48 protein-coding genes, 1 tRNA gene and 1 pseudogene (2 of these 50 running past the window's edge) are annotated in these 56,846 nt (G+C 59.8%); 28 read left to right on the top strand and 22 right to left on the bottom strand.

Annotated elements, in window-relative coordinates:
• On the top strand, window positions 1–2,852 hold the 3' portion of the coding sequence (gene gcvP, locus BMX80_RS03840) for an aminomethyl-transferring glycine dehydrogenase (protein WP_074865304.1). The gene continues 16 nt to the left of window position 1, outside the view; 2,852 of the gene's 2,868 nt are visible here — the last part of the coding sequence; its start codon lies off the left edge, out of view; its stop codon occupies window positions 2,850–2,852.
• Window positions 2,853–3,022: 170 nt separating this feature from the next.
• On the opposite strand, the gene BMX80_RS03835 is transcribed toward gcvP, so the two are convergent.
• The 6 genes from BMX80_RS03835 to BMX80_RS03810 all read right to left on the bottom strand — a co-directional run bounded on the left by BMX80_RS03835 (window position 3,023) and on the right by BMX80_RS03810 (window position 9,711).
• Window positions 3,023–3,098, bottom strand: a tRNA-Thr gene (locus tag BMX80_RS03835).
• A 159-nt stretch (window positions 3,099–3,257) separates the two neighbouring features.
• Window positions 3,258–5,057 (bottom strand): biofilm-associated metzincin protease Mep72, encoded by a 1,800-nt coding sequence (gene mep72, locus BMX80_RS03830; RefSeq protein ID WP_074865301.1) that lies wholly within the window; start codon window positions 5,055–5,057, stop codon window positions 3,258–3,260.
• A gap of 35 nt (window positions 5,058–5,092) precedes the next feature.
• A complete protein-coding gene (bamI, locus tag BMX80_RS03825) occupies window positions 5,093–5,767 on the bottom strand; it encodes a biofilm-associated metzincin protease inhibitor BamI (protein WP_074865298.1) in 675 nt (224 codons plus the stop codon).
• Window positions 5,768–5,909: 142 nt separating this feature from the next.
• Complete coding sequence (locus BMX80_RS03820) at window positions 5,910–6,812, bottom strand: LysR family transcriptional regulator (protein ID WP_074865295.1); 903 nt, start codon at window positions 6,810–6,812, stop codon at window positions 5,910–5,912.
• A gap of 122 nt (window positions 6,813–6,934) precedes the next feature.
• Entirely contained in the window at window positions 6,935–9,214 is a 2,280-nt protein-coding gene (gene ptsP, locus BMX80_RS03815; RefSeq protein WP_071871102.1) for a phosphoenolpyruvate--protein phosphotransferase, read from the bottom strand.
• A gap of 17 nt (window positions 9,215–9,231) precedes the next feature.
• Window positions 9,232–9,711 carry an RNA pyrophosphohydrolase gene (locus BMX80_RS03810; RefSeq protein ID WP_071870929.1) on the bottom strand — a complete coding sequence of 160 codons (480 nt, stop codon included), beginning with the start codon at window positions 9,709–9,711 and terminating at the stop codon, window positions 9,232–9,234.
• Between the two features lie 142 nt (window positions 9,712–9,853).
• Here BMX80_RS03810 and BMX80_RS03805 point away from each other — a divergent pair, with 142 nt between their 5' ends.
• Together BMX80_RS03805 and BMX80_RS03800 are read left to right on the top strand one after the other, a co-directional pair.
• Window positions 9,854–10,507, top strand: coding sequence for a histidinol-phosphatase (locus tag BMX80_RS03805; RefSeq protein ID WP_074865293.1), 654 nt, complete (start codon window positions 9,854–9,856; stop codon window positions 10,505–10,507).
• 82 nt (window positions 10,508–10,589) lie between these two features.
• Window positions 10,590–11,504: an ion transporter gene (locus BMX80_RS03800; RefSeq protein ID WP_074865290.1), complete on the top strand. Its 915-nt coding sequence runs from the start codon at window positions 10,590–10,592 to the stop codon at window positions 11,502–11,504.
• A gap of 11 nt (window positions 11,505–11,515) precedes the next feature.
• Here BMX80_RS03800 and argA read toward each other — a convergent pair whose 3' ends face one another.
• From argA to BMX80_RS03780, 4 genes are all read right to left on the bottom strand, one after another.
• The gene (gene argA, locus BMX80_RS03795; RefSeq protein WP_074865287.1) at window positions 11,516–12,814 is read right to left on the bottom strand and encodes an amino-acid N-acetyltransferase; all 1,299 of its coding nucleotides are present in this window, start codon (window positions 12,812–12,814) and stop codon (window positions 11,516–11,518) included.
• Window positions 12,807–13,985, bottom strand: coding sequence for an acetylornithine deacetylase (gene argE, locus BMX80_RS03790; RefSeq protein ID WP_074865284.1), 1,179 nt, complete (start codon window positions 13,983–13,985; stop codon window positions 12,807–12,809). The genes argA and argE overlap by 8 nt, the downstream gene beginning before the upstream one ends.
• Window positions 13,986–14,108: 123 nt before the next feature.
• Complete coding sequence (locus tag BMX80_RS03785; protein WP_071870934.1) at window positions 14,109–15,368, bottom strand: inorganic phosphate transporter; 1,260 nt, start codon at window positions 15,366–15,368, stop codon at window positions 14,109–14,111.
• A 36-nt stretch (window positions 15,369–15,404) separates the two neighbouring features.
• Window positions 15,405–16,082, bottom strand: a complete 678-nt coding sequence (locus BMX80_RS03780; RefSeq protein WP_071870935.1) for a TIGR00153 family protein — start codon at window positions 16,080–16,082, stop codon at window positions 15,405–15,407.
• A gap of 102 nt (window positions 16,083–16,184) precedes the next feature.
• On the opposite strand from BMX80_RS03780, the gene BMX80_RS03775 reads away from it, so the two are divergent.
• The 4 genes from BMX80_RS03775 (at window position 16,185) to BMX80_RS03760 (ending at window position 22,911) form a co-directional block, all read left to right on the top strand.
• Window positions 16,185–17,552, top strand: coding sequence for a CYTH domain-containing protein (locus BMX80_RS03775; protein ID WP_074865281.1), 1,368 nt, complete (start codon window positions 16,185–16,187; stop codon window positions 17,550–17,552).
• Window positions 17,553–17,588: 36 nt separating this feature from the next.
• Window positions 17,589–19,361, top strand: a complete 1,773-nt coding sequence (locus BMX80_RS03770) for a type IV pilus assembly ATPase TfpB (RefSeq protein ID WP_074865278.1) — start codon at window positions 17,589–17,591, stop codon at window positions 19,359–19,361.
• Window positions 19,362–19,437: 76 nt separating this feature from the next.
• Window positions 19,438–21,138, top strand: a complete 1,701-nt coding sequence (locus BMX80_RS03765; protein ID WP_074865275.1) for a diguanylate cyclase — start codon at window positions 19,438–19,440, stop codon at window positions 21,136–21,138.
• Window positions 21,139–21,195: 57 nt separating this feature from the next.
• Entirely contained in the window at window positions 21,196–22,911 is a 1,716-nt protein-coding gene (locus BMX80_RS03760; RefSeq protein ID WP_083394232.1) for a diguanylate cyclase, read from the top strand.
• On the opposite strand, the gene BMX80_RS03755 is transcribed toward BMX80_RS03760, so the two are convergent.
• On the bottom strand, window positions 22,912–23,577 hold the full coding sequence (locus BMX80_RS03755) for a murein L,D-transpeptidase catalytic domain family protein (RefSeq protein WP_235821599.1): 666 nt from the start codon (window positions 23,575–23,577) through the stop codon (window positions 22,912–22,914).
• A 190-nt stretch (window positions 23,578–23,767) separates the two neighbouring features.
• On the opposite strand from BMX80_RS03755, the gene BMX80_RS03750 reads away from it, so the two are divergent.
• From BMX80_RS03750 to BMX80_RS03740, 3 genes are read left to right on the top strand one after another with little or no spacing between them, the layout of a single operon-like run.
• Window positions 23,768–25,261 carry a L,D-transpeptidase family protein gene (locus tag BMX80_RS03750; RefSeq protein WP_235821598.1) on the top strand — a complete coding sequence of 498 codons (1,494 nt, stop codon included), beginning with the start codon at window positions 23,768–23,770 and terminating at the stop codon, window positions 25,259–25,261.
• Window positions 25,262–25,281: 20 nt separating this feature from the next.
• A complete protein-coding gene (locus tag BMX80_RS03745; protein WP_071870942.1) occupies window positions 25,282–26,199 on the top strand; it encodes an SPFH domain-containing protein in 918 nt (305 codons plus the stop codon).
• A gap of 3 nt (window positions 26,200–26,202) precedes the next feature.
• On the top strand, window positions 26,203–26,652 hold the full coding sequence (locus BMX80_RS03740) for an NfeD family protein (protein ID WP_071870943.1): 450 nt from the start codon (window positions 26,203–26,205) through the stop codon (window positions 26,650–26,652).
• Window positions 26,653–26,657: 5 nt separating this feature from the next.
• On the opposite strand, the gene BMX80_RS03735 is transcribed toward BMX80_RS03740, so the two are convergent.
• Window positions 26,658–27,626, bottom strand: coding sequence for an AraC family transcriptional regulator (locus BMX80_RS03735; protein WP_074865266.1), 969 nt, complete (start codon window positions 27,624–27,626; stop codon window positions 26,658–26,660).
• Window positions 27,627–27,765: 139 nt separating this feature from the next.
• Here BMX80_RS03735 and BMX80_RS03730 point away from each other — a divergent pair, with 139 nt between their 5' ends.
• Genes BMX80_RS03730 through BMX80_RS03715 form a run of 4 tightly spaced genes read left to right on the top strand, consistent with a single transcriptional unit; the run spans window position 27,766 to window position 31,973 of the window.
• Entirely contained in the window at window positions 27,766–28,683 is a 918-nt protein-coding gene (locus tag BMX80_RS03730) for a bile acid:sodium symporter family protein (RefSeq protein WP_074865264.1), read from the top strand.
• Window positions 28,674–29,456: an SDR family NAD(P)-dependent oxidoreductase gene (locus BMX80_RS03725; protein WP_074865262.1), complete on the top strand. Its 783-nt coding sequence runs from the start codon at window positions 28,674–28,676 to the stop codon at window positions 29,454–29,456. Before BMX80_RS03730 ends, BMX80_RS03725 begins: the two co-directional genes overlap by 10 nt.
• Complete coding sequence (locus tag BMX80_RS03720; RefSeq protein ID WP_074865260.1) at window positions 29,456–30,196, top strand: sulfite exporter TauE/SafE family protein; 741 nt, start codon at window positions 29,456–29,458, stop codon at window positions 30,194–30,196. Before BMX80_RS03725 ends, BMX80_RS03720 begins: the two co-directional genes overlap by 1 nt.
• A gap of 10 nt (window positions 30,197–30,206) precedes the next feature.
• On the top strand, window positions 30,207–31,973 hold the full coding sequence (locus BMX80_RS03715) for an N-acyl-D-amino-acid deacylase family protein (protein ID WP_074865256.1): 1,767 nt from the start codon (window positions 30,207–30,209) through the stop codon (window positions 31,971–31,973).
• Window positions 31,974–32,053: 80 nt separating this feature from the next.
• Here the strand turns inward: BMX80_RS03715 and typA are convergent, their stop codons facing one another.
• Both typA and thiI read right to left on the bottom strand, forming a co-directional pair.
• Window positions 32,054–33,874 carry a translational GTPase TypA gene (gene typA, locus BMX80_RS03710; protein WP_074865253.1) on the bottom strand — a complete coding sequence of 607 codons (1,821 nt, stop codon included), beginning with the start codon at window positions 33,872–33,874 and terminating at the stop codon, window positions 32,054–32,056.
• A gap of 129 nt (window positions 33,875–34,003) precedes the next feature.
• Window positions 34,004–35,479, bottom strand: a complete 1,476-nt coding sequence (gene thiI / locus BMX80_RS03705) for a tRNA uracil 4-sulfurtransferase ThiI (RefSeq protein WP_074865251.1) — start codon at window positions 35,477–35,479, stop codon at window positions 34,004–34,006.
• 315 nt (window positions 35,480–35,794) lie between these two features.
• On the opposite strand from thiI, the gene glnA reads away from it, so the two are divergent.
• The 5 genes from glnA (at window position 35,795) to ntrC (ending at window position 41,345) form a co-directional block, all read left to right on the top strand.
• A complete protein-coding gene (gene glnA, locus BMX80_RS03700; protein ID WP_071870927.1) occupies window positions 35,795–37,201 on the top strand; it encodes a glutamate--ammonia ligase in 1,407 nt (468 codons plus the stop codon).
• Between the two features lie 141 nt (window positions 37,202–37,342).
• Window positions 37,343–37,885: a DUF4124 domain-containing protein gene (locus tag BMX80_RS03695; RefSeq protein WP_074865248.1), complete on the top strand. Its 543-nt coding sequence runs from the start codon at window positions 37,343–37,345 to the stop codon at window positions 37,883–37,885.
• Window positions 37,885–38,583 (top strand): DUF4124 domain-containing protein, encoded by a 699-nt coding sequence (locus tag BMX80_RS03690; RefSeq protein WP_074865246.1) that lies wholly within the window; start codon window positions 37,885–37,887, stop codon window positions 38,581–38,583. The genes BMX80_RS03695 and BMX80_RS03690 overlap by 1 nt, the downstream gene beginning before the upstream one ends.
• A gap of 255 nt (window positions 38,584–38,838) precedes the next feature.
• Window positions 38,839–39,921, top strand: a complete 1,083-nt coding sequence (gene glnL / locus BMX80_RS03685; RefSeq protein WP_175474872.1) for a nitrogen regulation protein NR(II) — start codon at window positions 38,839–38,841, stop codon at window positions 39,919–39,921.
• Window positions 39,921–41,345 carry a nitrogen regulation protein NR(I) gene (gene ntrC, locus BMX80_RS03680; RefSeq protein WP_071870923.1) on the top strand — a complete coding sequence of 475 codons (1,425 nt, stop codon included), beginning with the start codon at window positions 39,921–39,923 and terminating at the stop codon, window positions 41,343–41,345. Before glnL ends, ntrC begins: the two co-directional genes overlap by 1 nt.
• A gap of 200 nt (window positions 41,346–41,545) precedes the next feature.
• Here the strand turns inward: ntrC and BMX80_RS03675 are convergent, their stop codons facing one another.
• Window positions 41,546–43,918, bottom strand: coding sequence for a penicillin acylase family protein (locus BMX80_RS03675; protein WP_074865243.1), 2,373 nt, complete (start codon window positions 43,916–43,918; stop codon window positions 41,546–41,548).
• A gap of 116 nt (window positions 43,919–44,034) precedes the next feature.
• On the opposite strand from BMX80_RS03675, the gene BMX80_RS03670 reads away from it, so the two are divergent.
• Window positions 44,035–45,078: an AraC family transcriptional regulator gene (locus tag BMX80_RS03670; protein WP_074865242.1), complete on the top strand. Its 1,044-nt coding sequence runs from the start codon at window positions 44,035–44,037 to the stop codon at window positions 45,076–45,078.
• Here the strand turns inward: BMX80_RS03670 and BMX80_RS03665 are convergent.
• On the bottom strand, window positions 45,075–45,548 hold the full coding sequence (locus BMX80_RS03665; RefSeq protein ID WP_074865239.1) for a hypothetical protein: 474 nt from the start codon (window positions 45,546–45,548) through the stop codon (window positions 45,075–45,077). The two genes, BMX80_RS03670 and BMX80_RS03665, sit on opposite strands and share 4 nt — an antisense overlap.
• Window positions 45,549–45,576: 28 nt before the next feature.
• Window positions 45,577–46,146, bottom strand: coding sequence for a DUF6436 domain-containing protein (locus tag BMX80_RS03660; protein WP_074865237.1), 570 nt, complete (start codon window positions 46,144–46,146; stop codon window positions 45,577–45,579).
• A gap of 80 nt (window positions 46,147–46,226) precedes the next feature.
• Between BMX80_RS03660 and BMX80_RS03655 the strand changes: the two genes are divergently transcribed.
• The gene (locus BMX80_RS03655; protein WP_083394230.1) at window positions 46,227–47,165 is read left to right on the top strand and encodes an alpha/beta hydrolase; all 939 of its coding nucleotides are present in this window, start codon (window positions 46,227–46,229) and stop codon (window positions 47,163–47,165) included.
• Between the two features lie 8 nt (window positions 47,166–47,173).
• On the opposite strand, the gene BMX80_RS03650 is transcribed toward BMX80_RS03655, so the two are convergent.
• Window positions 47,174–47,914, bottom strand: coding sequence for a hypothetical protein (locus BMX80_RS03650; RefSeq protein ID WP_074865235.1), 741 nt, complete (start codon window positions 47,912–47,914; stop codon window positions 47,174–47,176).
• 114 nt (window positions 47,915–48,028) lie between these two features.
• Between BMX80_RS03650 and BMX80_RS03645 the strand changes: the two genes are divergently transcribed.
• Genes BMX80_RS03645 through BMX80_RS03635 form a run of 3 tightly spaced genes read left to right on the top strand, consistent with a single transcriptional unit; the run spans window position 48,029 to window position 49,642 of the window.
• The gene (locus BMX80_RS03645; RefSeq protein ID WP_071870917.1) at window positions 48,029–48,658 is read left to right on the top strand and encodes a 2OG-Fe(II) oxygenase; all 630 of its coding nucleotides are present in this window, start codon (window positions 48,029–48,031) and stop codon (window positions 48,656–48,658) included.
• Entirely contained in the window at window positions 48,652–49,149 is a 498-nt protein-coding gene (locus tag BMX80_RS03640; protein WP_074865233.1) for a 2-thiouracil desulfurase family protein, read from the top strand. Before BMX80_RS03645 ends, BMX80_RS03640 begins: the two co-directional genes overlap by 7 nt.
• A gap of 13 nt (window positions 49,150–49,162) precedes the next feature.
• Window positions 49,163–49,642, top strand: coding sequence for an RDD family protein (locus BMX80_RS03635; RefSeq protein WP_074865230.1), 480 nt, complete (start codon window positions 49,163–49,165; stop codon window positions 49,640–49,642).
• A gap of 83 nt (window positions 49,643–49,725) precedes the next feature.
• Here BMX80_RS03635 and BMX80_RS03630 read toward each other — a convergent pair whose 3' ends face one another.
• Window positions 49,726–50,274, bottom strand: a complete 549-nt coding sequence (locus BMX80_RS03630) for a DUF6160 family protein (protein WP_071870914.1) — start codon at window positions 50,272–50,274, stop codon at window positions 49,726–49,728.
• A 237-nt stretch (window positions 50,275–50,511) separates the two neighbouring features.
• Entirely contained in the window at window positions 50,512–51,741 is a 1,230-nt protein-coding gene (serA, locus tag BMX80_RS03625) for a phosphoglycerate dehydrogenase (protein WP_071870913.1), read from the bottom strand.
• A 178-nt stretch (window positions 51,742–51,919) separates the two neighbouring features.
• Between serA and BMX80_RS03620 the strand changes: the two genes are divergently transcribed.
• From BMX80_RS03620 to BMX80_RS03605, 4 genes and pseudogenes are all read left to right on the top strand, one after another.
• Window positions 51,920–53,317 carry an FAD-binding oxidoreductase gene (locus tag BMX80_RS03620; protein ID WP_074865228.1) on the top strand — a complete coding sequence of 466 codons (1,398 nt, stop codon included), beginning with the start codon at window positions 51,920–51,922 and terminating at the stop codon, window positions 53,315–53,317.
• Between the two features lie 10 nt (window positions 53,318–53,327).
• Window positions 53,328–53,993 (top strand): fumarylacetoacetate hydrolase family protein, encoded by a 666-nt coding sequence (locus BMX80_RS03615; protein ID WP_074865226.1) that lies wholly within the window; start codon window positions 53,328–53,330, stop codon window positions 53,991–53,993.
• A gap of 156 nt (window positions 53,994–54,149) precedes the next feature.
• Complete coding sequence (locus BMX80_RS03610) at window positions 54,150–54,563, top strand: phasin family protein (protein ID WP_071870910.1); 414 nt, start codon at window positions 54,150–54,152, stop codon at window positions 54,561–54,563.
• A gap of 16 nt (window positions 54,564–54,579) precedes the next feature.
• Window positions 54,580–55,206, top strand: a pseudogene (locus tag BMX80_RS03605) (phasin family protein); the annotation flags it as partial.
• A 101-nt stretch (window positions 55,207–55,307) separates the two neighbouring features.
• Here BMX80_RS03605 and BMX80_RS03600 read toward each other — a convergent pair.
• Both BMX80_RS03600 and phaC read right to left on the bottom strand, forming a co-directional pair.
• On the bottom strand, window positions 55,308–55,946 hold the full coding sequence (locus BMX80_RS03600) for a TetR/AcrR family transcriptional regulator (RefSeq protein ID WP_071870908.1): 639 nt from the start codon (window positions 55,944–55,946) through the stop codon (window positions 55,308–55,310).
• On the bottom strand, window positions 55,936–56,846 hold the 3' portion of the coding sequence (phaC, locus tag BMX80_RS03595; RefSeq protein ID WP_074865220.1) for a class II poly(R)-hydroxyalkanoic acid synthase. It continues 775 nt past the right edge of the window; only the last 911 of its 1,686 coding nucleotides appear in the window; its start codon lies off the right edge, out of view — the gene reads right to left on this strand; the stop codon is at window positions 55,936–55,938. The genes BMX80_RS03600 and phaC overlap by 11 nt, the downstream gene beginning before the upstream one ends.

Genomic DNA, 56,846 nt, shown 5'->3' with positions numbered 1-56,846 from the left:
TGAATCAGCTGATCGATCACGAAGCCTTTTTGCGCCGCCACAACGGCCCCGATGCTGCCGAGCAGCAAAGCATGCTGGAAAGCCTTGGGCTGGCCAGCCGCGAAGCGCTGATCGATGAAACCGTCCCCGCCGCCATTCGTTTCAACCGTGCGCTGGAGCTGCCCGCCGCGCTGAACGAAGAAGAAGCGCTGGCGCGTTTGGCCGGTATCGCCAAGCAAAACCAGCTGTTCACTAGCCTGATCGGCATGGGCTACTACGGCACGCACACCCCTAAGGTGATCCTGCGTAACGTGATGGAAAACCCGGGCTGGTACACCGCCTACACGCCCTATCAGCCAGAAATCGCCCAAGGCCGTTTAGAAGCGCTGCTGAACTTCCAGCAAGCGGTGATCGACCTGACCGGGCTGGACTTGGCCAGCGCCTCGCTGCTCGATGAGGGCACCGCCGCTGCCGAAGCCATGGCCTTGGCCAAGCGCGTGGCGAAGAGCAAATCCAACCTGTTCTTTATCGCCGACCATTGCCACCCGCAGACCATTTCGGTGGTGCAAACCCGTGCCGAAGCCTTTGGCTTTGAGGTGCGCGTGGCGCCCTTGGCCGAGCTGGGCAACGAGCCGGTATTCGGCGCGCTGATTCAGTACACCGACACTTGGGGCGAAGTGCACAGCCTGAAGAGCCAGATCGAAGCCCTGCACGCACAAGGCGCGATTGCCTGTGTGGCCGCCGACATGCTCAGCCTGATGCTGCTCGAAGCACCGGGCAAGTTAGGTGCCGACGTAGTGTTCGGCTGCGCGCAGCGCTTTGGCGTGCCGATGGGCTACGGCGGCCCGCACGCGGCGTTCTTCGCCACCCGCGACGCCTTCAAGCGCGCCATGCCGGGGCGCATCATTGGCGTGTCGAAAGACGCCCGCGGCAACACCGCGCTGCGCATGGCGCTGCAAACCCGCGAGCAGCACATCCGCCGCGAGAAGGCCAACTCGAACATTTGTACCGCGCAGGTGCTGCTGGCCAACATGGCCGGCTTCTACGCCGTGTACCACGGCCCGCAAGGCTTAAAGCGCATCGCCCAGCGTGTGCATCGCTTAACCGCCGTGCTGGCTGCCGGTTTGGCCGCTAAAGGCCTGGAGCGGGTTAACAGCCACTTCTTCGACACCCTGACCTATCGCGTTAGCGCCGAGCAGCAACAAGCCATCGTGGCTCGCGCCGAAGCCGCGCGCATCAATCTGCGCATCGCTGACGGCCTGCTGGGCGTGAGCTTGGATGAAACCTGCTCCGAAGCCACCTTAGCCGCACTGTTCAGCGTCTTCGTGGGCGAAGGTCATGGCTTAGAAGTCAATGCGCTGGATGCCAGCGTCGCCCTCGGCCTGCCCGAGGCGCTGGAGCGCAGCGAACCCGTGCTGCAACACTCGGTGTTCAACAGCTACCACAGCGAAACCGAGATGCTGCGCTACCTGCGCACCCTCGAAGGCCGCGACTTGGCGCTCAACCACAGCATGATCCCGCTGGGCAGCTGCACCATGAAGCTCAACGCCACCGCCGAGATGATCCCGGTGACCTGGCCCGAGTTTGGCGCGCTGCACCCCTTCGTGCCTGCCGCGCAGGCGCAGGGTTACGCGCAGATGATCGGCGAGTTGGACAGCTGGCTGCGCGCCATCACCGGCTTCGACGCTATCTGCATGCAGCCTAACTCCGGCGCGCAGGGTGAATACGCCGGCCTGCTGGCGATCCGCAAATACCACGAAAGCCGTGGCGAAGGGCACCGCAACGTGTGCTTGATCCCGGCTTCTGCGCACGGCACTAACCCGGCCACCGCGCAAATGGCTTCCATGCGCGTACAAATCGTCGAGTGCGACAAGCAAGGCAACGTCGATATTGAAGACCTGCGCCGCAAGGCCGCCGAGTGCGCCGAGCAGCTGGCCTGCTTGATGATCACTTACCCCTCGACCCACGGCGTGTACGAGCAGGGCATTCGCGAAATCTGCGAAATCGTCCACCAGCACGGCGGTCAGGTGTACATGGACGGCGCCAACCTCAACGCCCAAGTTGGTCTGGCCCGCCCAGCCGACATCGGCGCCGATGTGTCGCACATGAACCTGCACAAAACCTTCTGCATTCCGCACGGCGGTGGCGGCCCGGGCATGGGCCCGATCGGCGTGAAAGCGCATTTGGCGCCGTTCGTGGCGAATCACCCGGTGGTGCCGATCAGCGGCCCGAACCCGGAAAACGGCGCCGTCAGCGCCGCGCCGTGGGGCAGTGCGAGCATTCTGGTGATCAGCTGGATGTACATCGCCATGATGGGCCCGCGTCTGAAAGACGCCACCGAAGTGGCCATGCTCAACGCCAACTACTTGGCCAAGCGCCTTTCGGCCGCCTTCCCGGTGCTGTACAGCGGCCAGAACGGCCGTGTCGCCCACGAGTGCATCATCGACCTGCGCCCGCTCAAAGCCGCCAGCGGCATCAGCGAAGAAGACGTCGCCAAGCGCCTGATGGACTACGGCTTCCACGCGCCGACCATGTCCTTCCCGGTGCCCGGCACCTTGATGATCGAGCCGACCGAGAGCGAGTCCAAGGCCGAGCTAGATCGCTTCGCCGACGCCATGCTGGCCATCCGCGAAGAAATCGCCAAGGTCGAACGTGGCGAGTGGCCGCTGGACAACAACCCGCTGATCCACGCGCCGCACACCCTGGCCGACATCACCGGCACCTGGGAGCGCCCCTACAGCGTGCAACAGGCCGTGACCCCGCTGCCGTTCGTCGCTGCCAGCAAGTTCTGGCCCAGCGTCAACCGCATCGACAACGTCTACGGCGACCGCAACCTGTTCTGCGCCTGCGTACCGATGGAAGACTACCGCTAAGGGTTAGCCCCCAGCGGTCAACAAAAAACCGGCAGCCTTGGCTGCCGGTTTTTTATTGCCTTGAGACATGCCTTAGCAGTGTTGGGCCGGAGCAGGGACCAAAACAGCAAAAAGGTAAAACGCTAGACAACAAAAAAGGGCTACGCTTTCGCGTAACCCTTTGATTTGTATGGTGCCGGCACCAGGAGTCGAACCCGGGACCTACTGATTACAAGTCAGTTGCTCTACCGACTGAGCTATACCGGCATAGGTCGCGCATTATACCTAGCGTTTTCTTCGTGTAAATGCCTGTTTTCCATCGAATTTAGGCAAAGGGCGAAAAGCGCGAACTGAACCTCTTAAGCGTGCAAAACGCCCGCGCTGCGTTACTTGGCAGTGCGGGCGTGTTGCGGCGCTGTTGCTGACTTACTGCTTGCGCAGTTCGAGGTTGTCGATCAGCAGGTTGTGTTGCTTCTGGGTGCCGACCAGCAGCAGGTCAGCGCGGGTCAGTTTGCCAGCGGGGACCTGTACGTTGCCTTGCAGCACAGCCCAGTTGTTGCCTTGGGTGGTAACGCTGGCGATGGGCAGGTACTGGCCTTGGCTGCCTTCTACTTCTACATACAGGTAGGCGCTGGCTTGGGCTTGCAGGCTCTTGTTGCTGCCGATGCGTACGTCGGCGCGCAGGCTGTATGCACTGCCGGCGTCGATGTTGCCCAGCAGGCTGTGGCTGGCGCCGCTGTTTTCGGCACTGCGGCGGTAGGCGACTAGGGCTTTGCTGCCGTTGTGTCCGTAGCGGCTGTTACCAGCGCGTGCGTGGAAGCCTGCAAAGCCGCCGATGCCGTTCTCGAAGTCGAAGCGGATCACGCTCGGTGCCGGCGGTACGCTCGGCGCGCTGGTGCTGCTTTCAACCAAGCTGATTTCATCGGCGAGCAGGCTAGCGCCGCTGGCTGTCCAGATCGCCACGTAGACGTTACGTAGGTTGCTGGCCGGCTGGTAGGTGAAGCTGCGTTCTAGCGGGGTGAACTCGTTGCCCGTCACGGAGGCTTGCACCAGCTGGCTGCTGCTGTAGGTCAGGCGGCCATCGGTGGTTTCGGACAAAATCGCTAAGTTGACGTTCTCGCGGCTGTTGGCGGCTTTGAGCATCACTTTGCCGCGCAGGGTGTAAGCGGTGCCGTTGCGCAGGCCGCTCACCGGGGTGGCGGCGAGGTCAAAGCTGTTGGTGTCGAGCAGCAGGGCGTTGTCGCGGCAGTCTTTGGCGATATTCACGGTGCTTAGCTGGCCGGCGCCAAACAGGGCTTGCCAGCCGTCGGTGTTGGCAAATTCGCCGTTGCTGACGAGGCCTTTCAGCGCTGGCTTGCTGCACCACGGCAGCGTCGGCGTTGGGGTGACGGGGTCGGTCGGGGTGGTGGGGTTGCCGGTGCTCGGTACTTTGCTGGGGCGGAAGCCGGCAATCTGGCTGGCCATGGTGTTCAGCGCGCGAGTCGCGTCGGCGCGGCCGTCCATGCCACAGGCTTGGCCAGAGCATTCGCTTTTCACCAGCAAGGGGTTAGAGAAGTACGGCGCTTGAGTACGGGCGTTGAACACGTGCGGATAGCCCATGATGGTGCTGAACTTGCCGTACACACCGTAGCCGCGGCTCCATTCGTGGGTGCCGCTATGGTTGCTGCTGGCGTAGTAGCCGTCTTGCTGGTCTTGCTCGTAGGAGTGGCGCAGGCCCATGTTGTGGCCGGCCTCGTGAGCGAAGGTGTTGAGGCCGCAATCCACGCCCACCAAGTTGTAGGCGATGTCTTTGGCCCAGCTGTAGAAGGCGTCGCTGTTCTTCGCGCCGGAGCCCATGTAGCCGATGCCGCACGTGATGTAACCATTGCCAGCGTTGGCGGCCAGGTTGATCAGGCTGACCACGTCGGCGCCGTACTGCTCGCGCAGACGTTGTACTTGGCTGTCTTTACGCAGGGCGTCGAGGTTGGCGCTGGTGACGTCGGCATAGTTGGCCCAGTCGAGCTTTTGTTTGTGCACTAAGCGCAGACGCAGGTCGATGTTGCTCTGCGCATAAGCGGTGTTGCTGTATTCGATATAGCTGGCGATACGCGCGTCGATATCGCGGCCATTGCTGGTTTTGGTCGCGGCATCGGTGTACAGCACCATGATGTCGACCGTTTGTGGCGCGGCGAACGCCAGTGGGGCCGCCAAACCAAGGGCGGCGCCAAGCCAATTGCGAGCGTGCATAGGAATATCCTTATTGTGTGGGTGAGGTGTTGTACTTAGCTGTTGGCCGGGATGGCCGGTGGTGGCAGCTCCCCAGCGGGCAGCTCGACCGTGTCGCCATGCGGATCAGCGCGGCGGGCGAGGTCGTTTTCGTTGGTGACCACAGTGCGGCCACTACGGTTGTCGATGATCACGCTGTAAGTGCCTTGCAGCGTGGTGACGCTGATGTGGGTTTCCAGCGCGCCGCGCACCAGCGTCATGCGCTCAATCTCGCTGCCTTCGGGCAGGGCGCCTTGCCACACCGGCACACCGGCATTGTTGTGGGTGCTGTCGAGCTGCACGCGCACCGGCTGTTCAACGCCGGGCAGGCCCATGACCAGCTCTTGGCCAACGCTTAACTCGCTGAGCCAAGCGGTGTCGATGTCGGTGTGGTATTGCGGTGTGCCGTCAGCCAGTGCGCTTTCGCGCAGCTGCTTGGCTTGCCACAGCTCGTGCCGCGCTTGGCCGGCTGCGGCCTTGGCGGCTGGCGCGCGCAGTTCGATAGTGTCGCTGCCTTCTGCGCTGCTGGGCGCGGTGGCGCTGATCTGCGGTTGCAGGCTGACGCTCACAGGTTGCGGTGTTGACGCGGCGAGGGGCGCCGGCGCGGTGTCTGTGGGTTGGCTTAGCCAGAGAGCGCCGGCAACGCCTGCCAGTACCGCCACGGGTACGCCGATCATCCATAAAGTGCGCATAACGAGAGTCCTAAACCAGTCAGTGATGCAGCAGTCTAGGACGGGGTTAGGCGCAACAACGGAGCTGGATCACACTCTGCTCGCAGCCAAACGGGCGATGTTGTGTTTTATTGCGTGCGTCGCACCGCAAGTGTTTAGGCGATCACGTTTTGTGCCGATCCCAATACGGCTCGGGGCCGAAGTGGTTGGCGAAGAAGTCGATAAAAGCGCGCACTTTAGGTGCCAGAAGACGCGCGCTGGGGTACACCGCCCACAACGCGGTGTCGCTGGCCAAGGGGTAATCGGCCAGCACTTGCACAAGCTCGCCGCGCGCCAGTTGTTGGTAGGCGCTCCAGGTCGAATTAATCGACAAACCTAAGCCTGCTACGCAGGCATCACGCATGGCCGTGCCGTCATCCACCCGCAGTCGGCCTTGAGTTTTTACGCTGATGACGCCACTTGGGCCGGTGAAGCTCCAATGGTCTAGGCCAAGCAGGTTAATACACTGATGGGCGCTGAGATCTGCCGGCGTTTGTGGTGTGCCGTGGGCGGCTAAATACGCCGGTGCGGCGCAGACGATGCGTCGATCCGCGGCTAGCTTGCGGGCGATTAAGCTGGAGTCTTTCAGCGCCGCATTGCGGATGGCGACGTCGAAACCGCCCTCGACCAAATCGACCATAGTGTCGCTGAGGCGCAGATCCAGCTGCAGGTGCGGAAAGGTAGCGAGAAAGCCGGCCAGCGCTGGCAACACATGCTGGCGGCCAAATGAGCCCGGCGCGGTGACACGCAAAACACCGCGCGGCGAGCTTTCCCCAGCACCCACCGCCGCGCGCGCTTGCTCGGCGCTGGCCAGTACATCCTCGGCATGCGGCAAAAAGGCTTGGCCTTCTTCGGTGAGCGACACCTTACGCGTGGTGCGGTGCAGCAAACGCACGCCGAGGCTGTCTTCCAGCTTGGCCAAATGCGCACTGGCCACCGCCGGCGACAAACCCAGCTCTTGCCCGGCTTGGCTGATGTTCTGCGTGACGGCAAGACGGACAAACAGTTTGAGGTGCTCTAGGTTCATAACTTTCAGCGCAATCTAAACGATGGGTACTTTAAAGGCTTAACTATCAATGAAAGTTTGTTTTTTGAGCGTTGTTTGCCCAGGCGAGCAGCAATAGCGACCAGTCAGGTGATGTCTTGCCCTTACGCCGTCACTTCCGACGCAGGGTTAATCACCCGGCCTAGGCCTAAGTTGCGCAGGTACAAGTCAACCACGCTGCGAATCACTTGCGGGTTGTCCATGCTCTGCACTTGGGTAAGCAACTCTTGCGCTTGCTGTTGACTGACTTGACGCAGTAGCCATTTCACCCGTGGCAGGTTGTTGGCGTTCATCGACAGGCTGTCGAAGCCCATGGCCATCAACAGCACGGCAGCGGCGGGGTCGCCGGCCATTTCGCCACAGATGCTCACCGGCTTGCCTTCGGCATGGGCGTCTTGCACCACTTTATGCAGCGCTTGCAGCAAGGCGGGGTGGTAGTAGTCGTACAGCTCGGCCACGCGCGGGTTGTTGCGATCAACGGCGAGCAAATACTGGGTCAGGTCGTTGGAGCCAATCGAAAGAAAATCGGCATGCCGGGCTAGTTCGCGCGCTTGGTAAACGGCGGCGGGCACTTCGACCATCACGCCAATCGGCGGCATAGCGACGTCTACGCCCTCATCGCGCACTTCGCCCCAGGCGCGGTGAATCAGGTGGCTGGCTTCTTCTAGCTCATGCAGGCCGCTGATCATCGGCAGCAGAATGCGCAGGTTGCCCAGCCCAGCACCGGCCTTGAGCATGGCGCGCACTTGCACGAGGAAGATGTCCGGGTGGTCGAGGGTCACGCGGATGCCGCGCCAACCCAAGAAGGGGTTTTCTTCTTTGATCGGGAAGTACGACAGCGGTTTATCGCCGCCGACATCCAGCGTACGCATGGTCACAGGCTGCGGGTGGAATGCCTGCAGCTGCTCGCGGTAAGTGGCTTGCTGTTCTTTCTCGCTGGGGAAGCGCTCCATCACCATAAACGGCACTTCCGAGCGATACAGGCCCACGCCTTCGGCACCATGATTGAGCGAGCGATGCACATCGGCGAGCAAACCGGTGTTCACCCACAGCGGCATGCGGCGGCCGTCGGTGGTTTCGCAGGGCTGATCGCGCAGCGCTTCTAAGCCTTTGACCAGTTCGCGCTCGTCTTCAATCACCGCGCGGTATTGGCGCTGCACTTCGTCAGACGGGTTGCTGAACACTTCGCCGTGGTAGCCGTCGACTACCAGCGTCAGGCCATCGAGGCGGCTGTAAGGCAGCTCAGTGGCGCCCATCACGGTGGGAATGCCCATGGCGCGGGCAAGAATGGCTACGTGCGAGTTACCCGAGCCTTTCACCGACACCAAGCCGACCAGTTTGTCGGGGGTGATTTCGCCGAGCATCGCGGGGGTGATTTCTTCGCTGACCAAAATGGCCTGCTCAGGGATTTCTACTTTGCTTTTGTGCGCTTGCTGCAGGTGCCCGAGCACACGTCGGCCTAGGTCGCGAATGTCGGTGGCGCGCTCGCGCAGGTAGGCGTCGTCCATAGCGTCGAAGCGCTTGATGTGCTGCTTGACCACTTGGCGCACGGCGCCTTGCGCCCATTGGCCGGTGCGGATGATGTCTTCGATTTCTCCGGAGATAGTCGGGTCGTCGAGAATCATCAGGTACACATCAAATAGTGCGCGCTCTTCGGGGCGCAGGGTGCGTTCTAGGCGCCCGGCGATTTTGCGCACTTCTTTGCGTGCGGCCTCAAGGGCTTCTTGGAAGGCAGCGAGTTCGCTGCCGACATCATCGGCCTCGCGGTCGGGCACGGCGTCTAAGTCGGCTGGTGGCAGCATCACCACCGCCGTACCGATCGCCACACCCGGGGCGCCGGGCACCCCCAAGAACTTGGCATCTTGCACGGGCTTGGCTTTGCGCCCGAGGCCACGAATTGAGCCCGTGGCTTCCGCGTGGGCAATCACGCCGGAGAGCTGCGCGCTCATGGTGACCAAGAAGGCCTCTTCGCCTTCATCGAACTGACGACGCTCGCGCTGCTGCACCACCAGCACGCCCATCACCCGACGGTGATGGATGATCGGCACACCGAGGAAGGAGTAATACTTTTCTTCGCCGGTTTCCGGGAAGTAACGAAAGTCTTTGTGCGCGGGGGCGTCTTCGAGGTTAAGCGGCTCTTCGCGGCGGCCGACTAAGCCCACCAAGCCTTCATTGCGCGCCAGCGATACCTTGCCCACCGCGCGCTTGTTGAGGCCTTCGGTGGCCATCAGCACGTAGCGCTGCTCGTCGGGGTCGAACAGGTAAACCGAGCACACTTGGGTGCCCATCACCTCGCGCACGCGCTGCACGATAACGCTCAATGCCGCTTTCAGATCTTTCGCGGTGCCGACTTCCTGGGCGATTTGCCGCAGGGTCTTGAGCATATCGATGGCCAAGCGCGCTACTCCCTAACTGTGAGCCTGGGGGCCAGTTCGCGCATGGCTTTGCGGTACACCTCGCGCTTAAACGACACCACCTGATTGAGTGGATACCAGTAGCTGACCCAACGCCAGCCATCAAATTCGGGTTTATGGTTTAAATCGACACGCACATTGCGCTCGTCACTGGTTAAGCGCAGTAAAAACCACTTTTGCTTTTGCCCAATGCACAACGGCTTACTGTGCGTACGCACCAAGCGTTGTGGCAGGCGATAACGCAGCCAGCCTTTGGTGCAGGCGAGGATTTTGACATCCGTCTCAGCCAGCCCTACCTCTTCTTGCAACTCGCGGTACAGCGCCTCTTCTGGCGACTCGCGCCCTTGAATGCCGCCTTGCGGAAACTGCCAAGCATCTTGATTGATGCGTTTGGCCCACAACACCTGACCGAGGTCGTTGGCCAGTATGATGCCGACATTGGGGCGAAAACCATCATTATCGATCACGGTACAACCCCTAATCTTTCAATGTCTTGCATTCTTCCACAAAGGCGCAAGTAGCGGCAACGCGCCAGCCTCGGCTGTCATAGGCAGGTCATGCTTAGGCAGGTATGCTGGTCGGCCTTTTTTTACCTTGATGGAGAGCGTCATGGCCTTGGCCCTGTTTGATCTGGATAACACCTTGCTGGCTGGTGACAGTGATCATGCTTGGGGCGATTTTCTGTGTCGGCACGGCATTGTCGATGGCGACGCTTACAAGGCGCGGAACGACGAGTTCTACCAAGACTATTTAAGCGGCAAGCTGGATATTCGTGAGTACCTGAATTTTTGCCTGGCCGTGCTGGGCGAGCACCCGCAAGAGCAGTTGGATGCCTGGCACGCGCAGTTTATGGCCGAGTGTATCGAGCCGATCATTCTGCCCGCCGGCGAGGCCTTACTGACCAAGCACCGCGCTGCCGGCGACACAGTGCTGATCATCACCGCCACCAACCGCTTTGTGACCGGCCCGATTGCGCGCCGCTTAGGCGTTGAACACCTGCTGGCCACCGAGTGCGAGCAAGCCGATGGCCGCTACACCGGCCGCACCACCGATGTGCCGTGCTTTCGTGAAGGCAAGGTCGAGCGTCTGGCGCGTTGGCTAAAAGACACCGGCCACAGCCTTGAGGGCAGCTATTTTTACAGCGACTCGCACAACGACTTGCCGCTGCTTCAGCAAGTGAGCACGCCGGTGGCGGTCGACCCGGATGACACCCTGCGTGCACAGGCCGAGCAGGCGGGCTGGCAGGTGATTAGCTTGCGTTAAACCGGATCAGCGCGGCGCAGCCGGTATACTGTGCCGCGCGATCGACGATCGCTCCCACCCATAATGACAACAGGGAGCCGCCATGACCCCGCTGCGACAGCAGGTCTACCTCTACTTAGAAGACAACCAGCGCTGGCTGCCGCGCCTGCTGCAGCTGGCGATTGCCTTGCTGATTTTGGCCAACGTGGCGGCGGTGATTTTAGAGTCCGTAGCGCGTATCGAGGCGCAATATGCCGAACAGTTTGTGCTGTTCGAGCGCATCTCGGTGGCGCTGTTCTCGCTGGAGTATTTACTGCGCTTGTACAGCGCGCCGGAGCACCCGGCCTTTGCTGAGGCCCGCTCGCCGCGTGTGGCGTACCTGTTAAGCCCGATGGCCTTGGTCGATTTGATCGCCATTGCGCCGTTCTATTTAGCCCTGTTTATCAACGTCGATACGCGCATCTTGCGCGTGCTGCGTTTGCTGCGCGTGTTTAAGCTGGCGCGCTATTCGGCATCGTTAGAGCTGCTGGGCACTGTGATGCGCAAAGAGGCGTCCAGCTTTGCCTCGGCGCTGTTTGTCATGCTGATCATCATTATCTTTGCCGCTAGCGGCATGTACGCGGTGGAGCGGCATATTCAACCGGAGCACTTCGGCTCGATTCCTGCGGCCATGTGGTGGGCTACGGTAACGCTCACCACCGTCGGTTATGGCGATGTGGTGCCGATGACCGCACTGGGCAAAGCCTTTGGCATGCTCATCACTCTGGCCGGCGTGGGCATGGCTGCTTTGCCGGCGGGCATTTTGGCCTCGGGTTTTTCCCGCGAGCTGGAGCTACGCCGCGAGCGTTTTAGCGAGCAAGTGCAGGTCGCGCTGGCCGACGGCCACTTGAGCGACGACGAACGCGATGCGCTGGATGACAGCGCCGAAGAACTGGGCATTCCCGATGAAGACGCCGCCGCATTGCTTGAGCGCGCCCAGCAGAATAAAAAATGCCCGCACTGCGGCGGGCACCTATAGCGCTGGGCGACTCAGAGGCTCTTCACGAAAACCTTGGAGTTGCGTTGAAAGTTATACAGCGAGGCGCGTGAGCTGGGCAGGCTTTCCACCCCGCAGGTGACAAAGCCGCGCTCTTGAAACCAGTGCGCGGTGCGCGTGGTGAGCACGAACAGCTGATTCAGACCAAGCGTCTTAGCGCGCTGTTCGATACGCGCCAGTAGCTCGTCACCGCGCCCGCCTTGGCGGTATTGCGGGTTGACCGCCAAGCAGGCCAGTTCACCAGCTTGCGAGTCCGGCAGCGGGTAGAGTGCCGCGCAGGCGATGATTAGCCCGTCGCGCTCGACAATGCTGAACTGCTCGATTTCGGTTTCCAGCACCTCGCGTGAGCGGCGCACCAGAATGCCTTGTTCTTCCAGCGGACGGATTAGCTCCAGCAAGCCGCCCACGTCGTCGATGGTGGCTTCGCGCAAGCGCTCGAATTGCTCTTGCGCCACCATAGTGCCGCCGCCGTCGCGGGTGAACAGCTCGGTGAGCAGCGCGCCGTTGTTTTGGAAGCTGACAATATGACTGCGCCGCACACCGCCCTCAGCCGCCTGCGCCGCCGCGTCGAGCAGCTCGGCCTGATAGCAGGCGCCTAAGCGCTGCAAATGCGCGCGGGCTTGGTAGGGGCGCAGTTCACGCACCAGTTGCTCGTTGTCATCCAGCAGACCGGCTTCTTCGCCGTAGAGCACCAGCTTGTCGGCTGCGAGGGCAATGGCGGCGCTCATGGCCACGTCTTCGCAGGCGAGGTTGAAGATCTCGCCGGTGGGCGAATAACCCAGCGGCGAGAGCAGCACAATGCTGCGCTCATCCAGCAGGCGTTGAATGCCTTTGCGGTCGATACGCCGCACTTCGCCGGTGTGGTGGTAGTCGATGCCATCGTGTACGCCCAGCGGCCGGGCGGTGACTAAGTTGCCGCCTGCCACGCGTAAGCGCGCGCCTTGCATCGGCGAGGCGGCCATATCCATCGATAAGCGTGCTTCGATTTCCACGCGCAGACGGCCCACGGCATCCATCACGCATTCCAGCGCCGCGCCGTCGGTGACCCGTAAGTTGTTGTGGTAACGCGGCGACAGGCCGCGCTCGGCCAAGCGCGCCTCAATTTGCGGCCGCGAGCCGTGCACCAGCACCAAGCGCACGCCAAGGCTGTGCAGCAGCACCAAGTCGTGAACGATATTGCCAAAGTTGGGGTGCGCCACGCCTTCGCCCGGCAGCATGACCACAAAGGTGCAGTCGCGGTGCTGGTTAATGTACGGCGAGGCATGCCGCAGCCAGTTTACGTAATCAAGCATCAGCGCTTCCTTGAGGCTGGGGTTCGGCTGGGCGCAGGCAGCACTCGTCGATTAAGCCGCGAAGCAGCTGGACGGTGGGCTCAATGCGCGCAAGGTCGAGATATTCGTCGGGTTGGTGCGCACAGGCAATATCCCCCGGACCTAAAACAATGGTTTGGCAGCCGAGGGCTTTTAAATACGGCGCTTCGGTGGCAAACGCGGCGGATTCTGCCGAATGCCCGGTGAGGCGTTCGGCCAGTTGCACCAGTGGGCTATCGGCCAGTTCTTCAAACGCCGGCACGCCGGGGAACAGCGGGCCGTAGTCGATCTGCACTTGGTGTTCGGCGGCAACGTCGGTGAGCTGCGCGCGGATTTGTGCGCGTAACTCGTCGCTGGCCATGCCCGGTAGTGGGCGCAGGTCAAATTCCAGCGCGCACTGGGCGCAGATACGGTTGGGGTTATCGCCACCGTGTATGCAGCCGAGGTTTAGCGTTGGCACCGGCACGCCAAACAGCGGGTTCTGCCAACGTTTTTGCCACTGGCCGCGCAAGTCGAGCAGGCGGCCAATCACCGCATGCATGGCCTCCATGGCGCTGTGGCCGAGGCTAGGGTCGGAGGAGTGCCCGCTCTGCCCGGTGATGTTGATCTGCTCCATCAAGATGCCTTTGTGCAAACGCACGGGGCGCAGGCCAGTGGGTTCGCCAATCACCGCCTTGCGCGGCAGCGGACGGCCCAGCTTGGCCAGCGCGCGGGCGCCAGACATGGAGCTTTCTTCGTCGCAGGTGGCGAGAATCATCAAGGGCTGTTGCAGCTTATCCAGCGGCAGCTCTTTGAGTGCTTCAATAATCAGCGGGAAAAAGCCCTTCATGTCGCACACGCCGAGGCCGTACCAGCGGTCGTCGCGCTCCAGCAGCTTGAGCGGGTCGAGGCTCCAGCGGCCGCTATCAAACGGTACGGTGTCGGTATGCCCGGCGAGAATCAGCCCGCCGGGGCCTTGGCCTAAGGTGGCGAGCAGGTTGAATTTGCCGGGCTCAATCTCTTGCAGTTCGCAAGCAAAGCCAAACTCGCCAAACCATTGCGCCAGCTGCTCGACGACGGGCAGGTTGCTTTGGTCCCACTCTGGCTGAGTGCAGCTCACCGAAGGTAAGGCAATCAGCTGACTAAATTGCTGTTTTAGGCTGGGCAAAGGCATCGCGGCTCTCCGTCGTTGAGCCTTCATCATAGGGCGCTTGTGCGCTTAGCCCAAATCGACAGGCAGAAAAAAGCCGCCGGGCAGAGCCTGCGCGGCGGCTTTTGGGAGAACTTGTCAGTGCGATTAAGCGAATAAAGTCCGCAGGATGGTAAAGAACACCACCGACAGCAAAGCGCCCACCGGCAGGGTGATCACCCAAGATAGGAAGATCTGCCCCACCACGCCCAAGTTCAGCGCCGCAATACCACGGGCCAAGCCGACGCCCAGCACCGCACCGACCAAGGTGTGGGTGGTAGAAACCGGCAAGCCTAACGCCGAAGCACCGACCACTGTGGTGGCGGTAGCCAGCTCAGCGGTGAAGCCACGACTGGGGGTCAGTTCGGTGATTTCTTTACCGATGGTGGCGATGACTTTGTAGCCATAAGTGGCCAAGCCAACCACGATGCCCACGGCACCCAGCAGCAGCACCCAGCCTGGTACGGCTGATTTAGAAGCGGCCTGCGCTCCGGTTTCCAGCGCGCTAACAATCGCAGCCAGCGGGCCAACGGCGTTCGCTACGTCGTTGGAGCCGTGGGCAAAGGCCATGGCGCAGGCGGTGAAGATCATCAGCACAGCGAAGATTTTCTCCACGCTGGCGAAGTGGAACTGCTTGTCCGCTTCCACATCGACTTTGATGCGGCTAATCAGCGCCATGCCGACAAACATCACGAATAGGCCGACGCAGATAGCAATCAACAGGCCTTCCACGGTGCTCAGGTGCAGGCCAATATGCTTCAGGCCTTTGGTCACGGTCAGGATGCTCACCACAAAACCGGTGAGGAACATGTAGAACGGCACGTAGCGCTTGGCGTTTTTAAACGGATCATCGCTGTTGATGATCAGCTTCTGCACGGTGAGAAACAGCACAAAAGCCACCGCACCCGACAGTACCGGCGACACCACCCAGCTGGCGGCGATCGGCGCTAAGCCTTCCCACTTCACCGAGTCCATCGATACGCCCACCGCAGCAAAGCCAATCACTGCGCCGATAATCGAATGCGTGGTAGATACCGGCCAGCCTTTCATCGAGGCCACCAGCAACCAAGTACCGGCCGCCAGCAGGGCCGACATCATGCCTAGCACCAGTAAGTCCGGCGGAATCACCGAGGCATCGACGATGCCGCTTTTAACCGTGTCGGTTACTTCGCCGCCGGCTAAATAAGCGCCGCAGAACTCGAACACCATGGCGATGATGATCGCTTGTTTGATGGTCAGTGCGCGCGAGCCGACGGAGGTACCCATGGCGTTGGCAACATCGTTAGCGCCCACACCCCAGGCCATGAAGAATCCAAACAGACAGGCCAGCAGCAACAACACTGTGCCGTATTCAGCAATCAGAGACATGTGAAATTTCTCGTTGGTTAAGACAATCCGCCGGCGTTAACGCGCCAGCAGTTGTTCCAGGCGGTTGCCCACGCGCTGGGCACGGTCGGCGACATCACCGATCCAATCGATCACCTGGTAGAGGAACATGACATCCACCGGCGGCAGCTGCTTTTCCAGTTGGAACAGCTGCTGACGCACTTCCACTTGCAACTTGTCCGTGTCGTTTTCAATTTGGCCGAGTTCTTCGATCAGGGTCTCGACCAGTTGCGCTTCGCGGCCGGCGAAACCGCTTTCCAGCAGTTCGTCCAGCTCTTGAACGGCTTTCTTGGCTTGCGCGCTGGCATCCACCGTGCGTTGCACGTAGTGGGTCATCAGCGGCTGCATCGGCTCGGGAATGGCCATCTGCCGGCCCAGCATCAGGCCAGAAATATCCTTGGCGCGGTTGGCGACCTTGTCCTGTACACTGAGCAGCTCTAGCAGGTCCGAACGCGGCACGGGCAGGAACAAGCTTTTCGGCAGGTGCAGACGCACATCTTTTTTCAGCTTGTCGGCTTCATGTTCCAATTGCGACATTTCTTTTTGAATGTGCGCAGCTTGCTCCCAATCACCCGCGCAGGCGGCCTCAAAGAACGGCAGCAAACGACTGGCGCACTCATGAGCCTTTACAATGTGATCCTGCATTGGGCCAATGGGCGAGCGGGCAAACAGCCCCATCAAGGATTTAGTCGGCATACGGCAATACCCCGTAAAAATTTCGCGGCAGTATAGGGATCACGCCCTCGATCTGCCACTTTCTGTCATTAAATGGTCATAAGCCTCTGGGCTCAGCACGTCATGTTCAACGAAATCGAAATCAAGCTACGCGCCACCCCCACCACGCTAGAGCGCCTAAAGCAGCATGCGCTGATTAAAAAGCGTAGCAAGGACGGCTGGCAGCGTGTGGCGCTGTTTAACCAGTACTTCGACACCCCCGAGCGCGCGCTGGCGCACAGCAAAGTGGCGCTGCGCCTACGTAAAGATGGCGAGCAATATATTCAAACCCTGAAAACCCGTGGCCAGAGCGTGGCGGGTTTGTCGGAACGTCATGAGTGGGATTGGTATCTCGACAGCGCCCAGCTGGATATCAGCAAGCTGGACGACAGCTGCTGGCCGGCGGAGTTGGCCGAGCTCAATAAAGCCACCTTGCAGCCGATTTTCTCCACCGATTTTGTGCGGGAAAAAACCGAGCTGGCCTGGGGCCGTGGCAAGCAAAAAGTCATCATCGAAGCGGCGCTGGACCAAGGCAGCGTGGTCGTCGGCGAGCACAGCGAACCGATCTGCGAAGTAGAGCTAGAACTGCGCCAAGGCGAGCCCGCCGCGCTGCTCGCCCTGGCCTGCGAATTGGCCGCAGACTTACCGCTGATGCCCTGCGATATCAGCAAGGCCGAGCGCGGTTATCGCCTGTTTGATAGCGCCAGCTACAGCTTGCGCTTGCCACAGGTGAGCTTAAGCGCCGAGCAAACGCTGGACGACAGCTTTGCCGCGCTGGGTTGGCAGTTACTCGGCGCCAGTCAGCGCTTAGCCGAGCAATACCGTTTTAACGGCCATTGGAAGCTGCTGGTTGAGTGGGTGGATTTGCTGCTTAGCCTGCGTGCGCTGTTGGCCAGCCCCGGCCAAGCCGTGCCGCGTAGCAGCACCAGCGCCTTGCGCCAGCATCTCGATGCATTGATCGCCACATGGCAGCCGCGCTCGGTAGAGGGCTATTACGAGCAAGCCACCCGCGAGGCCGCACCGGCACAGTTTGCCGAAGAGCTGGAAGGCACTCGCTGGGGCCAGTTGTCGCTGGGCTTAGCGCAGCTGCTGTTGACCCGCGCATGGCAAGCAGAACGCAACGCGAAAGGCACTAAAATCGGTGGCGTAGCGCTGGGCAACTGGCTGCTGCACCAATTAAAAGACGATGCCGAAGCGCTGAGCACACCGCTGGCGCTGGCTGAGCAAGATCCTGAACGTATCCGCGAGCAAACCCCGCGCCTGCAACGTGTGTGTCTCTGGTTAGAACATGCCCGTGGCTTGCTGGAGCTGCCCGAGGTTGACCGCTTCTACGGCGAGCTGAACAAGCTGCGTTACTTCGCCTATGTACCCGGCAGCGAGGGTTTGGAAGCCTGTCAGCATCAGGCGCATACTGTGCGTACCCTCAAGGCTTGGCGCGCGCTAAGTCGCTAAGCTAGACGCATTGAATCGAGTCAAGGAAGCATGAGCATGAACGCAGCAACACCCAGCCCCGACCGCGTTGTCGATTTGGCCGACGTGCTGCGTGATTTGGTGCGTGAAGAACGGGTCACCCAAGCGGCGGCTGAGCACTGCTTAGCCATCCGCCGCAGTGCGTTCACCAACAAGCAACACCCGCTCGACTTCCTCGCCTGCCAAGAGTTGCCCGATCCCAAACGGCCGGGCAAAAAACTCGATTTAGAAGTGCTCACCCAATGGCTGGCCGAGCGCAGCGGCCAGCCGTATTTGCGCATCGACCCGCTAAAAATCAACGTCGCGGCAGTGACCCCGCTGATGTCGTATGCCTTTGCTCAGCGGCATAAGATTCTTGCCGTGGCTACCGATAGCGACAGCGTCACCATCGCCAGTTGCGAGCCGTGGGTGCACAGCTGGGAAAGCAACCTGCGCCATGTGCTCAAGCGCGAAATCAAGCGTGTGGTGATCAACCCGCTGGATTTAGAGCGCTTCACCAACGAGTTTTACCGCGTGGCCAAATCGGTCAGCGGTGCCGGTGCGGTGGATCAGAAGATCAGCGGCGTGGGCAACTTTGAGCAGCTCTTGCAACTGGGTGCCGACCCCGATGCCAACGACGCGCACATCGTTACCATCGTCGACTGGTTGTTCCAGTTTGCCTTTCAGCAGCGCGCCAGTGACATCCACATCGAGCCACGCCGCGACATCGGTTTAGTGCGTTTTCGTATCGATGGCGTGCTGCACAATGTGTACGAGTTTCCCGCCAACGTCACCATGGCGGCGATTAGCCGCCTAAAAAGCCTTGGGCGGATGAACGTGGCCGAGAAACGTCGTCCACAAGATGGCCGGGTAAAAACCCGTACGCCACTGGGTAATGAGGTCGAGCTGCGTCTATCTACCCTGCCCACCGCCTTCGGCGAGAAGATGGTGATGCGTATCTTCGACCCCGAAGTGCTGCTCAAGGGCTTCCACGAACTGGGCTTTGGCAACGACGACTTAAAGCGCTGGACGCACATGACCAGCCAACCCAACGGCATTATTTTGGTTACCGGCCCCACTGGCTCGGGCAAGACCACCACGCTGTACACCACCCTCAAACAGCTGGCCACGCCGGAAGTTAACGTGTGCACCATCGAAGACCCGATCGAGATGATCGAGCCGTCGTTTAACCAAATGCAGGTGCAACACAATATCGACCTGACCTTCGCCAGCGGCGTACGCGCACTGCTGCGCCAAGACCCGGACATCATCATGGTCGGCGAGATCCGCGATCTGGAAACCGCCGAGATGGCCATACAAGCATCGCTGACCGGTCACTTGGTACTGTCTACCTTGCACACCAACGATGCGCCGACGGCGATCACTCGCCTGCTTGAGCTGGGCGTGCCGGCGTACCTGATCAAAGCCACGGTGCTCGGGGTGATGGCGCAGCGCTTGGTGCGTACCTTGTGCCCGCACTGTAAAGCGCCGACGTCGATTCCCGACGATGACTGGCAAGAGCTGACCCGCCCTTGGTCGTCTGCCGCACCCACCAAGGCGCAGCAAGCTGTGGGTTGTGAAGAGTGCCGCGACACAGGCTATCGCGGGCGTGCTGGGGTGTACGAAATCATGCCGCTGACCGACAGCCTGAAAGACTACATCCACGCCGACTGCGACCACATCGCCCTGCGCCGCCAGGCGTTTAAAGAGGGCATGCGCAGTCTGCGTTTGGCCGGTGCGCAGAAGATTGCCGCCGGACAAACCACGCTGGAAGAAGTGCTGCGCGTTACCCCGCAAAGCGAGCAGCGCTAATTCCGCGTCATTAAGGGCTGTCCCTCGGGCTGCCGCTCGGCTAGGCTTATCGCAAAACGATAACAACACCGACGCAGTGAAGCGCACCTACCACTACCTCATCAGCCTCTGCTGGCTTCTCGGCTTTTGCCTGCAAGTCAGCGCCGCAACGGCTATCGACCTCAGCCAACCCAGTTATAACTACCTGGGTAAAGACCTGTATTACCTGCTTGAAACGCGTCCGCAACCGCTCACCTTGGCGCAAGCCATGCAGGCGCAGCGGCAAGGTCAGTTTATGCAGCACCCCAGCAGCGTGTTGCATCTCGGCATCAACCCACCCGCACACTGGGTGTATTTACCGCTGGAAAACCAGCAAGACCGCCCCGTGCTGCGCTATCTGGAAGTCGGCCCGGTATGGGTCGATCGCTTTGATGCCTATCTGGTGGAAAACCAGCATGTTTTATTCGCCAGCAGCGCCGGCGACGAACTGCCGCAACATGCCCAGCCGGTGCCTGTACAAGGTTATGTAATGCCTCTGCAAATACCGCCCGGCCGCAGCGCACTGTTCTTACGCTTTGAAACCATAGACACCCAACCCTTGATGCTGCGCTTGTTAACCAGCGAACAGCAGCAGCGCCTCATCCTCTGGAACAGCTACAGTCATGGCGGCTTGTATGGCTTTTTATTGGCCCTGATCGCCTTCAATCTGATGCTGTTTGGCGGTCTGCGCGACCGTAATAGCCTTAATTACTCGGTCTTTCTCGCCACCTTTATCGCCCTCAACCTCACCTATACCGGCCACTTAAATGCCTGGGGTTGGCCAGAGACCGCGTCGATTACCCATTACGGCATTGTCGTGCTGATGGTGGCGATGGCGTGGACAGGCCTGCACTTCGCCCGGCACTTTTTGCAGTTGGCGCAGTTCTACCCGCGCCTCAATGGGCTAATTAAGCACTACAGCAATGCCTGTCTGTTGCTGGTGGTGGCCTTTGCCAGTTTTGATATGGCCTTGCCGGCGCAATACCTGACGTTTGCCGCGCTGGTGGCGTTCCCGTTCATCATGATGGCCCTCGGTGCGCTGTGCTGGCGCAAAGGGCTGTTGGCGGCGCGTTACTTCTTGGCGGCAACCACCTTCGGCATGCTAGGCACCGCCATCAGCAACCTCACAGTGATGGGCGTGCTGCCGTTTACTCTGCTCGGCTATCGCGCGGTAGAGGTCGGCTTGTTGATCGAAGCGACTCTGCTGGCATTAGCCTTGGCCTACCGGATGCGCCAGCATCAAGCCGCTCGCCTGCGTGCAGAAGAGCTGGCGCGCACCGACCCGCTGACGCAACTGCTCAACCGCCGCGCCTTCTTTGAATTAAGCGACCGCCTGTGGAGCACGTCGATTCGTAATCAGCGCCCGCTCGCGGTGATCTTGATCGACATTGACCATTTCAAGCGCATCAACGATGAACACGGCCATGCCACCGGCGACTTAGTCTTAGTGGCTGTCAGCACCTTGTTGCAACAGCTGGCGCGGCATGGCGACTTAACCGTGCGCTGGGGCGGTGAGGAGTTCCTGCTGCTGCTGCCCGAAACCAATGCCGAACAAGCTTGCCTACTGGCTGAGCGCCTGTGCGTGCGCATTGCCCAACTGAAACCCTCTGGCATTGCCGTCAGCGCCAGCTTAGGGGTGGCGCAGTTAGGCGGTGAAAGCAATCTGGATGAACTCATCAACACCGCTGACGAGCAGCTGTATCGCGCCAAACACGCGGGCCGCAATCAGGTGGTGTGTGCCCATGCGGCGGGCGAATAAGCGTCACGCGGCGATAAAACTCAACTAGGCTGAGAAAAAAACACCAGAACCTCCACCTTGAAAGCAATCAACCACTGGCTACGTTCAGCTCTGGCTGTGCTGAGCCTAATTAGCGCGCCCTACGGCTTTGGTGCCGTAGAACTCACCGAGCCCAGTTATGACTATCTGGGTCAAGAGCTGAGCTATTTCTTCGAGCCCGAAGGGCCGCCCTTGTCACTGTCTGAGGCCATGGCAGCGCGGCACAGTGGGCAATTCCAATCGCATCACAGCCGCGTCTTGCACTTAGGCTCAGCCCCTAAGCCGCACTGGGTATATTTGCCGCTACATAACGCTGACGATAAGGCGCTGCGCCGCACCTTAGAAATTGGCCCCGCATGGATCGACCAGATGAATGTCTATCTGCTGCACGGTCAGCAGGTTTTGCAGGCGTTTTACGCTGGTGATGCTAAGCCACGGCAACAGCGGCCTGTGCCTAATCAGGGTTATCTCTTTGTTCTCGACGTGCCGCCGGGCAATAGCGGCCTCTATGTACGCTTTGAAAACATCGGTTCGCACCCACTCGTGGTGCGCCTGTTAGAAGAAACACAGCAACGCACAGTGGCGAAATGGATCAGTTTCATTGACGGTGCACAACTGGGCTATCTCCTCGCCTTGATCGCCTTTAACTTGATGCTTTACAGCGGTTTGCGCGACCCCAATACACTGAACTACTCAGTGTTTTTGTTTATTTATGTGCTTCTGTATCTGCTGTCTTCCAGCTATATCAATGAGTGGTTTTGGCCAGACTCCAACCATTTCGGCATTTTAATGCTGCTGGTCGCCGTGGCCTGGAGCAGTCTGCACTTTGCCCGTCATTTCCTTGATATTCCGGCACTTTATCCGCGCCTAAATAGCCTGCTGAAATGGGGCGCCAATGCCTTTATGGCGCTGTCCGTGCTGCTGTCGTTAAGCGGTTTCTATGTGGCCGGTATGCGCCTAACGTTTATCGCCCTCATCATTTACCCGGTCGTGATGGTGGTTTTAGGCGGGCTCTGCTTAAGTCGTGGCCTGCTCGCCGCACGTTATTTTCTGGCGGCCTCGGCCTTTGGCTTGCTTGGCACCGCCACCACCAATTTGGCGTTGTGGAATGTTTTGCCCTTCAACACGTTGACGTTTAACGCGATGAAAATCGGGGTTCTTTTGGAAGCCACGCTGCTGGCGTTGGCCTTGGCCTACCAAATGCGCCAGCATCAAGTGGCGCGCCTGCAAGCTGAGCACATGGCGCGTACGGACCCGTTGACTGGGCTGTTTAATCGCCGCGCGTTCTTCGATGTCAGCGATAGTCTGTGGAGCACCGCCATGCGCAATCATCGGCCGCTGTCGGTGATTCTGCTCGATATCGATCACTTCAAGCAGATTAACGATCAACACGGTCACGCCACTGGTGACTTAGTACTCATCGCCCTGAGCAAACTGCTCCAGCAAACCGCCCGGCATGGCGATATTTGTGTGCGCTGGGGTGGTGAAGAATTCTTGCTGCTACTGCCCGAAACCCATGACGTGCAGGCCGCGCACTTGGCTGAACGGCTGCGCGAGCAAGTCGAGCGACTGAAGCCGGCTGGCCTTAGCATCACCGTTAGCTTAGGCGTGGCGGAGCGCGGCAATCACTACAGCCTCGACAGCCTGATCAATGACGCCGACCAGCGCCTGTACAGCGCCAAAGACGCCGGGCGCAATCAGGTTTGCCATCAAGCCTGCGTAACGTGCAGCGATGAACTGGGGCAAGCCCTGTAATCAGCCGTTTTTGTCCGCCCGCGCCGCTTTAGCCAACACCATAGGCCCGCAGCGTTGGTAGCCAGCCGCCACATTACGGCTGTACTTGGCATGCCAAGCAAAGACAAATTGGCCATTTTTCAGCTTATCGACCACCATGCGCGCCACCCCTTGGCGCACGGCAGGGCAACCTAAACTGCGACCAATACGGCCTTGGCGGCTGATCCACGCGGGGTTCACATACGCGGCACCATGAATCACGATAGCGCGCTCGCGGGCTTTATCGTTAAGCCCCGGCTCTAGGCCATCCATGCGCAGTGAATAGCCATGCTTGCCGCGATAGCTCTCCGCACCTTGGAACAAGCCCAGACTGGTTTGGTGCGAATTCACGCGGTTAGAGAATTGTGTGGCGAGGTTCTCACCCGAGGCACGGCCATGCGCCACATAATCGCGCAGCAACAGGCGTTTACGGTTTAAGTCGAAGATATATAAGCGCTTTTCGGTGGAAGGGCGGGAGTAATCAATCACCGCCAAGCGTTGCGCCGGTTTCGCACCATGGTTAATCGCGCACTGCATCGCCGCCAGCGCGTGACGCAACGCCTGCCGATCGAGTTGCGGCGCACGCTGCGCCAATGCTTGAAATAAAGATGAATCGGCAAAAGCCGGTGTGCTCAGCCAGCACAACATTGCCAGCCCAACGTTTCGCAACCACGCCGCGCGCATACTGCTCCCCCATGGCCCGGCAATGTCCCTATTGGTCGTCACGTTGGCATACCTATACTTGTTATGTTGCTATGGATAGCAATCAGGATAGCCGGTAACGACACGGAGCCCGTACAAATTGATCAAAAAAACAGCACTTTACCTGAACATGCTCATGTTGAGTGTGCCATTGGTCGCGGCTGCCGAAGTGCCTTGGCCACAGTGCGCCGCGATTTCTGCGCAAGATGATCGGGCCCTGCAAGCGTTTTACCACCCCTTAAACGACCAGCCGCAATGGCTGCAAGCGGGCCAACGTGAGCGTTTGGCTGAGGCGCTGGCGACACTGGCCGATGATGGTTTAAACCCCGACGACTACCGCCTAGGCAGCACAGCACCGCAAGCGCTTGACTGCGCAGAACTGACGCACAGCTTGGCGTATTGGCACGCCATGCAGCACCTGTATTTTGGCCGCTTGCCGCAGGAATTACTGGAGCCCATCTGGCAACGTGAGCCATGGGATAAACCCGCCGCCGAGGCCCAGCTGCTCCGTTGGGCACAGGCGTTTGTGCAAAAGCCTGCGCAGGGCTTTGCCAAAGCCCGGCCACTGTCGGCGCAATACGCTGCGCTACGCCGCGTGTATGCCGCCGAACGCGAGCAAGCCTATGCCGCTTGGCCGCTGGTTGAGCCGGGCGCACTGCTCAAGCTCGGCAGTCGCGGCGCGCGCGTGACGCAGCTGCGTGAACGCTTAATCGCCAGCGGGCACTTAACGGCCGAGCCTGTCGCCGAGGCCGAACTGTTCGATCAAACACTCGCCGACGCCGTGCGGCAAGTGCAGCGCGAGCATGCCCTTAACCCCGATGCGCTGGTCGGCAGTGGCACTCTACAAGCGCTGAATCTTGGCCCAACACAGCGCCGCGATCAGTTACGGGTGAACTTGGAACGTCTGCGTTGGTTGCGGCACTTCTTCGAGCCCGACTTACTGCTGATCAATGTCGCCGCTGCCGAGCTACATCTGTACCGCGATGGCCAGCCGGTGTGGCACACGCGCACCCAAGTGGGCCGCGCCGAGCGGCCAACGCCACTGCTTAAATCACGCCTGTCGCGCCTAACCTTAAACCCCAGCTGGACGATTCCGCCGACCATCTTAAAGAAAGACAAGCTGCCGAAGATTCGCGCCGACCTTGCCTACTTAGAACAAGAGAACCTGCTGGTATTGGACTTCAACGGTAAGCAGCTCGACCCCACGAGCATCGACTGGGCACGCCCCGGCGGCATCATGCTGCGCCAACCTCCGGGGCCGAAAAACCCGCTGGGGCATATGGCGCTGCGCTTTGCTAATCCGTTCTCGGTGTATTTGCACGACACGCCGAGCCAAAACTTATTTGCCAAAGCGCCGCGCACCTTTAGCTCGGGCTGCGTGCGTATCGAGGCGGTGGACACCTTAAGCAGCTTGCTGCTTAGCGAGGCGGAACTTACCCGCGTGCAAGAGCTGCTGGCTAAAGGCGACACCTATGAATACCGCCTTGCGGCGGGCATTCCGCTGCTGATGGCGTACTGGACGGTCGAGGTGGATGGCCAAGGGCACGTCACTCGCTACCCCGACAGTTACGGCCATGATGCTAAGATTTTGCAGGCTTTACTCAAGGCCGATGCGCGCTCTCGTATTTAACCCGTAAAAGGAACACTCACATGGAAATCGGTGGCGTTATTTCACTGTTTGTCGGCTTGGCTGTGGCCATTGTCTTTATGGGCTTCAAGGTTGTGCCGCAGGGTTACCAGTGGACGGTCGAGCGCTTTGGCCGCTACACCAACACGCTCAAGCCGGGCCTGAACATCATCATTCCGGTGATGGATCGCATCGGCCACAAGATCAACATGATGGAGCGCGTGCTGGACATCCCCCCGCAAGAGGCGATCAGCGCCGACAACGCCATCGTCGAAATCGACGCGGTGTGCTTCTTCCAGATCGTCAACGCCGCGCAAGCCGCTTATGAGGTGAGCGAACTGGAATACGCGATTCGCAACTTGGTGATGACCAACATCCGTACTGTGCTGGGCTCCATGGAGCTTGACCACATGCTCAGCCAACGCGATGCGATCAACGAGCGCCTGCTGCGCACCGTGGATGAAGCCACCACGCCGTGGGGCGTAAAAGTCACCCGTATCGAGATTAAAGACATCACCCCGCCGACCGACTTGGTCGAAGCCATGGCCAGCCAGATGAAAGCCGAGCGCTTAAAGCGTGCGCAAGTTTTGGAAGCCGAAGGCGCTCGGCAGGCACAAATCCTCACCGCCGAAGGTAAAAAACAAGCGCAGATTCTTGAGGCCGAAGGCGAACGCCAAGCGGCATTCCTCGAAGCCGAAGCCCGCGAGCGTGCTGCCGAGGCAGAAGCCAAGGCTACTCAGATGGTTTCTGAAGCCATCGCCAGCGGCAGCCTGCAAGCGGTGAACTATTTCGTTGCGCAGAAATACGTCGAAGCGCTTGGCCAACTGGCCGCCGCGGATAACAGCAAGGTCATCCTTATGCCGCTCGAGTCCAGCCAACTGGTCGGCACGCTCGGCGGGATTGGCGAAATCGTTAAAGAGACCTTCGGCAATAAGGGCTAAGCCATGCTCGATTACCTGCACACCTTATCGTTTTGGGACTGGCTGGGCTTTGGCACCTTGTTGCTGATTATCGAGGTGCTCGGTACCGGCGGTTATTTCCTCTGGCTGGGGCTCTCGGCAGCCTTGATCGGCGTGCTGACATGGCTGTTTCCGGGCCTCGACTGGCGCGGCCAGTTTTTGCTGTTTGCCGTGATGTCGGTGATCAGCGGCGTGCTCTGGTGGCGTCAGCAGAAAAACAACCCCACCCCCAGCGAGCAGCCGGGGCTGAATCAGCGCGGCACCGAGCTACTGGGGCGAACCTTTAACCTGCACGAAGCGATTGTCGAAGGGCGCGGCAAAATCAAAGCCGGCGACACCCTGTGGCTCGTCACCGGGCCCGATTTACCCAGCGGCCAAGCGGTGAAAGTCACAGCCATCAACGGAGTGATTCTGACCGTGCATCCGGCCAGCTGAGTGGCTTAACGCTGGCGAAACTGCCCCGGCGTTACCCCACACCAACGGCGGAAGGCTTTGCTGAACGCACTCTCGTCAGCAAAGCCGAGCTGCTCGGCCAACTGTTGAATGCTGCGCCCGTCTCGCAGGCCTTGTTCGGCCAAACGACTGAGCACTTGCTCGCGCAGCAGCTTAAAGCTGGCACCTTCTTCGGCGAGTTTGCGATTCAGATGCCGGCCACTGACGGCCAGTCGCTCGGCCACGCGCTCTTTACCCCAGGCGGGAAATTCGTTGAGTAGCTGCGCCACCTGCGCGCTCAAGCTGCTATTGCCCAGCGCGTCTAACTGCTGATCGGCCAGCTGACGCAAATGGCTGCACATGGCCGGATTAGCTTGGATCAGCGCTTGGCTAAGTACCGCGCGCGGCAGGCTCAACGCATTGCTGGAGGCTGAAAAACGCACCGGGCAGGCCAGTACTTGCTGATAGGCGTTATTGGCCGCCAGCGCTGGATGGGCAAACTGCACGTGTAAGTCCAGCTCACGGCCACCGCTAATCCAGCGGGTCATATTGATCAGGCTGGCCAGCACGGCTTCCACACGCATCTCAGTCAGCACGTTGTAGCGCGGCTGATAGCTGAGCACGCAGCGCTCGCCTTCGTGCTGCAGGCTAAACTCGCCGCCCTCGCCAATAATCGGGTAGTACTCCAAGAGCGCCTCCAGCGCCTCGCCTAAGCTGTCGCAGCTCATCAGCAGCACGCCGACCAAATCCAGATGGCCTATGTGCAGGGCATGGCCCAACTGCAAGCCCAGCAGTGGCTCGCGGCTTTGCGCGGCCAAGTGCTGCCACAGGGCATCTTGCTGGGCCAGCGGCACGCGGCTGGGCAACTTGCTCGGCCATGCTGGCGGCAAGCTGAGGCCTAAGCGCTCGGCGGCCTGACACAGGCCTTGGGCGTATTGCACGGTGATGGAAGGGGTAATGGAAGGGGTAGACGTCATGGGCGCGATTTAACCAGATCAGGTCCCGAATCGACCGTGCCAGCGCGGCGCGGCTTTTCTAAGCTGGCGATAAGCATAACAACAAGCAAGCCGCCATGACCCCGATCAAGCCTTACGGATTCGCCACACGGTGCCCACGATGAACGCCGTGGAGATTCAATTTGACCCCGCCAGCCTAGTGCTGATCAACCTGCTGCTGGCGGTGATGATGTTTGGCGTGTCGCTGGAGCTACGCGTGGCGCATTTCAGCGCCATTTTGCGTGCACCGAAAGCTCCCGTCGTGGGGCTAATCGCGCAATTTTTGCTGCTGCCAGCGCTGACCTGCGCGTTGATCTGGCTGCTGCCGATTGCCCCCGAGCTGGGCCTAGGCATGTTACTGCTCGCCGCCTGCCCCGGCGGCACCTTCAGCAATATCATGACGTGGCTGGCGCGCGGCGATGTGGCGGTATCGGTGAGCATGACGGCGGTGTCGAGTTTGGCCGCCAGCGTGCTTACGCCGCTGAATTTCGCTTTTTACGCCTGGCTTAATCCGAAGACCCAAGCGCTGCTGAGCAGCATTCATATCGCCCCGCTGGAGCTGCTGCTGATGGTGCTCTTGGTGCTCGGCGTGCCCTTGGTGGCCGGTATGTGGGTGGGGCGGCGCTTTCCGCAGCTTTCTAAACGCATCGAGCAACCGCTGCGCTGGGTGGCATTGGCGGTGATGCTCGGTTTTGTTGCGATTGCCTTTGGCCGCAATTGGTCGGCGTTTGTCGAACACTTCCACCTGTTTTTCTACTTGGTGGTGGGGCATAACGCGCTGGCGCTGCTGGTGGGTTTTGCCGCTGCGCGCCTGACCAGTTTAAACCCCGCACAGCAACGGGCGATCACCCTTGAGGTGGGCATTCAAAATGCCGCGCTGGGGCTGGCGATTATCTTTACCTTCTTCCCGCAAGCTACCGGCATGCTGCTGATTGCCGCGTTCTGGGGCACGTGGCACTTGGTCAGTGGTTTGCTGCTGGCGCTGTATTGGTCGCGCCAACCGTTACCGGTGTTAAGCGAGGCCAAACCATGTGCGTAACCTTAATCACAGGTGCCGCCAGCGGCTTGGGTTGGGCGCTGGCGCAAGCCTGTCAGGCGCGTGGCGATCAACTGCTGCTTACCGACCTCAATCAAGACTTGTTAGAGCAACGCGCCGCCAGCCTCACGGCCACTAAGGTGATTAGCTTGGCCGGCGATATTTGTGACGAGCAAGTGCAACTGGCCTTAGTAGATGCCTGCTTGGCCGAGTTTGGCCGCCTCGATGTGCTGATCAACAACGCCGGCATTACCCATCGCTCGCTCACCCAGCGCACGGCGCCTGAGGTGTTTCGCAAGGTGATGGCGGTGAACTACCACGCGCCGCTGGAACTAACCCTTAAAGCTTTGCCGCTGCTTAAAGCCAGTCGCGGGCAGATTGTTGCCGTGGGCTCGATGGCCAGCTGGATGCCCGTGCTCGGCCGTGCTGGTTACTGCGCAGCGAAAAGCGCCTTGGCGCAAGCGTTAGAGGTGTTGCGCGGCGAAGTGCGCCGCGATGGCGTGCGTTTATTGCTGGTGTACCCGAGCTTTTTGGCCACGCCGATTGAGCAAAACGCCCTCGGCGCCGATGGCCAAGCGGCCAGTCATGCACGCACCACACTCGGTACTTTGCACAGTGCCGAGTGGATGGCAGACAAGGTCATTCTCGCGCAAGCCCAAGGCTTAGAGCGTTTATTTCCCGACCGGCGCACGCATCTGGCCAGCTTGTTGTGGCGACTGGCGCCGAGCTTTTTCCATCGGCAGATGTGCCGCCGTTTTGCTGCGGAGCTGCACTGATGGAATGGTTAAGCGCCGCTTGGCTGGCCGTGGGTGTGTTTATTCTGCTCGCCTACACGCTGGAGGCCATCACCGGCTTTGGCAGCATCGTGATTGCCTTGTCGCTCAGCGCCTTGCTGCTGCCGATCGAGCAATTACTGCCGGTGCTGGTGCCGCTGAATATCGGTTTAACCGGTTATTTAGCGTGGCGTTATCGGCAGGCCATCGATAAGCCCTTGCTGCTCAAGTTGATTCTGCCCGGCATGCTGCTCGGCACCACAGCAGGCTATTTTGTGCGCCCGTATTTGGATGAAAACCTGCTGCGCCAGCTGCTCGGCGTGCTGGTGTTGTGGTTTGCCGGTCGCGAATTGTGGCGCTTGCGTAGCGCCACTGTGGCGAGTGCCCACCCGCTGTGGCTAAGCCGCGTGCTCACCTTGGGCGGCGGCCTGTGTCACGGCTTATTCGCCAGCGGCGGGCCCTTGTTGGTGTACGCATTGGCCGGCAGCACGCTGGATAAAACCCGCTTTCGCGCCACCTTAGTCACCGTTTGGTTCAGCTTAAACAGCCTGCTCACGCTGGCGTTCCTTGCTGACGGCCGCCTTAGCGCGGCGCTCCCGCACATCGCTCTGTTCGCGCCCTTGCTGCTGCTCGGGCTGTGGGTGGGCGAAACCCTTCACCATAAGGTCAACGAACGGCATTTCCGGATCGCGGTGTACTGGCTGCTGCTGGTCACTGCGCTGATTTTGCTCTGGCCGCGCTGAGGACAGTTCCATGCAGTACGACATCGCCATCAACCACGCGCGTTATTTCGACGGCTGCGGCAGCCCCGCCGAGGTGCGCCACCTCGGCATTAAAGACGGCCGCGTGGCCTGCGTGAGCCTCGCACCGATCAGTGCCGAGCAGGCCGCGCAAGTGATCGACGGCCACGGCCACTGGCTAACCCCGGGCTTTATCGAGTGCCACTCGCATTACGATGCCGAGGTGATTGCCGCGCCCGCGCTGAAAGAGTCGGTGCGCCACGGCGTCACCAGTGTGGCGGTGGGCTCTTGCTCAATCAGCATGTTGCTGGCCGATGCCGAGGATTGCTCCGACCTATTTACCCGCGTCGAAGCCGTGCCGCGCGAGCTGGTGTTGCCGGTGCTTAAAGAGAAAAAAACCTGGCGCGACCCGGCTGGCTACCGCGCCTTTTACGACCAACACCCGCTGGGGCCGAACGTGTGTTCCTTCTTAGGCCACTCGGAACTGCGTGTCGCGGTGATGGGCCTTGAGCGCGCCACCAGCAAGGTGAAACCCACAGAGGCCGAGCTGCAGCGTATGGAAGAGCTGTTGGAGCAGGCGCTGGATGCCGGCTGCATCGGCCTGTCGGTAATGACCACTAAGCTCGACAAGATGGACGGCGACCGCGCCTGGTCTAGCCCGCTGCCGTCGACCTTTGCTACCTGGCACGAGTTCTCGCGCCTGTTCGCCATTTTGCGCCGCCGTGGCGCGGTGCTGCAGGGCGCGCCGAATGCGGTCACTAAGGTGAACGTGTTTGCCTTCTTGTGGCAGGCGCATGGCTGGGGGCGCACGCCGCTAAAATGCAGCATGCTCACCGCGCTGGACCTTAAAGCGCAGCCTTTCCTGCATCGCATCACCCGCGCTTCCGGCTGGCTGGCCAATACCGTGCTGCGCGGCAACTTTCGTTGGCAGACCTTGCCCGCGCCGTTCACTGTGCATTTGGAAGGGCTGAACGTGAACGCCTTTGAGGAGTTCGGCGCCGGCGAAGTGCTGCGCGATATCAAAGACGAAGACATGCTCTACGAGAAAATCGACGAGCCAGAATTTCGTGCGCTGTTTAAAAAACAGGTGCAGGCCATCTTTACCAAAGGCCTGTGGCACCGCGATTTTGCCGACAGCTGGATTACCGATTGCCCCGACGCCAGTTTGGTTGGCCGTAACTTCGCCGGCATTGGCCGCGAGCGCGGCAGCGACCCGGTAGACACTTACTTCGCGCTGGCCAAGCAATACCGCAACGCGCTGAAGTGGAAGACCAACTACGGCAATCACCGCCCCGAGATTGTCGAGCAGCTGATCGCCAGCCCGTGGACGCATCCGGGCTTTGCTGACTCTGGTGCGCATTTGCGTTCCATTGCGCAGTACAACTTCCCGCTCAGGTTCTTGAAGTACGTGCGCGATGCCGCCGAGCAAGGCCGTGCCTTTATGCCGATCGAAAAAGCTGTGCAGCGTTTAACCGGTGAGCTGGGCGAGTGGTTCGGCATTAACGCCGGCACTCTGCGCGTGGGTGATCGGGCCGACTTAGTGCTGATTAACCCCGCAGGCTTAAATGAGGAGCTGGACAGCATCAGCGAAGCACCGATGGAAATCCTCAACCTGCCGCGCTTGGTCAAGCGTAACGATGCAGCGGTCAAAGCGTGTCTGATCAATGGCCGTGTGGCCTACCAACAAGGCAGCGAATACCCCGAGGCATTAGGCAAGCAGCGCGACTTCGGGCAGTTTTTGCCCGGCGTGCAGGTAGTGCCGCGCATGACTACGGTATAAGTGCATTTCGCGCAGGCATTAAAAAAGCCTGAGTGGTTACCCACTCAGGCTTTTTCTATTCGCTGCTAGTCAGCTACTACTTAGACCTTGCTGCGCTCATAGCGCTTACGGTCGTTTTCGTTGAGCATTTTCTTACGCAGACGAATCGACTTCGGCGTTACTTCGACCAGCTCGTCGTCATCGATGAATTCCAGCGCTTGTTCCAGAGTGAACTTGAGTGCCGGAACCAGCTGAATGGTTTCGTCCTTGCCGGAAGCGCGCATGTTGTCGAGCTTCTTGGCCTTGGTGGGGTTGATCACCAGGTCGTTGTCGCGGCTGTGGATGCCGGCCAGCTGGCCTTCGTAGACTTCGTCGCCCGGGGCGAGGAACAGCTTACCGCGGTCCTGCAGGGTTTCCAGCGAGTAGGTCAGGGCGGTGCCGCCGGCCATGGAAACCAGCACGCCGTTCTGCCGGTGCGCCACTTCACCGGCCTTGATCGGGCCGTAGTGGCTGAAGGTGCTGGTCAGAATACCGGTGCCGGAAGTCATGGTCAGGAAGGCGTTACGGAAGCCGATCAAGCCACGCGCCGGAATGGTGTATTCCAGACGAATACGGCCTTTGCCATCGGGGATCATGTTGGTCAGATCGCCCTTACGCAGACCCATTTGCTCCATGATCGGGCCTTGGTGCTGCTCTTCGATGTCGATGGTGACGTTTTCGTAGGGCTCTTGCTTCTCGCCGTCTTCGTTCTCGATGATCACCACTTCCGGGCGGCCTACGGCCAGCTCGAAGCCTTCGCGGCGCATGTTTTCGATCAGTACCGACAGGTGCAGTTCGCCACGGCCAGAAACCTTGAACTTCTCTGGGCTGTCGCCTTGCACAACGCGCAGGGCCACGTTGTGCAGCAGTTCTTTGTCCAGACGCTCTTTGATGTTGCGGCTGGTGACGAACTTGCCTTCTTTACCGGCGAACGGCGAGTCGTTGACCTGGAAGGTCATGCTCACGGTGGGCTGGTCAACGGTCAGCGGCGGCAGGGCTTCGACGTTCTGAGGATCGCACAGGGTGTCGGAGATGAACAGCTCGTCGAAACCGCTCACGCAGACGATGTCACCGGCTTGCGCGGTTTGTACTTCGACGCGCTGCAGGCCGTGGTGGCCCATGATCTTGAGGATACGGCCGTTACGCTTTTTGCCGTCGGCGCCGATGGCGGTCACCGGAGTGTTGGCGTTGATCTTGCCGCGCGCGATACGGCCGATGCCGATCACACCCAAGAAGCTGTTGTAGTCCAGCTGGGAGATTTGCATCTGGAACGGGCCGTCCAGATCCACGCTCGGAGTCGGTACATGGTCGATGATGGCCTGGAAGATCGGGTCCATGTTGTCGGTCATGTTTTCCGGATCATCACCGGCGATGCCGTTCAGGGCGCTGGCGTAAACGATCGGGAAGTCCAGCTGCTCGTCGGTGGCGCCTAAGTTGTCGAACAGGTCGAAGATCTGGTCGATAACCCAGTCAGGGCGCGCGCCGGGGCGGTCGATTTTGTTCACTACCACGATCGGACGCAGGCCGGCCTTAAAGGCTTTCTGGGTCACGAAGCGGGTTTGCGGCATCGGGCCGTCTTGCGCGTCCACCAGCAGCAGTACGGAGTCCACCATGCTCATCACACGCTCAACCTCGCCGCCGAAGTCAGCGTGGCCGGGGGTGTCGACGATGTTGATGTTGTAGCCGTTCCACTGGATGGCGGTGTTCTTGGCCAGAATGGTAATGCCGCGCTCGCGTTCTTGGTCGTTAGAGTCCATCACGCGCTCGCCTTCGGCTTCTTTACGATCCAAAGTGCCGGAGAGCTTGAGCAGCTTATCAACCAGGGTGGTTTTACCGTGGTCAACGTGGGCGATGATGGCGATGTTTCTGAGTTTCTCGATCACAGTCGTGTCCTACTTAGAGCGGCGGTTTTCGCCGCCTTAGTCAATGGGGTCAAAGTTACGGCCTGAAGACGACCGTGTTATCGGGAGGATGGCGACGCCGCCGACCGTGTCGGCTAATGCGGCAAAGTTTCATGCACGGGGCCCCGTCGCTGGCTGCGGACGATACACGCGCACGTTGGTAAAGCCTTCGCTGACCAAATGCTGGGCGTGCAAGCGGCTCATCACGCCGCGATCGCAATACAGCAGGTACTGGCGATTGGCATCCAAGTTCTTGAACTGGCTGTTGATAGCGTAGAAGGGCAGGGCGCGCTGCTCCACGTCGGGCAGGGTCAGCGGTGTGTCTTCGACGTCATCGGGGTGGCGAATATCCAGCAGCACTTGGCCGGGGAGGATTTGCTCGACGATTTCCACTTCGGCGCTTTCGCCCAGTTCGTCGATCACGCGGGCCATTGAGGTAATCGTGGTTTGCGCCACGGCTTGCTCGAGCACAGCCATGTCGAACTTTTCTTCTTCGCGGGCAATGCGGCGTGGGCAGGCGCGGGTGGTCGGGTTGACCGAAATCACCCCGCAGTACTCGGGCATGTTGCGCGCGAAGTCGCCGGTGCCGATGGCGTCGGCGGTGTCGATAATGTCTTGCTTGTGGCTGACGATCAGCGGGCGCAGCACCAGCTTGTCGGTGGCGCGGTCGATGATGCCGAGGTTCGGCAGCGTCTGGCTGGACACTTGGCCGATGGCTTCGCCGGTGACCAGTGTGGCGATTTCCAACTCGTCAGCAATCTGTGTGGCGGCGCGCAGCATCATGCGCTTTAAGATCACGCCCATCTGGCTGTTGTCCACTTGGCTTAAAATTTCGCCGACCACGCCTTCAAACGGCACAGTGACGAACAGCAGCTTGTGGCCACGGGCGTACTTCTGCCACAGGTAGTGGGCGACTTCTTTAACGCCCAACTCGTGCGCGCGGCCACCTAAGTTGAAGAACACAAAGTGGGTGGTCAGGCCGCGCCGCAGCATTTGATAGGCAGCGACGGTGGAGTCAAAGCCGCCGGACATCAGCGTCAGCACTTGCTCCATGCTGCCCAGCGGGTAGCCGCCGATGCCGTAGTGCATGGCGCGGACGATAAACACCTGCTGATGACGAATCTCGATGCGAATCAGCAGGTCAGGGTTCTTGAGATCCACCCCGGCTGCGCCGCAGTTTTGATTCAAGCCGCCGCCGACATAACGCTCGACGTCTTGTGAACTGAATTCGTGCTTGCCAGCGCGCTTACAGCGAATGGCGAGGGTCTTGCCGGTGAGCTGTGCACCAAAATGTTCCCGACACTGCTGATAAATGGTGTCGATATCGGTGAGTGGGTATTCCCACACCTCAAGAAAGTTGGCCACGCCGGGAATGCACTTTAAGCGCTCGACCAGTTGCTCGCGGCTGCGCTCGTCGCTGACTTGGGTGTCGACTTGCAGGTTGTCCCATTCACCGGTGACGGTGACCTCAGGATCAATCAGGCGCAAGTCATTACGGATGTTGCGGCGCAACTGGCGAATAAAGTTTTTGCGCACCGGGCGGCTTTTGATGGTGATCTCAGCAAAGACCTTAACGACCAGTTTCATGGGCAACACAGGGGTAAGAAAAAAGGGCGCGAATTATAGGCGCTTATCGGTTAAAAATCAGCCAAATCCTGTTTTTGCTCTTTGTGCGCCCTATTTTGGTGCGCGCTGAATTTTTAGTGAATCATTTCGGTGCGCTATTGACCGGCATGGGTGGCGGCTTTTAGCTTAGGCACGCACTTTTATGGGGGCTCTAGTGGTTTTTGGGGTCTGGCACACAAATTGCCTTTACCGGTGCAAGGTTTTCGCACGGCGAGTAACCGCTAGACACTGGGCTGCTGACTAGAAGCCCGGACGACACATCTTCTGGAGGACACCATGTCGAAGAAGTCGCTTCAACTGATCAAAGACAACGATGTGAAGTGGGTAGACCTGCGCTTCACTGACACCAAAGGTAAGCAGCAGCACGTGACCATGCCGGCGCGTGACTTCAGCGAAGAAACCTTCGAAGAAGGCAAGATGTTCGACGGTTCCTCCATCGCTGGTTGGAAAGGCATCGAAGCTTCCGACATGATCTTGATGCCGGACGACAACACTGCCGTGTTGGATCCGTTCACCGAAGAGCCGACGCTGATCATCGTTTGTAGCATCATCGAGCCGTCCACCATGCAGCCCTACGAGCGCGATCCGCGCAGCGTAGCTCGCGCCGCTGAGGAATACCTGAAGTCGACCGGTATTGGTGATACCGCGTTCTTCGGTCCGGAGCCTGAGTTCTTCATCTTCGACGAAGTGAAGTTCAAGTCCGACATCTCTGGCTCCATGTTCAAGATCTTCTCTGAGCAGGCTTCCTGGAACACCGACGCTGACATCGAGACTGGCAACAAAGGCCACCGTCCGGGCGTTAAAGGTGGTTACTTCCCGGTTCCGCCGGTTGACCACGACCACGAAATCCGTACTGCCATGTGCAACGCACTGGAAGAAATGGGTCAGGTTGTAGAAGTTCACCACCACGAAGTGGCCACTGCTGGTCAGAACGAAATCGGTGTGAAGTTCAACACTCTGGTGGCTAAGGCTGACGAAGTTCAGAACCTCAAGTACTGCGTACACAACGTGGCTGACGCTTACGGCAAAACCGTAACCTTCATGCCGAAGCCGCTGTACGGCGACAACGGTTCTGGCATGCACGTGCACATGTCCATCTCCAAAGACGGTAAGAACACCTTCTCTGGCGACGGCTATGCTGGCCTGTCTGACACTGCCCTGTACTTCATCGGCGGTATCATCAAGCACGGTAAGGCTCTGAACGGCTTCACCAACCCATCCACCAACTCGTACAAGCGTTTGGTGCCGGGCTTCGAAGCTCCGGTCATGCTGGCTTACTCGGCTCGTAACCGTTCTGCTTCTATCCGTATTCCGTACGTTGCGAGCCCGAAAGCCCGCCGTATCGAAGCACGTTTCCCGGATCCGTCTGCTAACCCCTACCTGGCCTTCGCTGCTCTGCTGATGGCCGGTCTGGACGGTATCCAGAACAAGATCCACCCGGGCGATGCAGCCGACAAGAACCTGTACGACCTGCCGCCGGAAGAAGCTGCGAACATCCCGCAGGTTTGCGGCAGCCTGAAGGAAGCCCTGGAATCGCTGTCTGCTGACCGTGAGTTTCTGACCAAGGGTGGCGTGTTCACCGATGAGTTCATCGATGCCTACATCGCCCTGAAGAGCGAAGAAGAAATCAAAGTACGTACCTTCGTACACCCGCTGGAATACGATCTGTACTACAGCGTTTAATTCCTCTTCGGAATTCGCAGCAAGGCCGCCTTCGGGCGGCTTTGTTGTTTCTGAATGTTAAGAGCGCCACGCAGCCAGCGCGCGCCGCTTGCCAGCGCGGCTGGGCGGTGTAAGGTTGAGGCATTGCTCAAGGAGGCTGCTATGCGCCGATTTCCATTGATTGTGTTACTGGTTATGCCGCTGTTGGCCAGTGCGCAGATTTACCGTTATACCGACGCCAACGGCAATGTCGTGCTCACCGATAAGCCGCCACAAGACGCGCAAGCCGAGCAAGTGGATGTGCGCACGCCCAATGCGGTGAAGGTAGAGCCAAGCAGCTTGCCGCCCACGGCTAAGCCAGAAGTGGCTAAGGCGCCGAACTATAAAGTGTTGAAGATCACCAGCCCTGATGGCGCTGAGGCGATTCGCGCCAATAACGGCGACTTCCAAGTGGTGGTGCGTAGCGTGCCAGCGTTGGCAGCGGGGCACGTTTTGCAAGCGCTGGTGGATGGCAGTGCGGTGGGCGAGCCGGGCGTGAGCCCTTTGTCACTGACCAATATCGAGCGCGGCACACACCAATTGCAGGTGGTGGTGTTGGCCGGCGAAAAAGAGATTCAACGCAGCAATAGCGTGACCATTACCGTGCAGCGCGTGGCACTGGGTACACCAAAGCCGACGTTGCCACTGCCTAAGGCGACGCCTTGATGCGCAGCGCGGTTATTATCGGGTTGTTTCTTTTGTGCACCTCTTTGGTGCGCGCTGATGTGTATACCTGGATCGATGCCGAAGGTAATCGGGTCTTTAGCGATGGCGCGCACCCGCCGCACGCCACGCGGGTGCAGATCACCCCGCGTACCACTCAAATGTCGCAGCCAGCGCCCGCGCCACTGGCGCCTAAGCCAGAGCCGCTGGAAAGCCAAACACCGCGCTACAAGGTGCTGCGGATTTTATTCCCCGAGCCCGATAGTCATGTGCAGGACAACAACGCTGGCAACCTGATTGTCACCGCCAGCAGTGAGCCGAAGTTGTATTCCGGGCATTTGTACCGTTTGCAGTTAGATGGCGCTGTGTATGGCGATGCGTCCGTGAGCCCGGTGTTTAACGTGGAGAACCTCACGCGCGGTACGCATCAGCTGGCCGTTGAGATTGTCGATGCGCGGGGGCGCATCATCGAGCGCACGCCCACCCAGCCCGTGCATGTGCAACGCATGACGTTGGATCAGAAGCGCCGCACTAAGCCGTGTCAGAAAGGCGATTGGGGTGTGCGTTTAGAGTGCCCGCTAAAAGACAAGCCCAAAGAAGAGAGGCCCTCGTTGCTGCCCTCTTGGCTGCCATCGCTTTTGCCCTCTATTGGCAGCGACCCCGAGCCTGCCCCTTATAGTGCGGACTACGCACCAAAGTAGTGCGCTTTCTTGCGGCGCATTACACTTTCCCCATGGTAAAACCGTTGATCCGCTAGGGCAGTCAGCCTGCTCTAGTGGCGGGCCTTGCTGTTTCGGCGCTTTCCTTGGCTGTGGTGCGCTTTTTGCAAATCCCTAGCTGAATAGGTTTTGCCCAAGGTCGGACAGCCGCAATGGGTAAAAACGAGCAGGTTGCAAAGAACCTGTCTTGTTCTGACTGTCGCTTTCGGGGCGATGGGTGCACAGCAAGGGGGCAGCATGGGCGATAGCCTGGTACCGCACAAACTACTGCTGGATAACTTAACCACGGCGATCATTTTGCTCGATCAGCAGTTGTGTCTGGAGTACATGAATCCGGCAGCAGAGATGCTTTTGGCGGTCAGTGGGCAGCGCAGCCATGGTCAGTTAGTCAGCGAGCTGTTCACCGAAACCGCCGAAAGCCTTGAGGCCTTGCGTCTGGCAGTGAGCGAAGCGCACCCGTTTACCAAGCGCGAGGCGCAGCTGATCACCACCGGCGGTCAACCGCTGACGGTGGACTACGCCGTCACGCCGCTGCCGTCGAAAAAGCAAAACCACCTGCTGATTGAAATCCAGCCGCGCGACCGCCTGCTGCGCATCACCAAAGAAGAAGCGCAGTTGTCCAAGCAAGAAACCACCAAGCTGTTGGTGCGTGGCTTAGCGCACGAAATTAAAAACCCCTTGGGTGGCATTCGCGGCGCCGCGCAGCTGCTCTCCCGTGAGCTACCCAGCGAAGATTTAAAGGATTACACCAACGTCATCATCGAAGAGGCCGACCGCCTGCGTAACTTGGTTGACCGCATGCTCGGCTCGAACAAATTGCCTGAGCTGCGCCCAACCAATATTCACGAAGTGCTGGAGCGCGTGTGCAGCCTAGTGAAGGCGGAAACCGATGACGTGATCACCTTAGTGCGCGACTACGACCCGAGCATCCCGGAGCTGATCGCCGATCGTGAGCAGCTGATTCAAGCGGTGCTGAATATCGTCCGTAACGCCATGCAGGCCATCGAAGGGCAGAGCGATCTGCGCTTGGGGCGCATCACCTTGTGCACTCGCGCGCTGCGCCAATTCACCATCGCCCATGTGCGCCATCGCTTGGTGGTCAAGGTGGATATCACCGACAACGGCCCGGGTATTCCCAGCGAGCTGCAAGACACCATTTTTTATCCCATGGTCAGCGGCCGTGCCGAAGGCACCGGTCTGGGGCTGGCCATTGCGCAAAACATCATTAGCCAGCATGGCGGTTTGATCGAGTGTGACAGTCACCCTGGGCACACCACCTTCAGCCTGTACTTGCCGCTGGAACAAGGAGCGACTTCGTAATGAGAGAGACCGTCTGGATAGTCGATGACGATCGTTCAATCCGCTGGGTGCTGGAAAAAGCCCTGCAGCAAGAAGGCCTAGAAACCGTCTGCTTTGATAACGCCGACAGCGTGATCTCGCGCTTGGCGCGGCAGAGCCCGGACGTGATCATCTCCGACATTCGCATGCCCGGTACCAGTGGCTTGGATTTGCTCAAGGTGATTCGCGAGCAGCAACCGCGCCTGCCGGTGATCGTGATGACCGCGCATTCGGACTTAGAAAGCGCCGTGGCTTCTTACCAAGGTGGTGCGTTTGAGTACCTGCCCAAGCCGTTCGATGTCGACGAGGCCGTCTCGCTGGTCAAGCGCGCAGGCCTGCATGCCCGCGAGCAGCAAGGTTTGCGTGAGCCAGAACCGGCGCTCAGCACGCCGGAAATCATCGGCGAAGCGCCGGCCATGCAGGAGGTCTTCCGCGCCATTGGTCGCCTGTCGCACTCCAACATCACGGTATTGATTAACGGTGAGTCCGGCACCGGTAAAGAGCTGGTCGCGCATGCGTTGCATCGCCACAGCCCGCGTGCGGCGAACCCGTTTATTGCCCTGAACATGGCAGCGATTCCCAAAGACTTGATGGAGTCCGAGCTGTTCGGCCACGAAAAGGGCGCCTTCACCGGCGCGGCCAACCAGCGTCGTGGGCGCTTCGAGCAAGCCGATGGCGGCACGCTGTTTTTAGATGAAATCGGCGACATGCCGGCCGACACGCAAACCCGTTTGCTGCGTGTGCTGGCCGATGGCGAGTTTTACCGCGTCGGTGGTCACACCCCGGTGCGGGTCGATGTGCGCATCATCGCCGCCACCCACCAGAATCTGGAAAACTTGGTGAAAGAGGGCAAGTTCCGTGAGGACTTGTTCCACCGCCTGAATGTGATCCGCATTCATATCCCGCGCTTGGCCGATCGCCGCGAAGACATTCCCGCCTTGGCGCAGCACTTCTTGGCCCGTGCCGCGCAAGAGCTGACCGTCGACCCTAAGGTGCTCAAGCCGGAAACCGCCGATTACCTGCAGAGCCTGCCTTGGCCGGGTAACGTGCGCCAGCTGGAAAATACCTGCCGCTGGATCACTGTGATGGCCTCCGGCCGCGAAGTGCTGGTCGACGACCTGCCGCCTGAGCTGCTCAATCAAACCGGCGAAGCCATGCCGGTGAATAACTGGGAAGACGCGCTGCGCCTGTGGGCCGACCAAGCGCTGACCCGTGGGCAGAACAACCTGCTCGATAGCGCAGTACCGGCCTTCGAGAAGATCATGATCGAGACGGCGCTCAAGCACACCGCCGGCCGGCGCCGCGATGCTGCCGTGCTGCTCGGTTGGGGGCGCAATACCCTGACGCGCAAGATCAAAGAGCTGGGCATGGATGACAGCGGCGAGGATGACGACGGCGACGATTGATTGAGTCTTTGAGTGGCTGCACAACTCAATGGCGGCGTTGTGCGGTGCTCACAAGCTCGCCTACCAGGCGGTATGTCTCGCTTGCTGTGCTCCGTACGCCTTGCCTTTGAGCTGTTCGCTGACTCAAAGGCGAATGTTTGAATATTAAAAAACGCCAAGGCCGGAACTATTCCGGCCTTGGCGTTTTTGCTGGCTGCGCTTTACTGCGGGTTCAGCACTAAGGTGCCTTGGGTATGCGCGGCAATATCGTCTTCGGCGAGGCGCTGCGGGCGGTACTGGCCTTGGATATACGCCTCGGCTTGGTCGTCGTAGTGCGGGTCGAACAGGACGCCGCTTTGCCCAACCGGGTTAATACCGAGGGACTTTTCCGGCTCGGCAAAGTCGATCAGGCGGCGGGTCGAGGGGCCGTAGTTAACGGTCCACGGTGCTGGGCTTAGGCGGTTGGCCAAGTTGTTCGGCGTTTCGTGACCACCGGGGGCGGCGAACGGGCCGACGTTAAAGAGCTTGCCCAGCAGGCCGCCTTGGCTACCCAGCGGATGCAGGTGGGTCAGCGTATGGCTGGCGCCCCAAGCGCCGTTGTCCTCTAGCGCGGCAAAGTCGTGCAGGGTTTGCTGCCAAGCGCTGGCGAGAATATCGCTGCGGCTTTCGCGCGCTTCGCTGTTGCGGTTATCCCACCACGGTGCTTGAGCGTCGCCAAGCAAGCGCGGTAGCGCGCTGTCGAAGCTGCGTACTAGCAGCAGGCTGTCGAACAAGTCGTCGCCCAGTTCGTCGTGCATCGCCGCCTTGGCCACGTTGTAGCTCCACACGCTGAACAAGCTGGCTGCGCGGCTGTCCAGTTGGTAGTCGCCATCCCAGCGTTTCAGCAGCGTCACGAGTGCTTGTTGCGCGTCGTCCTCGCCGGCAATGTGGCGCAAGTCAGGCAGCACTTTGGCGAGGCTGCGTGGGCCATAGGCGGTACCGCCATCCAGTTGCAGGGCTTGGCTGTTTTGCGTGTTCCATTGCACGCCGGGGGTGCTTAAACGGTGGTCTAGGCGTTGCGCGCGGTCGGGCAGGTTGTAGTAACCGGGAATCTCAATGCCGCTGGCCGGCTTGGGCTGGTGGTTGGCAGAGAGGATATAACCGCGCGGCGGGTTTTCTTCCTGCGGGTTAGCGCTAAAGGGATGGAAGGCGGTGGGGATGGTGTCATCCAAACTGCCATCAAGAATAAACGTCGGGTTGCCCGGTGCGCTGCGGATCGGCAGCTTAGCCGCCGCCCACCAGCCAATATCGCCCTTGGCGTTGGCGTACATGATGTTCAGCCCCGGCGCTTCGATGTTCTCTACCGCGGCGCGGGCTTTGTCTAAGTTGTCGGCGCGGCCGAGGGCGTAGAAGCCGTCGAGAATCGGATTCTTCTCGGTAAGAATCGGCCACCACAGGCTGACCGGCGTGACAGGCGCCGTTTTGCCCAAGGCGTCATTGATGATCGGGCCGTTAGGGCTCGTGCGCAGGGTGAGCTGCACGGGCTCGGCGTCTTTGACCTTGATCTCGACTGTTTCGCTCTTTAGCTCGACCCACTGGCCACGGCTCCAGGCTTGGTTGGGGTTGTCGGGGTTTAGCTTTTCGGCGAACAGGTCCATGTCGTCGTTCTGGAACATGGTCACGCCCCAGCCAAATTCGCGGTTGTGGCCCAGTAGCGGCACCGGCATCAGTGCTTGGAAGTGGCCGTACAGCTCATGCTCGGGGCTTTGCAAATGCGCCTCGTACCACACCGACGGCACGGCAAAGCGAATGTGCGGGTCACTGGCCAGCAGCGGTTTGCCGCTTTGCGTGCGGCTACCCGCCACGGCCCAGGCGTTGCTGCCCTCAAATTGTGGCAGGCCAAAGTCGCTAACTGCTTGGCTGCTCAGCCGCGCCAAGGCGCCCAAGCTTTGCCAGTCGGCTTGCGCCAGCGGGCGCTCGATAACGCCGTCGGGCTGCCAAGCCAGATCGAACATGGCGAGGTAGTCCGCACCCAGTTCGTCTTTGATAAAGCTCAAGGTGGGCTCGGCGCGCAGCGCATTGGCAAAGCTAAAGGCTAAATAGCCGGCGCTGGCGAAGGTGTCTTCCACGCTGAATTCGCGTTTGGGAATACCCAGCAGGTCGAACTCCAGCGGCGTGGCGCACTGCGCCAAGCACTGGTTAACGCCGTCCAGATAGGCGGTTAGCGCTTGGCCTGCGGGGCTTTCCGCGTCGAACTCAGCGGCGCGCTGGCGGGCTTGTTGGTCTAGGCGCAGGGTGCGGAACAGGGTGTCGGTGGGGACCAGTTTTTCGCCGAGGATTTCCGCCAGCTCGCCGCGCGCCAAGCGGCGCAGCATTTCCATCTGGAACAGCCGATCTTGCGCATGCACAAAGCCCAGTGCGCGATACAGGTCGGCTTCGTTAGCGGCTTGGATATGCGGCACGCCCACCTCGTCATAGCGCACGCTGACCGGCGCTTGCAGGTTGGCAAGGCTCAGGCTGCCATCGCGGGTCGGGGTTTTGCTGTTCAAGTAACCCCAGCCAGCGGCGCAGGCCACGGCCACGCTTAAGGCAGAGATAGCGAATATCCGGCGCATAGCAATCCTCGTTGTGTTTGTTATTAGCTGTCGATTGTGGCGAGGGCATGGCGCTGCGGCATTGACCTTTTTTGTGCTGGTCAATATTTTCAGGTCAATCTTGCTGTGGATGAGTCATGCAACCAACCGCCTCGTTAACCCCGTTAACCCATTCGATTACCTTGCGGCGCTTTTTGTTTGAGGCGCTGGAGCGGCTCGGCTTTGACCCCGCGCAGGTGTATCGCCAAGCCTTTCAGGGCGCCGATTGGGTGCAAGGCTTTAGCGAGGGGCGCGAAGCCCATGAGCTAGCGCCGCGCTTTTGGCAGGCCATCGAGCCGTTAACCGGCGACAGTGATATTGGCCTGCATCTGGCCGAGGCCATGCGCCCGCGCTTTTTGGATGTCGCCAGTTACTTGTTATTGAGCGCGCCCAACCTGCGCCAAGGCTTGCAGGCGCTGCTGAAGTTTCAGGCCTTGCTGTCTGGCGGCTTGCTGGCGCAGCTGGAAGAACATGACGGCAGCGCTTGGCTGATCATCGACCTCAACTATCGCGGCTTTGCTCACCTGCGCCAGCAGAGCGAATGTTTGAGCCTGCTGCTGTTTAAATTGCTGCATTGGCTCACCGACGAGCAGCTAACCCTGCAGGCGGTGCATTGGCGTCACCCAGCGCCGCGCACGCACAGCGAGCACCAGCGCTTATTGGCCGCGCCGCTGCATTTCAGCGCGCAGCACGATGCCTTGGTGTTTAGCGCAACATGGTTGGATAAGCCTTCGCGGCATGCCTGTGCCGAGGTGTTTCAGGCGTTATCGCGCGAGGCGCAGCAGCAGCTCGATAGCCTGCAAGAAGACCGCTGGCTGGCGCGCTTGCGCTACCAGTTGGCGCGCCAGTTAGACAGCGGCGCTGCGCTGCCCACGCAAGCGCAATGTGCGCAGGCCTTGGGTTTACGCACCGCGCAGTTGCAGCAGATGCTCAAGGCGCAAGGCATGGGCTTTCGCGGTGTGCTGGATAGCGTGCGGCAGGCGTGCGTGAGCGAGCTGATCAATACCGAGCTGCCGCTTAAAGAAGTGGCGCGGCGCTTGGGCTACGCCGAACTGTCGCCGTTTTACCGCGCCTTTCGGCGCTGGTTTGGGCAAACGCCGCAGGCCTATCGGCGCACGCGGCGTGGCTCGCCGCCGGGTTAATCCAGCGGGATTTGCCGCAGTGCGTCGTAGCGGCTTAAGGCATCCATCTGGCCTTCCACCAGCAAGAAGCGCAGGGCGATGCGTGGGCTGATCTCGCGGGCCAGCTGCTGAATGAAATGCTCTTTGAGCACGCTGCGCTGCGCCTCACGCTTGAGCACGTCATCGAGAATATTGGCCGCGTCAACTTGGGTGAGGCTCTGCTGGTTATGCAGCACGGCGTAGTCCACTAGGGTGCCTAAGCCTTCGTGGGCGAGGGCGCTGATTTGTTCGCGATAGCTCTGGTACAGCGGCCAAAAAGCCTGCGCTTCGCTGTCGCTGAGGCCAAGATTGGCTGCCACCGCTTGTTTGCGGCTGGCTTCGACACTGACCAAGTTGGCGGCCAGTTCTGCTTTGATGCTGTCCACCGGCGCAGCCAGTGCCGGCAGGCTCAGCAGGCTGCTGAGCAGTAGGGTGATGAAAGTGCGGCGCATGGTCATTTCCTTTGGGTGGATGAGTTCGTTACCAGCGGCAAAAACAGCCAACCGCTAAGGCGTTGCTGATGCTCACGCTTTTGCCGGCCAGTAGGCGGTCGACCACTGGCTCGATAAAGCTGTTGGCGGCGTTGCACACCATACCTTCGCTGTAGGGGCCGAAGTAGGCAAGGCGCCCTTGGCTATCCCAAATGCCCACGGCGGGGCTGACCGGTGGGGCAAACTGAGCGGTGCTTTCGAGTGCCGCTAAGTCATCCAGCGGCGGCGGTAATTGGCCTTGGCTGCCGGGTTGGCGCACTTGGTAAAACTGCACGTTTTGCCCTTGGTATTTCACCCGTAACTCGGCCAAGTGCGCTTGGTTAGCCACGTTGCACGGGCAACCCGGCTGCCAGAAATGCACCACGCGCACCGCGCCGGGGCTGCTTAGCGCTTTGGGCGCGTGCAGTTGCAGCTGCGCTAGGTTGACGCTGGTGTCGCTAAAGGGGCGAATAAACTGCTGCTGAAACCATAAAAAAGCCGTCAGCATGGCCAGCAGCCACACCGCAATCGCGGCTACAGTTAACCAGTGGCGGGCGGATAAGCGCGTGATAAAGCGCATAGCAAAGGCAACTCAGGCAATCAGTGAGCGGCTATTATCCGCAGCAACCCAGCGTTAAGCGAATGATCTGGAGCAACACCATGCACAGCAGTGCCTTGCAGCAGTTGGCTACCGAGCTCCAACCCCTTGGCGGTAACGTGCCCGAGTTAGCCGCGCAGTATTGGCAGTATTACCGCTTGCCGGCGCCGCAGGCGGGCGCCTTGCAGGTGTTGTTGGGGCGTGCTGAGGTTGGCCCCTATCAGGTGGCGATGCAGGCCTGGCTGCCGCAAGGCCGGCCGGCGCAAGGCAGTTTGCTGCTACTGCATGGCTACTATGACCACATGGGCTTATACGGCCATTTGCAGCGCTGGGCGCTGGGGCATGATTTGGCCGTGCTGGCCTGTGATTTACCCGGCCACGGCCTCTCAAGCGGCGCGCGCGCCAGCATTCAAGATTTCCACTTTTATCAACTGACTTTGCAGCAACTGCTGGCTCAGGCAGAACTGCTCGACTTGCCCAAGCCTTGGCATGTGATGGGGCAAAGTACCGGCGCCGGTATCGTGCTGGACTTCTTATTACATCGCGAAGCGCCCAGTGCACTGGGCAAAATTATGCTGCTGGCGCCCTTAGTGCGCCCGGTGGCGTGGAATATGTCGCGCTTGAGCTATCACTTGCTGCGCCCATTTGTGGACAGCATTCCGCGCCGCTATGCCAACAACAGTGGCGATACGGCGTTTCTGGATTTCGTCCGTGTTGGCGATCCGCTGCAACCACAAATCTTGCCGGTGGACTGGGTGGGCGCATTGGCGCGTTGGATTCCCAGAATGGAAGCGGCGCCGAACAGCACGCACCCCTTGATCATAGTGCAGGGCGATCAGGACATGACCGTCGATTGGCGGCATAACCTTAAGGTGCTGGGGCAGAAGTTCCACCAACCGACGGTGCTTACCGTGCCGGGTGCAGGCCATCATTTGGCGAATGAAACCGAGGCCTTACGTCAGCTGTATCTGGCCTTTCTTAGCGAGCAGCTACAGCGCTAAGGGCTGGATTAAGGCAGGGTTTGCCCGACCGCAAGGCCTGCCTTCAGCGAGCTTAGCGCGGCGGCATAGTACTGACGGCCAGCCGGTGACTCGGCGAACTCGGCAAAGGCGGCCAGCTCGGCGTCTTCTAGCTCGCGATAGACATACAGCAAGGTGTTGTGCAGATCGCCCGCCATCTGCCGTTGCAGCGCTGCGCGTTGGGTTTGCACTAAGTTTTGCGTTTGCGCGGGGTCAAACAAGCCCGGCAGCATTTGGCTCAGGCTGTCGGCAGCCAAACTGCCTAGCGCCAAGGCAACTTCGGCTCCGGCTTCGCGCACCGGCAATACGCCGCCTAAGCGCTCCACCAGCGCTTGCCGCGCGGGGCTGGCGGGCATCGCCGGCATGCCCGTCTGGGCTCGTTTTAGCTCGCTTGGGCTGGAGGCATGAATCTCCTGCGCGACCACGCGCTGGCCCACCGGGCCACTAAAGAACTGCAGCGCCTCGGTTGGGCTACTCAGCTGTTGGCGCAGCTGGTTAAGCATGCGCTGGCGGATTTGTACGCTGCCCAAGCGCCGCTCGGCATTGTGTTGCAGGCTGTCGTACACCGCTTGCGGCAAGTGGCTGCGATAGCCTTCGCGGGTGGCCTTGAGCGCTTGCTGGAAATGCACTTCTTGCTGTGGCCAGCCGGCGGCTTGGTAAAGCGCTTCATAGCTATCGGCCCAGGTGGGGGCGCACAGTAAGGTCAACGTCAGGGCAAGCAGGGCACGCATCGGGCAATCGCAAGGGCAAGAAAAAAGGGCCCCTATTGTTGGTGCTTAGCGCGCAGATGTCGAGTTGCCCCGCTTAGCGGCGTAAACTCAGCGGGCCTTTTTCGGAGCGCTGTTATGCCTTTACCCACGCCTGTTTGGCAGGCCTCGCTCGATCATCTGGTCGAGCAGTTAGTTGAACCCGGTTGGTGCGTGTTGCCGGGGTTTATTCCCGCCCAGATCGCCCGTGAGTTGGCCGATCAAGCGCGTCTCTGGCAGCAGGCCGATTTGCTCACCCCGGCGGCCGTTGGCCGTGCTGGCGGCGCAGAAGTGCGTGAAGCGATTCGCAGCGATATCACCTTGTGGCTTGAACCGGGCATGAGCGCTGCGACGGATCGCTACTTGGCGCTCACCGAACAACTGCGCGAGGCACTCAATGGCGCGCTGTTTTTAGGGCTGGAAGCACTGGAGTGCCACTTTGCGGTGTTCCCCGAGGGCGCTTACTACAAGAAGCATCTCGACCGTTTCCGCGATGACGATCGCCGCACCATCAGCGTGGTCTTGTACCTCAACGAGCATTGGCAGGCCGAGGATGGCGGCACGCTGCGTTTGTACCTGCCCGATGGCAGCACGCAAGACGTGTTGCCCGAGTTGGGCACGCTGGTGTGTTTTCGTTCGGCCTTGCTACCGCATGAGGTGATGCCAGCAGCCCGTGAACGCCTGTCGCTAACCGGTTGGTTTTTACGTCGCGGCGAGATGCCATGGTAAGCCAGCTAAAGCCACGTTTGTTGGTCTCGGCCTGTTTGTTGGGGCAGCGGGTGCGCTATGACGGCCGCTTGCTCCCGGCCTATCCGCAGCTGCTGGCGTGGCAGGCGCAAGGCCTGTTAGTGGTGCTGTGCCCAGAAGTGGCCGGTGGCCTGCCGGTGCCACGCTTACCGGCGGAAGTGCCCGGCGGGCAAGGCGAGCTGATCTGGCGCGGCGCTGCTGGTCTGTGCGATAGCCAAGGCCATGACGTGTCGCAGGCGTTTCGCCATGGTGCGGCGCAAGCCGTGCAGTTAGCCCAGCAGCACGATCTGCGTTGGGCGTTACTAAAAGCCCGCAGCCCGTCGTGCGGCAATCAGCACACCTATGACGGCAGTTTTACTGGCACCTTGGTTTCTGGCGAGGGTGTCACAGCCGCCGCGCTACGACTGGCCGGGGTGACGGTTTTTTGCGAGGATCAACTGGCCGACGTTGAGCGGCTAATGCTGGATGTTTAAGGAGAACGGACGCATGGCAGAAAACCCCTATCAAGCCCCACAAGCTAACTTGGTGGATCGTAGTGCGCCTAATGCGCAGGAAGTCGTTTTTGCCGGTTTTTGGGTGCGCGTGTTAGCCACCCTGATCGACGGTGTTTTGTTGCTGGCGATTATGGTGCCCATCATGATGGTATTCGTCGACTTTGACGCGCTGGAGGCCGGCGAGTCGGCGGGCTTTGGCTGGGATATCTTGAGCAACCTGGCGATGGCCGCTGTGTATGTGCTGTTCTGGCATTACAAACAAGCCACCCCAGGCAAGATGGCGCTGCGTCTGCGCATTGTCGATGCCGATAGTTTGCAGCCTGTGTCGGTCGGTCGTTTAGCGTTGCGCTATGTGGGTTATTTTCCGGCGTACATGCTGTTTGCCATTGGCGTGATCTGGACGGCGTTCGACGGTCGCAAACAAGGCTGGCACGACAAGATGGCCAATACGGTGGTGGTGCGCGACTTATAACCGCGCGCATTACCAAAGCGGCTAACACAAGGCTCGGCAGCGCAATAGCGCTGTCGGGCCTTGGTCTTTCTCGGGGGGAGAAATCAGTGGCCGCGGATGCGAATTTCCCCGCGAATATCGGTGATATCGCGAATCTCCACGCTGCCTAAGCTGTTGTTGCCCACATACAGATCACCGGCCACGCGCACGCGAATCCGTTGCGCAGGAAGGCCATTGGCAATCATCTGTTGGTTGATGGTGGTGAGATCGGGCAGGGTCAGCTGAATCGCCGAGTCGCCGCCGCTGGTCTGCACCACATCCACTTTCAGTGTGGGCAGCTCAACGCCAAAGAACGGCAGTGATAAACCCAACTTAGCGGCGCCAAAGGCAATCCCGCCGCCTTGGCCGTTGGGGCAGTCGGCAACGGTCAAGCAACCGTTATCAATCTTTACATTGCGCAGGCTGACGGTGCCGCCGTTGGCGTCGGTGTCGCGGTATTCAATACGGCCGATTTGCGCCTGCACATCGATGCGCAGGCTGATGCCGGCTTGACCGGTGGTGTTGGCCAGCTCTTGATCGGTCATTGGGGTGAGGGCGTAGCTGGCGCTGCTGGCGCACAGCAGCAGGGCTGTAAGAGCACTTCTGTTGAACATGGCTTGGTCCCATGAATGTTGTTGTTATGGGCAGCGACCACTCAACACTGCGTGCTCTATTGTGCTGGCTGATTGACGGCAGGCAAGCCGCCAGCAGGCACTTGCCAATTAACCGGCGAAAGGTTGGGGCGCTGGCTAGCTGTTGGTTCTCGTCAGGGGGCTTAGGCGTAAAGCAGGCAATAAAAAAGGAGGCCGAAGCCTCCTTTTGGTGCGCTAGTGTTAGCGCGGTGTTACCGATCAGAACAGTACGCGGGTACGGATGGTGCCGTTCACGGTGGACAGTTTGTCCAGCGCCAGCTCCGAGTACTCGGCGTCGACGTCGATCACCACGTAGCCGATCTTCTCGTTGGTCTGCAGGTACTGACCGGAGATGTTGACGTTGTTGTCCGACAGCACCTTGTTGATCTCGCTGAGCACGCCCGGCACGTTCTGGTGCACGTGCAGCAGACGGTGTACACCGGGGTGCGAGGGCAGGGCCACTTCCGGGAAGTTCACCGCCGAGGTGGTAGTGCCGTTGTCGCTGTACTTGACCAGCTTCTCAGCCACTTCCAGACCAATGTTGGCCTGCGCTTCAGCGGTGGAGCCACCGATGTGCGGGGTGAGGATCACGCGATCCAGACCACGCAGCGGGCTTTCGAACTCTTCGTCGTTAGACTTAGGCTCAACCGGGAACACGTCGATGGCCGCGCCGATCAGGTGCTCGTCTTTAATCGCAGCCGCCAGATGCTCCAGCTCAACCACAGTGCCGCGTGCGGCGTTGATCAGAATGCCGCCTTTCTTGATCGCGCGAATTTCTTTCTCGCCGATCATCCACTGGGTGGACGGCAGTTGCGGCACATGTAGCGACACGATGTCGCACATGCCCAGCAGGTCGTGCAGATTGCCAATTTGCGTGGCGTTGCCCAGCGGCAGCTTAGTCACCACGTCATAGAAGAACACTTGCATGCCCAAGGCTTCGGCCAGTACCGACAGCTGCGTGCCGATCGAGCCGTAGCCGACGATGCCAAGTTTCTTGCCGCGAATTTCGAACGAGTTAGCCGCGCTCTTGATCCAACCACCACGGTGGCAAGAGGCATTCTTCTCGGGGATACCGCGCAGCAGCAGAATCGCTTGCGCCAGTACCAGCTCGGCGACCGAGCGGGTGTTGGAGTACGGGGCGTTGAATACCGCAATACCACGCTCGCGGGCGGCATTGAGGTCCACTTGGTTGGTGCCGATGCAGAAACAGCCAACCGCGACCAGCTTCTTGGCGCAATCAAACACATCAGCGGTCAGCTGTGTGCGCGAGCGAATGCCGATGAAGTGCGCATCAGCGATCTTCTCTTTCAGCTCTTCGTCGGACAGGGCACCCTTGAGGTACTCGATGTTGTCGTAACCTGCAGCTTTCAAGGTGTCGACGGCATTCTGGTGAACGCCCTCAAGCAACAGAAACTTGATCTTGCTCTTGTCGAGGGAAGTCTTGCTCATGGGTGAAACCTGATCCCGGTGGTGAATGAGAGGCAAAAGGCGCGGGATGCGCTAACCCGAGTGCAGTTGGCAGAGGCTGCTATCGGGGCGACGTATGCTAGCATAAGCGCCCATTTTGTGACCCTAACCCGAGTTGAATTCTACTCAGGGTGCCGATGAACGTAGCGAGACTGTGTCCATGAGCCAAGCCGTCCTGATTGACCAACTGCGTAGCCTGCTGGATGACGGCAAGCTGTTGACCGACGCCGATTCCCTGCAAACCTATGGCAAGGACTGGACCAAACACTTTGCCCCAGCGCCGCTGGCGATTGCTCTCCCCAAGAGCATCGAGCAAGTGCAAGCCATCGTGCGTTGGGCGAATGAGCATAAAGTCGCGCTGGTGCCGTCCGGTGGCCGCACGGGGTTATCTGCTGCTGCGGTGGCGGCCAATGGCGAAGTGGTCGTGGCGTTCGACTACATGAACCAAATCCTCAGCTTCAATGAGTACGACCGTACGGTAGTCTGCCAGCCGGGCGTGATCACCGAGCAGCTGCAAAACTTCGCCGAAGAACAAGGCCTCTACTACCCCGTGGACTTCGCTAGCGCTGGCTCCAGCCAGATTGGCGGCAACATCGGCACCAATGCCGGCGGTATTAAGGTGATTCGCTACGGCATGACCCGCAACTGGGTGGCCGGCATGAAAGTAGTCACCGGCACCGGCGAGCTGCTCGAGCTAAACCGCGACCTGATTAAAAACGCCACCGGTTACGATTTGCGTCAGCTATTTATTGGCGGCGAAGGCACCTTAGGTTTTGTGGTAGAAGCCACCATGCGCCTCGACCGTGCGCCGAAAAACCTCACCGCCATGGTGCTCGGTGCGCCGGATATGGACGCCGTGATGCCGGTGCTGCATGCCTTCCAAAGCAAGCTCGACCTAACCGCGTTTGAGTTCTTCTCCGACAAAGCGTTGGCGAAGATTCTCGCCCGTGGCGACGTGCCGGCGCCGTTCGAAACCGACTGCCCCTTCTATGCGCTGCTGGAATTTGAAGCCACCAGCGAGGAAGTCGCCAACCAAGCGCTGGAAACCTTCGAATACTGCGTGGAACAAGGCTGGGTGCTGGATGGCGTGATGAGTCAGAGCGAGCAGCAGCTGCAAAACCTGTGGAAGCTGCGTGAGTACATCTCGGAAACCATCAGCCACTGGACGCCGTATAAGAACGACATCTCGGTGACGGTTTCCAAAGTGCCGGCTTTCTTGGCGGATATCGATCAGATCGTCGCGAGCAACTACCCCGACTTCGAAGTGATCTGGTTCGGCCATATTGGCGACGGCAACCTGCACCTGAACATCTTAAAACCGGAAAACCTCAGCAAAGATGAGTTCTTCGCCAAGTGCGCTACGGTCAACCAGTGGGTGTTCGAAACGGTCGACAAGTACAACGGCTCGATCAGCGCCGAGCACGGCGTGGGTATGACCAAGCGTGATTACCTGCACTACAGCCGCAGCGCCGCAGAGATCGCCATCATGCGCTCTATCAAAGCGGTGTTTGACCCGAACGGCATCATGAACCCCGGCAAAATCTTCCCGCAGGCCTAAGGAGCAGGCAATGACCTATCAGCATCAATACAGCGACGGCACCCTGATCCATTTCCCGTTGGGCAAAGTGGTGTGCGTGGGGCGTAACTACGCCGAGCACGCTAAAGAGCTGAATAACCCAATCCCTACCGAGCCGATTCTATTTATTAAACCGGCAACCTCGGTGACCCCGCTGGCGCAAGGCGTGAGCCTGCCGCAAGACCGTGGCGATGTGCATTATGAGGCCGAGATTGCCGTGCTCATCGGCAAGCCGCTGAGCCAAAAGGTCAGCGCAGAAGAGGCCCGCGAAGCTATCGTGGGTATTGGCGCGGCGCTGGATCTGACCTTGCGTGGCCTGCAAAGCAAGCTGAAAGAAAAGGGCCACCCGTGGGAAGTGGCCAAGGCTTTCGATGGCGCTTGCCCGCTGTCGAGCTTTGTTGCCGCCGAGCGTTTTGAATCGCTGGAAGAGATTCCCGTGAGCCTGAGCATTAACGGCGAAGTTCGCCAGCAAGGTAGCAGCGCCGAGATGATCACGCCGATTCTGCCGCTGTTGCAGTACATCGCGCAGCACTTCACCTTGCAACCCGGCGATGTGGTGCTGACCGGTACGCCAGCCGGGGTTGGCCCGCTGCAATCGGGTGACCAACTGAGGCTGGCCTTGGGCGAGGTTTTGGCGGTTGAGACGCAGGTGCGTTAAGTGCTCCGCTAGCTGTTCAATAGGCTCAGAAAAAGCGCGATAAAAAAAATCGCGCTTTTTCGTTTCCTAGTATGCCTTTTCTAATGACGATCCCTAATCTTGCTCACAAGCCTGGATAAGCCAGGAGTTTTTACCACCATGATTATGAGGTGATTTATGACTAAGGCTGCCGTTAAGAAAGTTGCAGAAACTCAGGAAGCTACCGTACTGACCGACGTTAAAGCGTACGCGCGTCAAATTTGGCTGGCTGGCCTGGGCGCTTACGCCAAAGCCGGTAAAGAAGGCCTGGACTACTTCAAAGGCCTGGTTACCGAAGGTGAAGGCGTTGAGAAGCAGGGCAAAGAACTGGTTGCTGAGCAAGTTGAAGCCGCTAACAGCAAGTTCGACTCGGTAAAGAAAAATGTAAAAACTCAAGCTCAAGCTAAGCTGGATGTGGTTGAGAAGGCTTTCGATGAGCGCGTATCCGCTGCTCTGGGCCGTCTGAGCATCCCGTCGAAGAAAGACGTGGCTGAGCTGTCGGCTAAAATCGACGAGCTGAACGCAGCTATCAAAAAGCTGAGCGCTAAGTAATCCGTAAGGAGGCCCTATGGCTAGCAAGAAGAAGTCCGAAAACGTTGAAAGCAACTCTTGGCTGAACGAAGTCGAAAAGTATTCGCGTCAGATCTGGTTGGCTGGGCTGGGCGCTTACGCCAAGGCCAGCAAAGACGGCGCCAAGCTGTTTGACGGCTTGGTAGAGGACGGCGCGAAAGCGGAAGAGCTGGCCAAGGGTGCTGTCGAACAGCAGGTGAAAAACGTTGAGTCTGCCAAAGACAAAGCCGTAGACGCGGTGGAGTCGGTGAAAGACAAAGCGTTGGGCAAGTGGAATGCGCTGGAAGAGGCGTTTGATCGCCGTCTGAACAGTGCCGTTTCGCGCCTAGGCGTACCGAGCCGTAGCGAAGTGCGTGAGCTGCAGAAGAAAGTCGACGAATTAACCAAGCTGGTTAAGAAGTTGACCGACGAAGGCAAAAAGCCTGCTGCCGCCAAGCCCGCCGCCAAAGCACCGGCCGCTAAGCCTGCTGTCGCTGCTAAACCTGCGGCGGCCAAGCCAGCCGCTAAGCCGGCAGCGAAAAAACCAGCGGCGAAGAAGCCTGCTGCGCCTAAAGCAGCGGCTAAGCCCGCAGCTAAGCCGGCAGAAGCCGCTAAGCCTGCTGCCCCGGCAGCGGCGCCGGCGACGCCGAGCAGCAATAGCTGATCGACGCTGATCGACAGTAGTGCTCTAGCACAACGCCCGGCCTAGGCCGGGCGTTGTCATTTTCGGGGCTAGCTTTGGCGGCGTTATTCTTCGGCCAAATAGCGTCTGGCTAAATTGATGGTCACCGCCTGAGCCTGCTCGGTTAAGTGCGGGGCGGCGAGCATCATCATTTGATAGACCGCCACGCGCGATTCTGCCGGCTGGCCGACCATACGCTGGTACTCCAACGAGTAGAGCAAAGTCATGGTCAGCTGGTCGACCAAGCTGCCCAAGGCTTCGATATCGCTTTCAAGCACCCCTTCGGCTTTCAGTTTGGCGAGCAACAACGCCAGTGCTTGTTTGAGTTTGTTGATCCAGACCCGCATGCCGTGGGCCAGCTTGGGCAGCCGCTCGGCGAGGATCGACAAGTCTTGAAACAGGAAGCGGTAGTGCACCGTCTGCTCGACGATTAAGTGCAAAAACAGCCAGTAATCATGCGTGTTCAGCTCAACATCCACCGGCGGGTCGAGCAGATGTTGGCTGTCGGCTTGAAAGCGCTCAAACAGGGCGAGAATCAGCGGCTCTTTACCACGGAAGTGGTAATACAGATTGCCCGGGCTGATCTCCAGCTCGTTGGCGATCTCCAGTGTGGTGACTTGCGGCTCGCCCAAGCGGTTAAACAGCTCCAGCGCGCAGCTCAAAATGCGCTCGCGGGTTTTCGGTGGTCGCTGCTCAGCGCACATGAACGAAGATTCCGGGCGCATCGCCGAGCACAGGGTGGCTTTGGTTGCCGAGTGCCGGCACGGCTTCTTGTTTTTCGCCGGAGCGCTCTTGCATCCAGTTCAGCCAGGTTGGCCACCAACTGCCTTCTTGACGCTTAGCGTCGTACAGCCAAGCGCGTGGGTCGCTACTCAGGGCGCCGCTTTGGTAGAAATAGCGTTTACTACGTTTTTCCGGCGGGTTGAGGATGCTCTGCACGTGGCCGCTGGACGACAGAATGAAGCGGCTGTCGCCACCGAGCAAGTTGGCCGAGCGATAGACCGCATCCCATGGGGTGATGTGGTCGGTCATGCCGCCGATGGTCATGCTGTCGACGGTGACTTTTTTCAAATCAATCGGCGTGCCGCACACTTCGATGGCGTTGGCGCGGGCCAGTGGGTTGTGCTTGAAGCAGTCGAGCAAGTCGCCGTGCAAGGTGGCGGGCAGGCGGGTGTTGTCGTTGTTCCAGTACAGCACATCAAAGGCGGGTGGCTCTTTGCCGAGCAGGTAATTGTTGACCCAGTAATTCCAGATCAGGTCATTGGGCCTTAGCCAAGCAAACACACGGGCCATGTCGCGACCGTCGAGTACGCCTTGCTGATAGGAGCGGCGCTTGGCGGTTTCGATGGTTTCTTCGTTGGCGAACAGGGTCATCTGGCTGTCGATCTGGCAGTCCAGCAGGCTGACCAAATACGTGGCGCTGGCGACTTGCTTGAGCTTGCGCTTGGCGGCCAAGTGGCCCTGTAACAGCGCGATATTCATCCCGCCAGCACAGGCGCCGAGCAGGTGGACGTCTTTGCTGCCACAGATCTGCTGCATCACCTGCATGGCTTGCTGCACGGCTTCGGCGTAGCTCGACAGGCCCCATTCGCGATGCCGGGCGT

The sequence above is a fragment of the Atopomonas hussainii genome (assembly GCF_900109735.1).
Lineage (GTDB): Bacteria > Pseudomonadota > Gammaproteobacteria > Pseudomonadales > Pseudomonadaceae > Atopomonas > Atopomonas hussainii.
This window is presented reverse-complemented; position numbering and strand designations above follow the sequence as displayed.

Bases quoted from the DNA above. Each gene is read 5' to 3' on its own strand.
- mep72 (WP_074865301.1), bottom strand. From the start codon at position 5,057: ATGCACGCTCGCAATTGGCTTGGCGCCGCCCTTGGTTTGGCGGCCCCA.
- bamI (WP_074865298.1), bottom strand. From the start codon at position 5,767: ATGCGCACTTTATGGATGATCGGCGTACCCGTGGCGGTACTGGCAGGC.
- BMX80_RS03820 (WP_074865295.1), bottom strand. From the start codon at position 6,812: ATGAACCTAGAGCACCTCAAACTGTTTGTCCGTCTTGCCGTCACGCAG.
- ptsP (WP_071871102.1), bottom strand. From the start codon at position 9,214: ATGCTCAAGACCCTGCGGCAAATCGCCCAGGAAGTCGGCACCGCGAAA.
- BMX80_RS03805 (WP_074865293.1), top strand. From the start codon at position 9,854: ATGGCCTTGGCCCTGTTTGATCTGGATAACACCTTGCTGGCTGGTGAC.
- BMX80_RS03800 (WP_074865290.1), top strand. From the start codon at position 10,590: ATGACCCCGCTGCGACAGCAGGTCTACCTCTACTTAGAAGACAACCAG.
- argA (WP_074865287.1), bottom strand. From the start codon at position 12,814: ATGCTTGATTACGTAAACTGGCTGCGGCATGCCTCGCCGTACATTAAC.
- argE (WP_074865284.1), bottom strand. From the start codon at position 13,985: ATGCCTTTGCCCAGCCTAAAACAGCAATTTAGTCAGCTGATTGCCTTA.
- BMX80_RS03785 (WP_071870934.1), bottom strand. From the start codon at position 15,368: ATGTCTCTGATTGCTGAATACGGCACAGTGTTGTTGCTGCTGGCCTGT.
- BMX80_RS03780 (WP_071870935.1), bottom strand. From the start codon at position 16,082: ATGCCGACTAAATCCTTGATGGGGCTGTTTGCCCGCTCGCCCATTGGC.
- BMX80_RS03775 (WP_074865281.1), top strand. From the start codon at position 16,185: ATGTTCAACGAAATCGAAATCAAGCTACGCGCCACCCCCACCACGCTA.
- BMX80_RS03770 (WP_074865278.1), top strand. From the start codon at position 17,589: ATGAACGCAGCAACACCCAGCCCCGACCGCGTTGTCGATTTGGCCGAC.
- BMX80_RS03755 (WP_235821599.1), bottom strand. From the start codon at position 23,577: ATGTTGTGCTGGCTGAGCACACCGGCTTTTGCCGATTCATCTTTATTT.
- BMX80_RS03750 (WP_235821598.1), top strand. From the start codon at position 23,768: ATGTTGAGTGTGCCATTGGTCGCGGCTGCCGAAGTGCCTTGGCCACAG.
- BMX80_RS03745 (WP_071870942.1), top strand. From the start codon at position 25,282: ATGGAAATCGGTGGCGTTATTTCACTGTTTGTCGGCTTGGCTGTGGCC.
- BMX80_RS03740 (WP_071870943.1), top strand. From the start codon at position 26,203: ATGCTCGATTACCTGCACACCTTATCGTTTTGGGACTGGCTGGGCTTT.
- BMX80_RS03735 (WP_074865266.1), bottom strand. From the start codon at position 27,626: ATGACGTCTACCCCTTCCATTACCCCTTCCATCACCGTGCAATACGCC.
- BMX80_RS03730 (WP_074865264.1), top strand. From the start codon at position 27,766: ATGAACGCCGTGGAGATTCAATTTGACCCCGCCAGCCTAGTGCTGATC.
- BMX80_RS03725 (WP_074865262.1), top strand. From the start codon at position 28,674: ATGTGCGTAACCTTAATCACAGGTGCCGCCAGCGGCTTGGGTTGGGCG.
- BMX80_RS03720 (WP_074865260.1), top strand. From the start codon at position 29,456: ATGGAATGGTTAAGCGCCGCTTGGCTGGCCGTGGGTGTGTTTATTCTG.
- BMX80_RS03715 (WP_074865256.1), top strand. From the start codon at position 30,207: ATGCAGTACGACATCGCCATCAACCACGCGCGTTATTTCGACGGCTGC.
- thiI (WP_074865251.1), bottom strand. From the start codon at position 35,479: ATGAAACTGGTCGTTAAGGTCTTTGCTGAGATCACCATCAAAAGCCGC.
- glnA (WP_071870927.1), top strand. From the start codon at position 35,795: ATGTCGAAGAAGTCGCTTCAACTGATCAAAGACAACGATGTGAAGTGG.
- BMX80_RS03695 (WP_074865248.1), top strand. From the start codon at position 37,343: ATGCGCCGATTTCCATTGATTGTGTTACTGGTTATGCCGCTGTTGGCC.
- BMX80_RS03690 (WP_074865246.1), top strand. From the start codon at position 37,885: ATGCGCAGCGCGGTTATTATCGGGTTGTTTCTTTTGTGCACCTCTTTG.
- glnL (WP_175474872.1), top strand. From the start codon at position 38,839: ATGGGCGATAGCCTGGTACCGCACAAACTACTGCTGGATAACTTAACC.
- ntrC (WP_071870923.1), top strand. From the start codon at position 39,921: ATGAGAGAGACCGTCTGGATAGTCGATGACGATCGTTCAATCCGCTGG.
- BMX80_RS03675 (WP_074865243.1), bottom strand. From the start codon at position 43,918: ATGCGCCGGATATTCGCTATCTCTGCCTTAAGCGTGGCCGTGGCCTGC.
- BMX80_RS03670 (WP_074865242.1), top strand. From the start codon at position 44,035: ATGCAACCAACCGCCTCGTTAACCCCGTTAACCCATTCGATTACCTTG.
- BMX80_RS03665 (WP_074865239.1), bottom strand. From the start codon at position 45,548: ATGCGCCGCACTTTCATCACCCTACTGCTCAGCAGCCTGCTGAGCCTG.
- BMX80_RS03660 (WP_074865237.1), bottom strand. From the start codon at position 46,146: ATGCGCTTTATCACGCGCTTATCCGCCCGCCACTGGTTAACTGTAGCC.
- BMX80_RS03655 (WP_083394230.1), top strand. From the start codon at position 46,227: ATGCACAGCAGTGCCTTGCAGCAGTTGGCTACCGAGCTCCAACCCCTT.
- BMX80_RS03650 (WP_074865235.1), bottom strand. From the start codon at position 47,914: ATGCGTGCCCTGCTTGCCCTGACGTTGACCTTACTGTGCGCCCCCACC.
- BMX80_RS03645 (WP_071870917.1), top strand. From the start codon at position 48,029: ATGCCTTTACCCACGCCTGTTTGGCAGGCCTCGCTCGATCATCTGGTC.
- BMX80_RS03640 (WP_074865233.1), top strand. From the start codon at position 48,652: ATGGTAAGCCAGCTAAAGCCACGTTTGTTGGTCTCGGCCTGTTTGTTG.
- BMX80_RS03635 (WP_074865230.1), top strand. From the start codon at position 49,163: ATGGCAGAAAACCCCTATCAAGCCCCACAAGCTAACTTGGTGGATCGT.
- BMX80_RS03630 (WP_071870914.1), bottom strand. From the start codon at position 50,274: ATGTTCAACAGAAGTGCTCTTACAGCCCTGCTGCTGTGCGCCAGCAGC.
- serA (WP_071870913.1), bottom strand. From the start codon at position 51,741: ATGAGCAAGACTTCCCTCGACAAGAGCAAGATCAAGTTTCTGTTGCTT.
- BMX80_RS03620 (WP_074865228.1), top strand. From the start codon at position 51,920: ATGAGCCAAGCCGTCCTGATTGACCAACTGCGTAGCCTGCTGGATGAC.
- BMX80_RS03615 (WP_074865226.1), top strand. From the start codon at position 53,328: ATGACCTATCAGCATCAATACAGCGACGGCACCCTGATCCATTTCCCG.
- BMX80_RS03610 (WP_071870910.1), top strand. From the start codon at position 54,150: ATGACTAAGGCTGCCGTTAAGAAAGTTGCAGAAACTCAGGAAGCTACC.
- BMX80_RS03600 (WP_071870908.1), bottom strand. From the start codon at position 55,946: ATGTGCGCTGAGCAGCGACCACCGAAAACCCGCGAGCGCATTTTGAGC.